General features: G+C 59.3%; 54 protein-coding genes and 1 tRNA gene (1 of these 55 only partly in view). 41 read left to right on the top strand and 14 right to left on the bottom strand.

Annotation, left to right across the window (positions count from 1 at the left end; all coding sequences use genetic code 11):
* Positions 1–212, bottom strand: partial view of a TRZ/ATZ family hydrolase gene (locus tag KGB24_RS08380; RefSeq protein WP_223414531.1) — the start only. 1,123 nt of this gene lie to the left of the window's left edge; the window shows 212 of its 1,335 coding nt (coding positions 1–212); its start codon is at positions 210–212; its stop codon lies off the left edge, out of view.
* Between the two features lie 108 nt (positions 213–320).
* Between KGB24_RS08380 and mtnA the strand changes: the two genes are divergently transcribed.
* The 10 genes from mtnA to ihfB all read left to right on the top strand — a co-directional run bounded on the left by mtnA (position 321) and on the right by ihfB (position 13,668).
* Positions 321–1,397, top strand: a complete 1,077-nt coding sequence (mtnA, locus tag KGB24_RS08375; protein ID WP_008031801.1) for an S-methyl-5-thioribose-1-phosphate isomerase — start codon at positions 321–323, stop codon at positions 1,395–1,397.
* 427 nt (positions 1,398–1,824) lie between these two features.
* Positions 1,825–4,479: a DNA gyrase subunit A gene (gyrA, locus tag KGB24_RS08370; RefSeq protein WP_192226146.1), complete on the top strand. Its 2,655-nt coding sequence runs from the start codon at positions 1,825–1,827 to the stop codon at positions 4,477–4,479.
* Positions 4,480–4,694: 215 nt separating this feature from the next.
* Positions 4,695–5,780 carry a 3-phosphoserine/phosphohydroxythreonine transaminase gene (serC, locus tag KGB24_RS08365; protein ID WP_008042110.1) on the top strand — a complete coding sequence of 362 codons (1,086 nt, stop codon included), beginning with the start codon at positions 4,695–4,697 and terminating at the stop codon, positions 5,778–5,780.
* Positions 5,780–6,874 (top strand): prephenate dehydratase, encoded by a 1,095-nt coding sequence (pheA, locus tag KGB24_RS08360; RefSeq protein ID WP_223414530.1) that lies wholly within the window; start codon positions 5,780–5,782, stop codon positions 6,872–6,874. Before serC ends, pheA begins: the two co-directional genes overlap by 1 nt.
* Positions 6,875–6,884: 10 nt before the next feature.
* Entirely contained in the window at positions 6,885–7,997 is a 1,113-nt protein-coding gene (gene hisC / locus KGB24_RS08355) for a histidinol-phosphate transaminase (protein ID WP_008031795.1), read from the top strand.
* Positions 7,998–8,025: 28 nt separating this feature from the next.
* The gene (locus KGB24_RS08350; protein WP_230427588.1) at positions 8,026–10,233 is read left to right on the top strand and encodes a bifunctional prephenate dehydrogenase/3-phosphoshikimate 1-carboxyvinyltransferase; all 2,208 of its coding nucleotides are present in this window, start codon (positions 8,026–8,028) and stop codon (positions 10,231–10,233) included.
* Positions 10,230–10,919: a (d)CMP kinase gene (gene cmk / locus KGB24_RS08345; protein ID WP_223414529.1), complete on the top strand. Its 690-nt coding sequence runs from the start codon at positions 10,230–10,232 to the stop codon at positions 10,917–10,919. The genes KGB24_RS08350 and cmk overlap by 4 nt, the downstream gene beginning before the upstream one ends.
* A 119-nt stretch (positions 10,920–11,038) precedes the next feature.
* Positions 11,039–12,727 carry a 30S ribosomal protein S1 gene (gene rpsA / locus KGB24_RS08340; protein WP_223414528.1) on the top strand — a complete coding sequence of 563 codons (1,689 nt, stop codon included), beginning with the start codon at positions 11,039–11,041 and terminating at the stop codon, positions 12,725–12,727.
* A 217-nt stretch (positions 12,728–12,944) separates the two neighbouring features.
* On the top strand, positions 12,945–13,223 hold the full coding sequence (locus KGB24_RS08335; RefSeq protein WP_008031788.1) for a hypothetical protein: 279 nt from the start codon (positions 12,945–12,947) through the stop codon (positions 13,221–13,223).
* A 148-nt stretch (positions 13,224–13,371) separates the two neighbouring features.
* Positions 13,372–13,668, top strand: a complete 297-nt coding sequence (gene ihfB / locus KGB24_RS08330) for an integration host factor subunit beta (protein WP_008031786.1) — start codon at positions 13,372–13,374, stop codon at positions 13,666–13,668.
* Positions 13,669–14,049: 381 nt separating this feature from the next.
* On the opposite strand, the gene KGB24_RS08325 is transcribed toward ihfB, so the two are convergent.
* On the bottom strand, positions 14,050–15,075 hold the full coding sequence (locus KGB24_RS08325; protein ID WP_223414527.1) for an MraY family glycosyltransferase: 1,026 nt from the start codon (positions 15,073–15,075) through the stop codon (positions 14,050–14,052).
* Positions 15,076–15,456: 381 nt separating this feature from the next.
* On the opposite strand from KGB24_RS08325, the gene KGB24_RS08320 reads away from it, so the two are divergent.
* From KGB24_RS08320 to fabF, 3 genes are all read left to right on the top strand, one after another.
* Positions 15,457–15,792 carry a ComEA family DNA-binding protein gene (locus KGB24_RS08320; RefSeq protein WP_223414526.1) on the top strand — a complete coding sequence of 112 codons (336 nt, stop codon included), beginning with the start codon at positions 15,457–15,459 and terminating at the stop codon, positions 15,790–15,792.
* A gap of 205 nt (positions 15,793–15,997) precedes the next feature.
* On the top strand, positions 15,998–16,792 hold the full coding sequence (locus tag KGB24_RS08315; RefSeq protein WP_008031779.1) for an SDR family NAD(P)-dependent oxidoreductase: 795 nt from the start codon (positions 15,998–16,000) through the stop codon (positions 16,790–16,792).
* Positions 16,793–16,824: 32 nt separating this feature from the next.
* Complete coding sequence (fabF, locus tag KGB24_RS08310; RefSeq protein ID WP_223414525.1) at positions 16,825–18,099, top strand: beta-ketoacyl-ACP synthase II; 1,275 nt, start codon at positions 16,825–16,827, stop codon at positions 18,097–18,099.
* Here fabF and KGB24_RS08305 read toward each other — a convergent pair.
* Positions 18,096–18,653 (bottom strand): TetR/AcrR family transcriptional regulator, encoded by a 558-nt coding sequence (locus KGB24_RS08305; RefSeq protein WP_008042176.1) that lies wholly within the window; start codon positions 18,651–18,653, stop codon positions 18,096–18,098. The genes fabF and KGB24_RS08305 overlap by 4 nt on opposite strands.
* 176 nt (positions 18,654–18,829) lie before the next feature.
* On the opposite strand from KGB24_RS08305, the gene KGB24_RS08300 reads away from it, so the two are divergent.
* Both KGB24_RS08300 and KGB24_RS08295 read left to right on the top strand, forming a co-directional pair.
* Entirely contained in the window at positions 18,830–19,483 is a 654-nt protein-coding gene (locus KGB24_RS08300; RefSeq protein ID WP_008042177.1) for a GntR family transcriptional regulator, read from the top strand.
* Positions 19,484–19,498: 15 nt separating this feature from the next.
* Complete coding sequence (locus KGB24_RS08295) at positions 19,499–20,350, top strand: urea carboxylase-associated family protein (RefSeq protein WP_008031773.1); 852 nt, start codon at positions 19,499–19,501, stop codon at positions 20,348–20,350.
* 123 nt (positions 20,351–20,473) lie between these two features.
* Here KGB24_RS08295 and KGB24_RS08290 read toward each other — a convergent pair whose 3' ends face one another.
* Positions 20,474–20,641, bottom strand: a complete 168-nt coding sequence (locus KGB24_RS08290; protein WP_008031772.1) for a DUF2897 family protein — start codon at positions 20,639–20,641, stop codon at positions 20,474–20,476.
* Positions 20,642–20,766: 125 nt separating this feature from the next.
* Entirely contained in the window at positions 20,767–22,131 is a 1,365-nt protein-coding gene (gene eat / locus KGB24_RS08285; RefSeq protein WP_192226174.1) for an ethanolamine permease, read from the bottom strand.
* 405 nt (positions 22,132–22,536) lie between these two features.
* Here eat and kdpF point away from each other — a divergent pair, with 405 nt between their 5' ends.
* The 6 genes from kdpF to KGB24_RS08255 all read left to right on the top strand — a co-directional run bounded on the left by kdpF (position 22,537) and on the right by KGB24_RS08255 (position 30,661).
* Complete coding sequence (kdpF, locus tag KGB24_RS08280; protein ID WP_007899818.1) at positions 22,537–22,626, top strand: K(+)-transporting ATPase subunit F; 90 nt, start codon at positions 22,537–22,539, stop codon at positions 22,624–22,626.
* Positions 22,627–22,634: 8 nt separating this feature from the next.
* Positions 22,635–24,329, top strand: a complete 1,695-nt coding sequence (gene kdpA, locus KGB24_RS08275; RefSeq protein WP_008042180.1) for a potassium-transporting ATPase subunit KdpA — start codon at positions 22,635–22,637, stop codon at positions 24,327–24,329.
* A 10-nt stretch (positions 24,330–24,339) separates the two neighbouring features.
* Positions 24,340–26,397, top strand: a complete 2,058-nt coding sequence (kdpB, locus tag KGB24_RS08270; protein WP_223414524.1) for a potassium-transporting ATPase subunit KdpB — start codon at positions 24,340–24,342, stop codon at positions 26,395–26,397.
* A gap of 175 nt (positions 26,398–26,572) precedes the next feature.
* Entirely contained in the window at positions 26,573–27,118 is a 546-nt protein-coding gene (gene kdpC, locus KGB24_RS08265) for a potassium-transporting ATPase subunit KdpC (protein ID WP_223414523.1), read from the top strand.
* A gap of 130 nt (positions 27,119–27,248) precedes the next feature.
* Positions 27,249–29,906: a sensor histidine kinase gene (locus tag KGB24_RS08260; RefSeq protein WP_223414522.1), complete on the top strand. Its 2,658-nt coding sequence runs from the start codon at positions 27,249–27,251 to the stop codon at positions 29,904–29,906.
* Positions 29,907–29,962: 56 nt separating this feature from the next.
* Positions 29,963–30,661, top strand: a complete 699-nt coding sequence (locus tag KGB24_RS08255) for a response regulator (protein WP_192226570.1) — start codon at positions 29,963–29,965, stop codon at positions 30,659–30,661.
* Between the two features lie 142 nt (positions 30,662–30,803).
* Here the strand turns inward: KGB24_RS08255 and KGB24_RS08250 are convergent, their stop codons facing one another.
* Positions 30,804–31,844: a patatin-like phospholipase family protein gene (locus KGB24_RS08250; RefSeq protein WP_008027297.1), complete on the bottom strand. Its 1,041-nt coding sequence runs from the start codon at positions 31,842–31,844 to the stop codon at positions 30,804–30,806.
* A gap of 223 nt (positions 31,845–32,067) precedes the next feature.
* Between KGB24_RS08250 and KGB24_RS08245 the strand changes: the two genes are divergently transcribed.
* The 3 genes from KGB24_RS08245 to KGB24_RS08235 all read left to right on the top strand — a co-directional run bounded on the left by KGB24_RS08245 (position 32,068) and on the right by KGB24_RS08235 (position 34,235).
* Positions 32,068–32,346, top strand: a complete 279-nt coding sequence (locus tag KGB24_RS08245) for a hypothetical protein (protein ID WP_008027298.1) — start codon at positions 32,068–32,070, stop codon at positions 32,344–32,346.
* Between the two features lie 95 nt (positions 32,347–32,441).
* Complete coding sequence (locus KGB24_RS08240; RefSeq protein ID WP_223414521.1) at positions 32,442–33,200, top strand: CHAD domain-containing protein; 759 nt, start codon at positions 32,442–32,444, stop codon at positions 33,198–33,200.
* Positions 33,201–33,437: 237 nt separating this feature from the next.
* Positions 33,438–34,235: an acyl-CoA thioesterase gene (locus KGB24_RS08235; RefSeq protein WP_008027301.1), complete on the top strand. Its 798-nt coding sequence runs from the start codon at positions 33,438–33,440 to the stop codon at positions 34,233–34,235.
* Here the strand turns inward: KGB24_RS08235 and KGB24_RS08230 are convergent, their stop codons facing one another.
* Together KGB24_RS08230 and KGB24_RS08225 are read right to left on the bottom strand one after the other, a co-directional pair.
* Positions 34,236–34,601, bottom strand: coding sequence for an Mpo1-like protein (locus KGB24_RS08230; protein ID WP_008027303.1), 366 nt, complete (start codon positions 34,599–34,601; stop codon positions 34,236–34,238).
* A 225-nt stretch (positions 34,602–34,826) separates the two neighbouring features.
* Complete coding sequence (locus KGB24_RS08225; RefSeq protein WP_223414520.1) at positions 34,827–36,308, bottom strand: methyl-accepting chemotaxis protein; 1,482 nt, start codon at positions 36,306–36,308, stop codon at positions 34,827–34,829.
* A gap of 179 nt (positions 36,309–36,487) precedes the next feature.
* On the opposite strand from KGB24_RS08225, the gene KGB24_RS08220 reads away from it, so the two are divergent.
* The 8 genes from KGB24_RS08220 (at position 36,488) to KGB24_RS08185 (ending at position 43,076) form a co-directional block, all read left to right on the top strand.
* Positions 36,488–37,018 (top strand): hypothetical protein, encoded by a 531-nt coding sequence (locus tag KGB24_RS08220; protein ID WP_223414518.1) that lies wholly within the window; start codon positions 36,488–36,490, stop codon positions 37,016–37,018.
* 67 nt (positions 37,019–37,085) lie between these two features.
* Positions 37,086–37,277, top strand: a complete 192-nt coding sequence (locus KGB24_RS08215; protein WP_008027309.1) for a PLDc N-terminal domain-containing protein — start codon at positions 37,086–37,088, stop codon at positions 37,275–37,277.
* A gap of 245 nt (positions 37,278–37,522) precedes the next feature.
* A complete protein-coding gene (gene speE, locus KGB24_RS08210; protein WP_008027310.1) occupies positions 37,523–38,398 on the top strand; it encodes a polyamine aminopropyltransferase in 876 nt (291 codons plus the stop codon).
* Positions 38,399–38,616: 218 nt separating this feature from the next.
* A complete protein-coding gene (locus KGB24_RS08205; RefSeq protein WP_008042188.1) occupies positions 38,617–38,850 on the top strand; it encodes a hypothetical protein in 234 nt (77 codons plus the stop codon).
* A gap of 219 nt (positions 38,851–39,069) precedes the next feature.
* Positions 39,070–39,411, top strand: a complete 342-nt coding sequence (locus KGB24_RS08200) for a ribonuclease E inhibitor RraB (RefSeq protein ID WP_008027314.1) — start codon at positions 39,070–39,072, stop codon at positions 39,409–39,411.
* A 492-nt stretch (positions 39,412–39,903) separates the two neighbouring features.
* Positions 39,904–41,313 (top strand): circularly permuted type 2 ATP-grasp protein, encoded by a 1,410-nt coding sequence (locus KGB24_RS08195; RefSeq protein ID WP_223416031.1) that lies wholly within the window; start codon positions 39,904–39,906, stop codon positions 41,311–41,313.
* 12 nt (positions 41,314–41,325) lie between these two features.
* A complete protein-coding gene (locus KGB24_RS08190; RefSeq protein ID WP_008027318.1) occupies positions 41,326–42,276 on the top strand; it encodes an alpha-E domain-containing protein in 951 nt (316 codons plus the stop codon).
* Positions 42,273–43,076, top strand: a complete 804-nt coding sequence (locus KGB24_RS08185) for a transglutaminase N-terminal domain-containing protein (RefSeq protein ID WP_008027320.1) — start codon at positions 42,273–42,275, stop codon at positions 43,074–43,076. Before KGB24_RS08190 ends, KGB24_RS08185 begins: the two co-directional genes overlap by 4 nt.
* Positions 43,077–43,206: 130 nt before the next feature.
* Here the strand turns inward: KGB24_RS08185 and KGB24_RS08180 are convergent, their stop codons facing one another.
* Positions 43,207–44,028, bottom strand: coding sequence for a c-type cytochrome (locus KGB24_RS08180; protein ID WP_008027321.1), 822 nt, complete (start codon positions 44,026–44,028; stop codon positions 43,207–43,209).
* Between the two features lie 592 nt (positions 44,029–44,620).
* Here KGB24_RS08180 and KGB24_RS08175 point away from each other — a divergent pair.
* From KGB24_RS08175 to KGB24_RS08165, 3 genes are all read left to right on the top strand, one after another.
* Positions 44,621–45,826: an acetyl-CoA C-acetyltransferase gene (locus KGB24_RS08175; RefSeq protein WP_008027322.1), complete on the top strand. Its 1,206-nt coding sequence runs from the start codon at positions 44,621–44,623 to the stop codon at positions 45,824–45,826.
* 25 nt (positions 45,827–45,851) lie between these two features.
* Positions 45,852–47,996 (top strand): 3-hydroxyacyl-CoA dehydrogenase NAD-binding domain-containing protein, encoded by a 2,145-nt coding sequence (locus KGB24_RS08170; protein ID WP_223416032.1) that lies wholly within the window; start codon positions 45,852–45,854, stop codon positions 47,994–47,996.
* A 95-nt stretch (positions 47,997–48,091) separates the two neighbouring features.
* Positions 48,092–48,814, top strand: a complete 723-nt coding sequence (locus KGB24_RS08165; protein WP_008027324.1) for an amidotransferase — start codon at positions 48,092–48,094, stop codon at positions 48,812–48,814.
* A gap of 68 nt (positions 48,815–48,882) precedes the next feature.
* Here the strand turns inward: KGB24_RS08165 and KGB24_RS08160 are convergent, their stop codons facing one another.
* The 3 genes from KGB24_RS08160 to KGB24_RS08150 all read right to left on the bottom strand — a co-directional run bounded on the left by KGB24_RS08160 (position 48,883) and on the right by KGB24_RS08150 (position 51,617).
* Positions 48,883–49,854, bottom strand: coding sequence for a magnesium and cobalt transport protein CorA (locus KGB24_RS08160; protein WP_008027325.1), 972 nt, complete (start codon positions 49,852–49,854; stop codon positions 48,883–48,885).
* Between the two features lie 137 nt (positions 49,855–49,991).
* Positions 49,992–50,714 (bottom strand): 1-acylglycerol-3-phosphate O-acyltransferase, encoded by a 723-nt coding sequence (locus KGB24_RS08155; protein WP_008027326.1) that lies wholly within the window; start codon positions 50,712–50,714, stop codon positions 49,992–49,994.
* A gap of 213 nt (positions 50,715–50,927) precedes the next feature.
* Positions 50,928–51,617 carry a crotonase/enoyl-CoA hydratase family protein gene (locus KGB24_RS08150; RefSeq protein WP_008027327.1) on the bottom strand — a complete coding sequence of 230 codons (690 nt, stop codon included), beginning with the start codon at positions 51,615–51,617 and terminating at the stop codon, positions 50,928–50,930.
* Positions 51,618–51,926: 309 nt separating this feature from the next.
* On the opposite strand from KGB24_RS08150, the gene KGB24_RS08145 reads away from it, so the two are divergent.
* From KGB24_RS08145 to KGB24_RS08120, 6 genes are all read left to right on the top strand, one after another.
* A tRNA-Ser gene (locus KGB24_RS08145) sits at positions 51,927–52,016 on the top strand.
* 353 nt (positions 52,017–52,369) lie between these two features.
* Complete coding sequence (locus KGB24_RS08140; protein ID WP_223416033.1) at positions 52,370–53,149, top strand: zinc ribbon domain-containing protein; 780 nt, start codon at positions 52,370–52,372, stop codon at positions 53,147–53,149.
* A gap of 189 nt (positions 53,150–53,338) precedes the next feature.
* Positions 53,339–53,659, top strand: a complete 321-nt coding sequence (locus KGB24_RS08135; protein WP_008027329.1) for a YbjQ family protein — start codon at positions 53,339–53,341, stop codon at positions 53,657–53,659.
* Positions 53,660–53,837: 178 nt separating this feature from the next.
* The gene (locus KGB24_RS08130) at positions 53,838–54,026 is read left to right on the top strand and encodes a hypothetical protein (RefSeq protein WP_223416038.1); all 189 of its coding nucleotides are present in this window, start codon (positions 53,838–53,840) and stop codon (positions 54,024–54,026) included.
* Between the two features lie 312 nt (positions 54,027–54,338).
* A complete protein-coding gene (locus KGB24_RS08125; RefSeq protein WP_008027331.1) occupies positions 54,339–54,710 on the top strand; it encodes a hypothetical protein in 372 nt (123 codons plus the stop codon).
* Between the two features lie 190 nt (positions 54,711–54,900).
* On the top strand, positions 54,901–55,323 hold the full coding sequence (locus tag KGB24_RS08120) for a glycine zipper domain-containing protein (RefSeq protein WP_008027332.1): 423 nt from the start codon (positions 54,901–54,903) through the stop codon (positions 55,321–55,323).
* Positions 55,324–55,592: 269 nt separating this feature from the next.
* Here KGB24_RS08120 and KGB24_RS08115 read toward each other — a convergent pair whose 3' ends face one another.
* Entirely contained in the window at positions 55,593–55,985 is a 393-nt protein-coding gene (locus KGB24_RS08115; RefSeq protein WP_223416034.1) for a hypothetical protein, read from the bottom strand.
* Positions 55,982–56,457: enterotoxin A family protein (locus KGB24_RS08110; RefSeq protein ID WP_223474762.1), on the bottom strand; the 476-nt coding region annotated here is incomplete at its 5' end. The genes KGB24_RS08115 and KGB24_RS08110, both read right to left, overlap by 4 nt.

Raw genomic sequence — 56,457 nt, 5'->3', positions numbered from 1 at the left:
GCATTGATCAGGCCGGGGCTGAGCAGCATGCCCGGCAGTTCGCGGACTTCGGTTGCGTTAAGCTTCAGCGCGGCGGACCGCGGGCCGATAAACACAATGCGCCCGTCGCGGATGCCCAGGCCATGCTCTTTGAGGACAACGCCAGCGGGTTCGACGGGTACCAGCCAGGTCGGCAGCAATAACAGGTCGAGCGCAGCGGCAGTGTTCGGCATCGAGGGTCGGTTCCAGTGCTTTTGTAAAGGATGGCGAAGTATACCCGAGCGTCTTCGCGGGGGGATCGCTATAATCGGCGGCTTTTGTTCATGAGTGCGGGGTGAAGGATGCGCGATCGACTGTTGGCTGCGGAGAAGGTGAAGGCCATCGATTGGCGTGATGGCGCCCTGTACCTGCTGGATCAGCGTATTTTGCCGTTCGAGGAAACCTGGATTGCCTACACCAGTGCGGCTGGCGTGGCCGAGGCTATTCGCTCGATGGTGGTGCGTGGCGCGCCGGCGATTGGCATCAGTGCCGCCTATGCCATGGTGCTTTCAGCCCGTGCCCGAATTCTCGAGGGCGGTGACTGGCAGGCCGCGTGGGAAGAGGATTACGCGTTACTGGCCGATTCTCGTCCAACGGCGGTGAACCTGTTTTGGGCATTGAGTCGCATGCGTGACCGCCTTGATCGTATCAAGGGCGATGCCGACCCTCTCGCGGCGCTGGAGGCGGAGGCTATTGCCATTCATGAAAGTGATCGCGAAGCCAACCTGACCATGGCGCAACTGGGTGTGGACCTGATCCGCAAGCATCAGGGCAACGCCCAGGCGATCCTGACCCACTGCAACACCGGCGCGCTGGCCACCGGCGGTTTTGGTACGGCTTTGGGCGTCATTCGCGGGGCATTCATTGAAGGCATGGTCGAGCGCGTTTATGCCGACGAAACCCGTCCATGGCTGCAAGGTTCGCGACTGACGGCGTGGGAGCTGGCCAACGAAGGCATCCCTGTGACCCTCAATGCCGACTCCGCTGCGGCTCACATCATGAAGACCAAAGGCATCACCTGGGTCATCGTCGGTGCCGACCGGATCACCGCCAATGGCGACGTGGCCAACAAGATCGGCACTTATCAACTGGCGGTCAACGCCATGCACCACGGCGTGCGTTTCATGGTGGTGGCGCCGAGTTCGACCATCGACATGAACCTGGCCAGCGGCGATGACATTCCGATTGAAGAGCGTGACGGGCGCGAGTTGCTGGAGGTCGGCGGCAAGCGGGTCGGGGCGGATGTGGATGCGTTCAATCCGGTGTTCGACGTGACCCCGGCGGACTTGATTGACGCGATCGTCACGGAAAAAGGCATCGTCGAACGCCCGGACACCGCGAAAATGGCGCAGTTGATGTGCCGCAAGCGCTTGCATTGATTGGCCGTGGCGTTCGAAAGGACGCCATCGCCAGCAGGCTGGCTCCCACAGGGTTTGTGATCGACACGGATCAAATGTGGGAGCCAGCCTGCTGGCGATTAGGGTCTGAAAGTCAATAAACATCTGTAATTCAGCCCCGGATTCTGCATTCGCAGCAGCTCTAAGCCCCTCTCGTCCCCTTCAAGCCTGCCATCAGTCAACTAACTACACTCCATGCGCATCTGGGGGATAGGTGCGTGGCGGCTCTTGTGATAACATCCGGCGTTTTCCGAGGCAGTCCCACGGGGTTGTCTTTACTGCGCAAATCCATGGCATAACTCGTTGATTTGTCGTAAGTCGGTGCATGGCACTCAGCCTGCAGCGGCGAGCTTCGTTCGTCCCATATGGATGTGACGAGGTTTCACCAGAAAAAGGAATCGAGCTTCTCATGGGCGAACTGGCCAAAGAAATCCTCCCGGTCAATATCGAAGACGAGCTGAAGCAGTCCTACCTCGACTACGCAATGAGCGTAATTGTCGGGCGGGCACTGCCGGATGCGCGCGATGGCTTGAAGCCCGTGCACCGGCGCGTGCTGTTCGCGATGAGCGAGCTGGGCAACGACTTCAACAAGCCGTACAAGAAATCTGCCCGTGTTGTCGGTGACGTGATCGGTAAGTATCACCCGCACGGTGATACCGCGGTGTACGACACCATCGTTCGGATGGCGCAGCCATTCTCGCTGCGCTACCTGCTGGTAGACGGTCAGGGCAACTTCGGTTCGGTGGACGGCGACAACGCCGCGGCCATGCGATACACCGAAGTGCGCATGACCAAGCTGGCGCACGAGCTGCTGGCTGACCTGCATAAAGAAACCGTGGACTGGGTGCCGAACTACGACGGCACCGAAATGATCCCGGCGGTCATGCCGACCCGTATTCCCAACCTGCTGGTCAACGGCTCCAGCGGTATCGCCGTGGGCATGGCGACCAACATCCCGCCGCACAACCTCGGTGAAGTCATCGACGGTTGCCTGGCGCTCATCGACAACCCCGAGTTGACCATCGATGAGCTGATGCAATACATCCCCGGTCCGGACTTCCCGACCGCCGCGATCATCAACGGTCGCGCCGGCATCATCGAAGCCTACCGCACCGGTCGCGGCCGCATTTACATGCGCGCCCGCTCGATCATCGAAGACATCGACAAGGTCGGTGGCCGTCAGCAGATCGTCATCACCGAACTCCCTTACCAGCTGAACAAGGCCCGTCTGATCGAGAAGATCGCCGAGCTGGTTAAAGAGAAGAAGCTCGAAGGCATCACCGAACTGCGCGACGAGTCCGACAAGGACGGTATGCGCGTTGTGATCGAGCTGCGTCGCGGCGAAGTGCCTGAGGTGATCCTCAACAACCTCTACGCCCAGACCCAGCTGCAAGCGGTATTCGGCATCAACATCGTTGCGCTGATCGACGGCCGTCCGCGGATCCTGAACCTCAAGGACCTGCTGGAAGCCTTCGTTCGTCACCGTCGCGAAGTCGTTACCCGTCGCACCGTGTTCGAGCTGCGTAAAGCGCGCGAACGTGGCCACATTCTCGAAGGCCAGGCGGTTGCCCTGTCGAACATCGACCCGGTCATCGCGCTGATCAAGGCCTCGCCAACGCCGTCGGAAGCCAAGGAAGCGCTGATCAGCACGCCTTGGGAATCCTCCGCCGTGGTTGCGATGGTTGAACGTGCCGGTGCCGACTCTTGCCGTCCAGAGACCCTGGATCCGCAATACGGTCTGCGTGAAGGCAAGTACTTCCTTTCGCCGGAGCAGGCGCAAGCCATTCTGGAGCTGCGTCTGCACCGCCTGACCGGTCTGGAACACGAAAAACTGCTGGCCGAGTATCAAGAGATCCTCAACCAGATCGGCGAGCTGATCCGCATCCTCAACAGCGCCACGCGCCTGATGGAAGTGATCCGCGAAGAGCTGGAAGTGATCCGCGCCGAATACGGCGACGTGCGCCGCACCGAAATCCTCGATGCCCGTCTCGACCTGACCCTGGGTGACATGATCCCGGAAGAAGATCGCGTCGTGACCATTTCCCACGGTGGCTACGCCAAGACCCAGCCATTGGCTGCGTACCAGGCCCAGCGTCGTGGCGGTAAAGGCAAATCGGCGACTGGCGTCAAGGATGAGGACTACATCGCTCACCTGCTGGTCGCCAACAGCCACACCACGCTGCTGCTGTTCTCCAGCAAGGGCAAGGTGTACTGGCTGAAAACCTACGAAATCCCGGAAGCGTCCCGCGCTGCCCGTGGTCGTCCGCTGGTCAACCTGCTGCCGCTGGACAGTGATGAATACATCACCACCATGCTGCCGGTCGAGGAATACACCGAAGGTCACTTCATTTTCATGGCGACTGCTAAAGGCACCGTGAAGAAGACCCCGCTGGAATCCTTCAGCCGTCAACGCAGCGTCGGCCTGATCGCGCTGGAGCTGGACGAAGGTGACGTACTGATCTCTGCCGCCATTACCGATGGCGAGCGCGAAGTCATGCTGTTCTCCGACGGCGGCAAGGTTACTCGCTTCAAGGAAACCGACGTTCGTGCCATGGGCCGTACCGCTCGCGGTGTCCGCGGCATGCGTCTGCCGGAAGGCCAGAAGCTGATTTCCATGCTGATCCCGGAAGAAGGCAGCCAGATCCTCACCGCTTCGGCGCGTGGTTTCGGCAAGCGTACGGCGATCACCGAGTTCCCTGAGTACAAGCGTGGCGGCCAGGGCGTTATCGCCATGGTCAGCAACGACCGTAACGGCCGTCTGGTCGGCGCGGTTCAGGTGCTCGACGGCGAGGAAATCATGCTGATTTCCGACCAGGGCACGTTGGTTCGTACCCGTGTCGACGAAGTTTCCAGCCTGGGCCGTAACACCCAGGGCGTGACCCTGATCAAACTGGCCAGCGATGAAACGCTGGTCGGTCTGGAGCGGGTGCAGGAGCCGTCGGAAGTCGAAGGCGAAGAGCTGGAAGGCGAAGAGGGTGCGGTGTTCGACGGCGAAGTCGTGATCGACGACGTTGTTGAAGACCAGCAACTCGATGCTGCCGCTGACGAAGAACCGCAAGAGTAAGCGGACAAACAGGGGGCGGATGAAAATTCGCCCCCTTGTTGTTTGTCCCTTTGGAAATAATGATGCCCCTGTAGGAGCGAGCTTGCTCGCGAAAAACGTCAACGAAGACGCGGGTTTCCTGATTAAACGCTGCGCCCTCAAGTTCTTCGCGAGCAAGCTCGCTCCTACAGTGTTTGATTGAATGTAGATACCACCAAATCAGAGCGAGATTGGATGTGAGCAAGAGAGCCTATAACTTCTGTGCCGGTCCTGCGGCACTTCCCGAAGCTGTCCTGCAGCGCGCCCAGGGTGAACTCCTTGATTGGCACGGCAAGGGTCTGTCGGTCATGGAAATGAGCCATCGCAGTGATGAGTTCGTGTCCATCGCTAACAAGGCCGAGCAGGATCTGCGTGATCTGCTGAATATCCCCTCGAACTATAAAGTGCTGTTCCTGCAAGGTGGCGCCAGCCAGCAATTTGCTCAGATCCCTCTGAACCTGCTGCCGGAAAGCGGTACTGCCGACTATATCGACACCGGTATCTGGTCGCAGAAAGCCATCGAAGAAGCGTCGCGCTACGGCCACGTCAACGTTGCTGCCACCGCCAAGCCTTATGACTATTTCGCGATTCCCGGTCAGAACGAATGGAAGCTGTCGAAAGACGCGGCCTACGTTCACTACGCACCGAACGAAACCATTGGTGGTCTGGAATTCAACTGGGTCCCGGAAACCGGTGACGTTCCGCTGGTCGCCGACATGTCTTCGGACATCCTCTCGCGCCCTATTGATGTTTCGCGTTTCGGCATGATCTACGCCGGCGCCCAGAAAAACATCGGCCCGAGCGGCATCGTCGTCAACATCGTTCGCGAAGACCTGCTGGGGCACGCCCGTTCCCTGTGCCCGACCATGCTCAACTACAAGGTAGCGGCCGATAACGGCTCGATGTACAACACCCCGCCAACATTGGCCTGGTACCTGTCTGGCCTGGTGTTCGAGTGGCTGAAAGAGCAGGGCGGCGTCGAAGCCATCGGCAAGCTCAACGAAGTGAAACAGCGCACGCTGTACGACTTCATTGATGCCAGCGGCCTGTACAGCAACCCGATCAACAAGTCGGATCGCTCGTGGATGAACGTGCCGTTCCGCCTGGCTGACGATCGTCTGGACAAGCCATTCCTGGCCGGTGCCGACGAGCGTGGCCTGCTGAACCTCAAGGGTCACCGTTCCGTGGGCGGCATGCGCGCCTCCATCTATAACGCCGTCGATATCGTTGCGGTCAACGCACTGGTTTCGTACATGGCAGAGTTCGAGAAGGAACACGGCTAATGTCTGAGCAAGAACTCAAGGCACTGCGCCTGCGCATTGATGCCCTGGACGAAAAAGTCCTGGACCTGATCAGTGAGCGCGCACGCTGCGCCCAGGAAGTTGCGCGAGTAAAGATGGCCTCGCTGGCCGAAGGCGAAGTGCCGGTGTTCTATCGTCCTGAGCGTGAAGCTCAGGTGCTCAAGCGCGTGATGGAGCGCAATCAGGGCCCGCTGGGCAACGAAGAAATGGCGCGGTTGTTCCGCGAAATCATGTCTTCGTGCCTGGCCCTCGAGCAGCCGCTGAAAGTGGCTTACCTTGGCCCTGAAGGCACCTTCACTCAAGCGGCGGCCATGAAGCACTTCGGTCACGCGGTGATCAGCAAGCCGATGGCGGCCATCGACGAAGTGTTCCGCGAAGTGGCGGCCGGTGCGGTGAACTTTGGCGTGGTCCCGGTGGAAAACTCCACCGAGGGCGCGGTCAACCACACGCTCGACAGCTTCCTCGAACACGACATGGTCATCTGTGGCGAAGTCGAGTTGCGGATTCACCACCACCTGTTGGTCGGTGAAAACACCAAGACCGACAGCATCAGCCGCATCTATTCCCACGCCCAGTCGCTGGCGCAGTGCCGCAAGTGGCTGGATGCACACTACCCGAACGTCGAGCGCGTCGCGGTTTCCAGCAACGCCGAAGCGGCGAAGCGGGTCAAGGGTGAGTGGAACTCGGCGGCGATTGCCGGCGACATGGCCGCAGGCTTGTACGGGCTGACCCGTCTGGCCGAGAAAATCGAGGATCGCCCGGACAACTCCACGCGATTCCTGATGATCGGCAGCCAGGAAGTGCCGCCAACCGGCGACGACAAGACGTCGATCATCGTCTCCATGAGCAACAAGCCGGGCGCGCTTCACGAGTTGCTGGTGCCGTTCCACGACAATGGCATCGACCTGACACGCATCGAGACACGTCCTTCGCGTAGCGGTAAATGGACCTACGTGTTCTTCATCGACTTCGTCGGCCATCACCGCGATCCACTGGTAAAAGGTGTGCTGGAAAAGATCAGTCAGGAAGCAGTGGCACTTAAAGTGTTGGGTTCCTACCCGAAAGCCGTTCTCTAAGGGGTAGCAAATGAGTGGCAACTTCCTCGCTCTGGCGCAGCCGGGCGTGCAACAACTGTCGCCTTACGTTCCGGGCAAGCCCGTGGACGAACTGGCGCGTGAGCTGGACATCGATCCGGCCAGCATCGTCAAACTGGCGAGCAACGAAAACCCGTTGGGCGCCAGTCCAAAGGCTTTGGCGGCCATTCGCGAAGAATTGGCCGAGCTGACCCGTTATCCGGATGGCAACGGTTTTGCGCTCAAGACCCTGCTGGCCGATCAGTGCCGCGTCGAACTGAATCAGGTGACGCTGGGCAACGGTTCCAACGACATCCTGGAGCTGGTCGCGCGTGCCTATCTGGCGCCGGGCCTGAATGCGGTGTTCAGCGAACACGCGTTCGCGGTCTATCCGATCGTCACCCAGGCCGTCGGTGCGACGGCCAAAGTGATCCCGGCCAAAGACTGGGGCCATGATCTGTCGGCCATGTTGGCCGCGATCGATGCCGATACCCGTGTGGTCTTCATCGCCAACCCGAACAACCCGACCGGGACCTGGTTTGGCGCCGAAGCGCTGGACGAGTTCCTGCAGGATGTGCCGGAGCACGTGCTGGTGGTGCTGGACGAGGCCTACATCGAATACGCCGAAGGCAGCGACTTGCCGGATGGCCTGGACTTCCTGGCGGCGTACCCGAACCTGCTGGTTTCGCGCACCTTCTCCAAGGCCTATGGCCTGGCGGCGTTGCGCGTTGGTTACGGCTTGTCCACAGCGGTGGTTGCCGACGTGCTGAACCGTGTGCGTCAGCCGTTCAACGTCAACAGCCTGGCTCTGGCCGCTGCCTGCGCCGCGTTGCAAGACGCCGAGTACCTGGCTGAAAGTCGCCGCTTGAACGAAGCCGGCATGCTGCAGCTGGAAGCGGGTTTCCGCGAACTGGGGCTGAGCTGGATCCCGTCCAAGGGCAACTTCATCTGCGTCGATCTCGGCCGTGTTGCCTTGCCGGTCTTCCAGGGCTTGCTGCGTGAAGGCGTGATCGTGCGTCCGGTGGCCAACTATGGCATGCCGAACCACTTGCGCATCACCATCGGCCTGCCGGCGGAAAACAGCCGCTTCCTTGAGGCGCTGACCAAGGTTCTGGCTCGTGGTTGATGTCACTGCTCTGCAATCTGCTGAACCTATGATCGGTCGCCTGGTGGTGGTCGGTCTCGGGTTGATCGGCGGTTCGTTTGCCAAGGGGCTGCGTGAAAGCGGCCTGTGCCGCGAAGTGGTGGGTGTCGATCTCGATCCGCAGTCGCGCAAGCTCGCGGTCGAGTTGGGCGTGGTGGATCGCTGTGAAGAAGACCTGGCCGTTGCCTGCCAGGGCGCCGACGTGATTCAACTCGCGGTGCCGATCCTGGCCATGGAAAAGATGCTCGGCCGGTTGGCCGGCATGGACCTTGGGCAAGCGATTCTGACGGATGTCGGCAGTGCCAAGGGCAACGTCGTGCGCGCCGCGACCGAAGCGTTTGGCGGCATGCCGGCGCGTTTCGTGCCGGGTCATCCGATTGCCGGTTCCGAGCAGAGCGGGGTGGAAGCCTCCAATGCCGAACTGTTTCGTCGCCATAAAGTGATTCTGACGCCGCTGGACCAAACTGATCCGGCCGCGCTGGCCGTGGTCGACCGGTTGTGGCGTGAATTGGGCGCCGATGTCGAGCACATGCAGGTCGAGCGTCACGACGAAGTGTTGGCGGCGACCAGCCATTTGCCGCACTTGCTGGCGTTCGGTTTGGTCGATTCGTTGGCCAAGCGCAATGAAAACCTTGAGATCTTCCGTTACGCTGCCGGCGGTTTCCGCGATTTCACGAGAATCGCGGGAAGTGACCCGGTCATGTGGCACGACATCTTCCTCGCCAACCGCGAAGCTGTCCTACGCACGCTTGATACATTTCGCAGCGACCTCGACGCCTTGCGCGACGCGGTCGATGCAGGGGATGGGCACCAATTGTTGGGCGTGTTCACGCGCGCCCGGGTTGCCCGCGAACATTTCAGTAAAATCCTGGCTCGCCGGGCTTATGTGGACGCTATGAACTCCAACGACCTGATTTTCCTGGGACAACCTGGTGGCCGCCTGACTGGGCGGATTCGTGTACCGGGCGATAAATCGATTTCCCACCGTTCGATCATGCTCGGCTCCCTGGCCGAAGGCGTCACCGAAGTCGAAGGCTTCCTCGAGGGCGAAGACGCTCTGGCGACCTTGCAGGCCTTCCGCGACATGGGGGTCGTGATCGAAGGTCCGCACCACGGTCGCGTGACCATCCACGGCGTCGGCCTGCATGGTCTGAAGCCTGCGCCGGGCCCGATCTATCTGGGCAACTCCGGCACTTCGATGCGTCTGCTGTCCGGCCTGCTGGCCGCGCAGAACTTCGACAGCACCTTGACCGGTGATGCCTCGCTGTCCAAGCGTCCGATGAATCGCGTGGCCAATCCGCTGCGTGAAATGGGCGCCGTGATCGAGACCGCCGCTGAAGGTCGTCCACCGATGATCATTCGTGGTGGTAACAAGCTCAAAGGCCTGACCTACACCATGCCGATGGCCAGTGCCCAGGTTAAATCCTGCCTGCTGTTGGCCGGCCTGTACGCTGATGGCAAAACCACCGTCACCGAGCCTGCACCGACGCGCGACCACACCGAGCGCATGCTGCGCGGCTTCGGCTACCCGGTCAGCGTCAACGGCGCTACGGCGTCGGTCGAATCCGGGCACAAGCTGACCGCGACCCACATTGAAGTGCCGGGCGATATTTCGTCGTCGGCGTTCTTCCTGGTGGCGGCGTCCATTGCCGAAGGTTCCGAACTGGTGCTCGAGCATGTCGGCATCAACCCGACCCGTACCGGAGTGATCGACATTCTGCGTCTGATGGGCGCTGACATCACCCTGGAAAACCAGCGTGAAGTCGGCGGCGAACCAGTAGCGGACCTGCGCGTGCGTGCAGCTAAACTCAAAGGTATCGAGATTCCCGAAGCGCTGGTTCCATTGGCCATTGACGAATTCCCGGTGCTGTTTGTGGCGGCTGCCTGTGCCGAAGGGCGCACCATCCTGCGTGGCGCCGAAGAGTTGCGCGTCAAGGAATCGGATCGGATCCAGGTCATGGCCGATGGCTTGCTGGCACTGGGCGTCAAATGCGAACCGACCCCGGACGGCATCATCATCGACGGCGGCCTGATCGGCGGCGGCGAAGTGCATGGTCACGGCGATCACCGGATTGCCATGGCTTTCAGCGTGGCATCGCTGCGTGCCACTGCGCCTATTCGCATCCATGACTGTGCCAACGTCGCAACGTCGTTCCCGAACTTCCTGGCGCTGTGCGCGCAGGTCGGTATCCGTGTTGCACAAGAGGCTCAGTCGTGAAAAACATCGCACCGATCATCACCATCGATGGGCCAAGCGGCTCCGGCAAGGGCACGGTAGCTGGCATTCTGGCCAAGCGTCTGGGCTGGAACCTGCTGGATTCCGGTGCGCTTTATCGGTTGCTGGCCTTCGCTGCGCATAATCACGGTGTCGACCTCACCAATGAAGAATTGCTGAAAAAACTTGCCGCTCATCTGGATGTGCAATTCATCGCGGCGACCGACGGTCAGTTGCAGCGCATCATTCTCGAGGGCGATGAAGTCAGCGATGTGATTCGTACCGAAAGCATCGGCTCCGGTGCCTCGCAGGTCGCGGCGTTGCCCGCAGTGCGCGAGGCGCTGCTGCAGCGCCAGCGTGCATTCCAGGAAGCGCCGGGCCTGGTGGCCGATGGTCGTGACATGGGTACGGTGGTTTTTCCGGATGCACCGTTGAAGATTTTCCTTACCGCCAGTGCCGAGGAGCGTGCGCGCCGTCGATACTTGCAGTTGAAGGGCAAAGTCGATGGTGTTAGTCTGTCGAGTCTGCTAGATGAGATACGTGCACGCGATGAGCGTGACACCCAGCGAGCGGTAGCCCCGCTCAAACCGGCGGCTGACGCCATACAGCTGGATTCCACGGAATTATCCATCGACCAGGTGCTGGAACGCATCATGAGCGAGATCGCCATTCGCGATATCGCCGGGTGACCAAGAAGGCCGCAGGGGACCAGTCATAGTCCTGTGGCGCTTCTTTTAAATGAAACTAACCCACACCGTCTGGGGTGTGGAGATGGGCGTATTCTTCGCCCTCATCAACAGGAATTAAAATGAGCGAAAGCTTTGCGGAACTCTTTGAAGAAAGCCTAAAAACCCTGAACCTTCAGGCAGGCTCCATCATCACCGGTGTTATCGTTGATATCGATTACCAAGCTCGCTGGGTAACCGTTCACGCTGGCCTGAAGTCTGAAGCACTCATCCCGCTTGAGCAGTTCTACAACGACGCTGGCGACCTGACTATCAACGTCGGTGACGAAGTTCACGTTGCGCTGGACTCGGTTGAAGACGGCTTTGGTGAAACCAAGCTGTCCCGTGAAAAAGCCAAGCGCGCTGAATGCTGGATTGTTCTGGAAGCTGCCTTCGCAGCCGAGGAAGTGGTCAAGGGCGTTATCAACGGTAAGGTTAAAGGCGGCTTCACTGTCGACGTTAACGGCATCCGTGCGTTCCTGCCAGGTTCCCTGGTTGACGTCCGTCCTGTGCGCGATACTACGCACCTGGAAGGCAAAGAGCTGGAATTCAAGGTCATCAAACTCGACCAGAAACGCAACAACGTTGTCGTTTCCCGTCGCAGCGTCCTCGAAGCCGAGAACTCCGCCGAGCGTGAAGCTCTGCTGGAATCCCTGCAGGAAGGTCAGCAAGTCAAAGGTATCGTCAAGAACCTCACCGATTACGGCGCATTCGTCGATCTGGGTGGCGTGGACGGCCTGCTGCACATCACCGACATGGCTTGGAAGCGCATCAAGCATCCTTCCGAGATCGTCAACGTTGGTGACGAAATCGACGTTAAGGTTCTGAAATACGATCGCGAACGCAACCGTGTTTCCCTGGGCCTGAAGCAACTGGGCGAAGATCCATGGGTTGCTATCAAAGCCCGTTACCCAGAAAGCACTCGCGTTACCGCTCGTGTAACCAACCTGACCGACTACGGCTGCTTCGCTGAGCTGGAAGAAGGCGTTGAAGGTCTGGTACACGTTTCCGAAATGGACTGGACCAACAAGAACATCCACCCTTCGAAAGTCGTACAAGTCGGCGACGAAGTGGAAGTTATGGTTCTGGACATCGACGAAGAGCGTCGTCGTATCTCCCTCGGCATCAAGCAGTGCAAATCTAACCCGTGGGAAGATTTCTCTGGCCAGTTCAACAAGGGCGATAAAATCTCCGGCACCATCAAGTCGATCACCGATTTCGGTATCTTCATTGGTCTGGACGGCGGCATCGACGGTCTGGTTCACCTGTCCGACATCTCCTGGAACGAAGTGGGCGAAGAAGCCGTTCGCCGCTTCAAGAAGGGCGACGAGCTGGACACCGTTATCCTGTCGGTTGACCCAGAGCGCGAGCGTATCTCCCTGGGTATCAAGCAACTGGAAAGCGATCCGTTCTCCGAGTACGTTCAAGAGAACGACAAAGGCGCAATCGTTAAAGGCATCGTGAAAGAAGTTGACGCTAAAGGCGCCATCATCACTCTGGCCGACGATATCGAAGCGACTCTGAAAGCCTCCGAAATCAGCCGTGACCGCGTTGAAGACGCGCGCAACGTTCTGAAAGAAGGCCAGGAAGTAGAAGCCAAGATCATCAGCGTTGATCGTAAGAGCCGCGTAATTCAGCTGTCGATCAAATCGAAAGACGATGCTGAAGAGAAAGAAGCCATCCAGAGCCTGAAAACTGCTCCGGAAGGTGATGCTGCAGCTGACACCACCATGGCGGCACTGCTGCGCCAGGCAATGGCCAAACAGAACTAAGTTCTGCTTGATCATTAAAAAGGGCGACTTCGGTCGCCCTTTTTTGTGCCTGTGATTTGGTGTGTGCAGTATCCGTATCGCATGACATTGTTCGCCCGTGAAACCAATAGCCCCCAAAAGCTGTCTCTTTCTTTAATCGGATCAATCGTTTATTTACAGCTAGTCTTTAGTCAGAAGCGAACGACAGTCGGGCAGGGCGCCCGGCATAAGGAAATGAATGAACAAGCTCATTGTCGCACTAGCCGTACTGACATTGGCGGGTTGTACCACTAATGCGAAGACTCACGCCGCACGCGGGGTCAGTGGCATCGAGGTCGATTGTTCGGGGTTGGGTTCGGGGTGGGAGAAGTGTCACAAACGCGCTGCCAAGGAGTGCAAGGGCGCTGGTTACAAGGTAGTCACGAGATCCGATGAGGCCAAAGACGAAGATGAGTTTCCCTTTGGCTTCAACCCGGCAGGTTATGTGACACGCACCATGCTGGTTATCTGCAGATGAGCAGGTCGGGCTTGATCAGTCTTCTGTTCTGAAATCGACATCCCATTGCTGGCGAAGATATGTCAAAGCTCGGGCTGTTCAAATTCCTTCGGGCATGCTAAAACCTTTGAAGCGCTTTTCCTAGCTGCTTGAAAAAGAAGGGAAAAATATGACGAAGTCGGAGTTGATCGAACGAATTGTCACCCATCAAGGGCTGCTCTCATCAAAGGATGTGGAGCTGGCTATCAAGACCATGCTTGAACAAATGTCCCAATGTCTGGCCACCGGTGATCGCATCGAGATCCGTGGATTTGGCAGCTTCTCCCTGCACTACCGCGCACCGCGCGTAGGCCGCAATCCGAAAACCGGTCAGTCCGTCAGCCTTGACGGCAAATTCGTTCCCCATTTCAAGCCGGGGAAAGAGTTGCGGGATCGGGTGAATGAGGATGAAGAGAATGATCTTTGATTATCGGAAAGAGGTCTAGATGGCTAGCGCAAAGCGAGTAACCGCACTTACGTTGATTGTGTTGCTAGTTGCGCTGGTGGTTGTATTCATTCTGGAAAATAATCAGCCAGCAGCGCTAACCTTTTTAGGCTGGTCGACTCCGCAATTCCCTCTTGCAATCTATGTAGTGTTGGCATTGTTGCTGGGATGGGGGGCGGGTCCGGTAATGAGTTTGGTTATAAGTAAGGGAGTAAGGCGCCGAGGCAAGCGCCGCGACGGCTTGAAGGACTAAGTTGAATGAGAAGCGGAGCACTCTATGCGAAGGCCCCCGCTTCTGAAGTTGCCACTACTTGATCTGCCTGGTCGCTCGCAGTCGACCCCTTCCAAAACGCCCGAATGGCATCAAGTCGGCACAGAAGCCTCGAGCTGGCCTGCATGATATTTCGACGCGAGAATAATCAGCGGGACATAAGCAATAATGACTCCCCAGGTGCCATCAAGGCCCAGTTGAGTTACGCAGTAGGCAATGGGCAATAACCAAAGCAAATTGATGACGCCGACGGCGAGCGTCACTGGTAAATGCTTGCCATATTGGCGTGAAGCGAATTGATAGGCATGGCTCCGGTGAGCTTCATAGACTTTATCTCCGCGAACCAATCGACGTATCAAGGTGAAGGTCGCGTCGACGATGAATACGCCTAACAAAATCAACCAGGCCCAGAACAAATCCGGGGAAATCCAGGCAGCCTGCAAAGATAAAACTCCCAAGGCTATGCCTAGAAATCCACTCCCTGCGTCCCCCATGAATATTCGTGCCGGCGGGAAATTCCAGTACAGGAATCCGATCACGGCCACGGCCATCGTCAACGGCCCCCAGATTAGAGACGAAGCGCCACTTAACCAGTAAAGCAAACATGCACCAAGACAACTGGTCACTGCTTCAACACTCGCGATCCCGTCAATTCCATCCATGAAATTGTAGAGATTGAGTAGCCAAACCAGATAAACCACTGCGAGGCAATGACCGATCCAGTGCAGGTCAAGACTTGTTCCGAAAAGGGTTATCGGCGCAAACCCTCCCAAAAAAACAAGCGCCCATATACCCGCTCCGAAATGCCCAAGCAGCCGCCACCGAGCCGCAATATGGCCATGATCGTCCATGAACCCGATAACAGCCACCAGCGCTCCAGCGCCCCCCACTGCGATCAGTTGGTGCCAAGGTACCAGTTCGAACACACCAAAAACCGGAAGCGACAACAGGAACGTCATCACGATAGCCACGCCTCCGCCACGCGGCGTTGGAACGGTGTGGGAGCTGCGTGCATTGGGTATGTCGATGATGCTTCGAGACAGCGCATATCGCCGCAGAGCCGCAGTTAACGCAAGAGACAGGAGAGCAAGAGCCGGTGCCAGCCACAAGTAGATCATTGTTATTGATGTTCCCGAAAATGCATCGCAGTGTTTCCCAAGGCTTCATTAACGCTCGTTGGGAGGCCGCCTGAAAGTTTACGAATGTTGGTGGTATCGACTTGGAACGATCCGCACAGGCGCTGGGGAATTGCCATTTTACCCAGGAGAGCGGTTCTGCGCTGAAGTACCCCGCGAGGTATGGGGGCAAGTATAACTGGTCTGTCAGGTGCCTTTGCCAACTTTCTCCGTAGCGCTGTCGTGGATCAATCGTTATCCGTCGACGTCGACTATTTCATATTCTGTAACCAACACATTTTTGACAGGCTCCAGACATCGCCTAAGTTTGGAGGGCAGCTTCGGAAAAGCTGCTTTCCCAATTGATGTCATGGAGCTTCATTTATGCGTACTGGCTACTTCTACTCTCTGATTTTTGCCCTCTTGAGCACTGCCTCTGTCGCCGCCATTGCCGCCCCCGCGGCCAAGTCGGAGGCGGGCACTGCACCTCTGGTCATGGAGGTCGCTCCCAAGGTTCAGTCCGAAAAGGTTGATTTAAATCAGGCCGACGCGTCGACGCTGCAGCGGGAGTTGTCCGGCATCGGGGAAGCCAAGGCCAAGGCGATTGTTACCTATCGTGATAGTAATGGGCCGTTTGCGTCGGTGGACGAGCTGCTCGAAGTGAAGGGAATCGGCAAAGCCATTCTGGATAAGAACCGCGAAAAGCTTGAGGTGAACTAAGCTTGTAATTCAGCGCCATGGGCCGGTCATTGACCGGCCTTTTTGCATTCTGGCGTACGTGGTGATTTAGCGCCTTCTGTCGGCAGATGAAAAATTACGGCTATCATATTGCGATTAAATTATGCCTATAATAAATTCGTCATCCGGCTTGGCGCTCTGAAGCGCAGGCGCTTTTCTTTTTCCTTACGCATTTCAGGAGCACGTCATGAATTCTGTCCAGACCCAAGGTACGGCTCTTGTTACCGGTGCTTCATCCGGGATTGGTGCCATTTACGCTGAGCGCTTGGCAGCACGCGGTTTTGATTTGTTGCTGGTCGCACGTGACGAACAGCGTCTTCAGGCCGCGGCGAGCAAGCTGCGCGCCGAGCATGGTGTTCAGGTCGAGGTGCTGAAAGCGGATCTCACGCAAAAGGATGATGTGCTGAAACTTGAGCAGCGCCTTCGCAGCGATTCGAGTATCAGTCTGCTGCTGAATAACGCGGGTGTCGCGGCAGATGGCTTGCTGGCCAACGCTGATTTGGACCAACTGGAACGTTTGATTCAATTGAACGTAACGACGGTCACGCGCCTGGCTTCGGCGGCGGCCGCCAGTTTTGCCAAAGCCGGCCGGGGTACGATCATCAACATCGCCTCGGTGGTGGCGTTGTTTCCCGAGCGCTTCAACGCCACTTACAGCGCCAGCAAGGCTTATGTGTTGAGCCTGACCCAGTCGTTGAATGCCGAGCTGGATGGCACCGGGGTCAAAGTACAAGCGGTGTTGCCAGGCGTGACTCGCACCGAAATCTGGGAGCGTTCCGGTATTGACGCAAGCCAGATCCCGGCGGACATGGTCATGGAAGCGGGTGAGATGGTCGATGCTTCGTTGTCGGGGCTGGACCAGGGAGAACTGATCACCATTCCTTCGTTGCCGGATGCCTCTGACTGGGATGCGTTTGTCGCGGCGCGTCTAGTGATGGCGCCGAATCTTTCCAAAAGCAAGGCCGCTTCGCGTTACAAGTGAGGCACCCTCCATTGGCTTGAGGTAGTTGCGGTATGAGTGAACGTCGAGTGGTTGTAACGGGCATGGGTTTGGTGTCTCCGCTGGGTAGCGGGGTCGAAGCCGTCTGGGAGCGTCTGTTGGCCGGACGTTCGGGATTGCGCAACCTGCCGGAGGAAGTCGTGGCTGATCTGCCGGCCAAGGTCGGTGGCGCAGTGCCGACGCTGGCCGAAGATGCCGAGGCGGGTTTTGATCCGGATCGTGCGACGCCACCCAAAGAGCAGAAGAAGATGGACCGCTTCATTATGTTTGCCATGGAAGCGGCACGTCAGGCGCTTGAGCAAGCCGGTTGGCAGGCTCAGGATGCCAATGCCCAGGAGCGTACGGCGACCATTATCGGCTCGGGGGTCGGTGGTTTCGGCGCGATTGCCGATGCGGTCCGCACCACCGACAGTCGTGGCCCGCGGCGTTTGTCGCCTTTTACCATTCCTTCCTTTCTGGTCAATCTGGCCGCGGGCCATGTGTCGATCCAGCACGGATTCAAAGGCCCCCTGGGTGCTCCGGTAACGGCGTGCGCGGCCGGGGTTCAGGCGATTGGTGATGCGGCGCGGCTGATCCGTTGCGGCGAGGCGGACATTGCGGTGTGTGGCGGTGCGGAGGCGTCGATCGATCGTGTCAGTCTCGCCGGGTTCGCTGCGGCTCGCGCGTTGTCCAGTGGTTACAACGAAACGCCGGAGCGGGCTTCGCGTCCGTTCGACCGTGACCGCGATGGTTTTGTCATGGGTGAGGGCGCAGGCCTTCTGGTGATCGAATCCCTGGAGCATGCACTGGCCCGTGGCGCGCAACCGCTGGCGGAACTGGTCGGTTACGGCACCAGCGCCGACGCCTATCACCTGACCGCCGGCCCCGAAGATGGCAGTGGTGCGCGACGGGCGATGTCGCTGGCGCTGGCTCAGGCGGGCGTTGCTGCGGCACAGGTTCAGCACCTCAATGCTCATGCAACCTCGACGCCGGTTGGGGATCTGGGCGAGTTGGCAGCCATCAAATCGTTGTTCGGCACGGATAACAAGATTGCGGTCACGTCGACCAAGTCGGCCACCGGGCATTTGCTCGGCGCGGCGGGCGGGATCGAGGCGATCTTCACGCTGTTGGCGATCCGTGATCAGATCGTGCCGGCCACCCTCAACCTGGATAACCCGGATCCGGCGGCGCAAGGTGTGGACATCGTCCATGGTCAGGCGCGGCCGATGGCCATCGAGTATGCGCTGTCCAACGGTTTCGGCTTTGGTGGGGTCAATGCCAGCGTGCTCTTTAAGCGCTGGCAGGGTTAATCCCGGGGCTTTTTGAGAAAGTCGCGCGTGACGTCGAGAATCCGCTGGGCCAGATCGGCGCTCTCGACACTGCGCGACAACAGCAGCGCCCCGACCATTGCGGACATGATGAAGATGCTCTGGTCGGCGGCATCATCACCTTCAAGGGTGCCTTGTATTTGTTCGAGCCGTGCGTTGAGCACCACGTCGGAGGTCGGACTTGGCTGTCCGCGCAGGCCGAGTTCCGATGACATGGTCGGCAGCGGGCACCCTTCGTGGGGTGAAGTCTGGTGCCATTCGGACAAGTACGCGTCAATGAACGCCTCGAGTGGGCGTTCCTGAGCGAACAGTTCGGCGCAGATGACTTCCACCTCGGCGCCTGCAGCCTGCAGGGCCTTTTCTACCAGCTCATCCTTGGACTTGAAATGCGAATAGAAGCCGCCGTGAGTCAAGCCCAGCGCTTTCATCAGGGGCTGCAAGCCGGTCGCGCCAATACCGTCGCGGCGAAATCGCGCTGAAGCTTCCTTGATGATGCGTTTGTGGGTCTGAGCTTTATGGTCCTGCGAGTAACGCATCTGGTATCTCCGCAACAATGCGCCATCTTAACCAATGGAAATGGGATGGTGACTGTACTTCTATTTCTAAAAAGCATGCAGATGCGTCCAACGCCTTCATGACGTCTCGACCGAACTGGCACGGATAGTGATTACCCGTTAGCTGACGATTGTTGAACAATCATAAGGCGATAAGTATGAACAGCGGACTGTCCCTGGCCGACCACATCACCCTGGAGTTACGCGCCGACATTATTGGCGGTCGTTTGCTGCCCGGCATGGCGCTGGTGGAAAACGATCTGGTGTCAGCCTACAACGCTTCCCGCAACACCATCCGCGAAGCCTTGCATCGATTGGGGCAGGAAGGTCTGACCCGTTATGTGCGCAACAAAGGTGTGATGGTGCGTCGCTTGGGCGTCGACGATGTGCGGGATCTGTTCAACGTCCGCCGCACGCTGGAGTTGCAGGCCATCAGTGCCAGTCAGCCGCTGCGCGATTATCAGTCCGACCGGATGCTCGAAGCCCTGGAAGCCACCGAACTGGCCCGGGAGCGCGAGGATTGGCGCGCCGTGGGCACGCACAGCCTGGCGTTTCATCAACACATCGTCGGGTTGCTGCGCAGCCCGTTGTTCGATGAGTTCTTCACCAATGTCGTCGCGCAACTGCGCCTGGTGTTTTGCGCCGCGCCCGATGAATCACGGTTTCAGGCGCCCTGGCTGGCGCGTGACCGGCAGATTCACGAGCTGTTGGCCGAAGGCGACAAACGCGCCGCCGAGGACGCCATGAGCCGTTATCTCGACGATTCCGAACACCTTCTGTTGCAAATGCTTGCTCCTTCTTCCCATCACTGATCGAGGATTCGTGCCATGTACAAAGACTATCCGGCGGCCTACCAAGTCAGCAAAGGTTCGGCCTTGCAGGTGGACAAAGCCTTCTATGAAAAGATCCGGGATACGAAGGAGGGGCGCACGCTGATCGAGCAGTTCGAAGTGCCGATCCGCACCGGCCGCGCCTGGCATGTCCCGGCCGGGCACGTGTTTCGCGTGACCACGCCGGTCGGCCCGCAAGTCGGGGATTTCAACGTCTGGAATGCCAACGATCCGCGTGAACGCTTGTGGGCTTCGCGCACGCGGCAGTTGCAAGGGGCGCATGTCAGCACTCACGACCGGCTCTGGTCGAACCTGCCATTCTTGCGGCCGCTGGTGACCATCACCGATGACAGCCTGGCCGACTACGGCATTGACGAACATGGTGGGCGCCTGCACGACTTGCTCGGCACCCGCTGCGATCCCTATGTGAACAAAATGCTCACCGGCGAAGACTTCCACCATCACTGCCACTCCAACCTGACCCGCGCAGTGTTGCCCCATGGCCTGACCGAGTTCGACGTGCATGACGTGCTGAACATTTTCCAGTGCACCGGCCTCAATCACGACGACATGTACTTCATGAAAGCCTGTCCGGCGCAGAAGGGCGACTACCTGGAATTCTTTGCCGAGATCGATCTGTTGTGCGCGTTGTCGACCTGTCCGGGGGGCGATCTGTCGCTGGCCATGTGGGGGCCGGACGCGCAGGACCCGCTGAGCGTGTGTCGCCCGCTTGGGGTGGAGATCTACAAACTGGAGGATTCACTGCTCGAAGGCTGGAGCCAGCCGGAGCGTGCGGCGTACAAAGGGCTGCATGGCTTGCACATCGCCAAGGCCGATTGGGAAAAATAACCGTCATCTGTAGGAGCGAGCCTGCTCGCGATGGACGTTAACGATAACGCGTTTATTCTGAGTAAACGCGTTGTTCTCAGGTGCATCGCGAGCAGGCTCGCTCCTACAGGGATCAGGTTTTTTTCAGCGGTCCTGCGCATCCTTGGCATCCGCTTGCGCGTTGCGTTCAGCGACGCGTTTGCGTTGCTCATCGGTCAGTTCGACCTTGTGGGCGGTGTCGCGCAACAACATCAAACCACCCACGATCGAGCCGATTGCAACGATCAGAATCAACCAGGCATACCAGGGCATAGGGCTCTCCTTGAGGGCAGGCCGATTGGCGGGTTTCGCCAATCGATCGTGCATACCACTTTGAGCGATTCAATTTCGCAGTGGTTCCATTCTATGCCTGATCGACCCGCAACACCTGCTGCGATTCAGAGCCCGGTCAACATCGCGTCCGCCGGTGCATCGGCGCGCAATTGCGCGGTCAGCATGAAGTACACGAAACCCACGGCCATGAAGCCGAGGAAAATCGCGCCGATCAGCGCGTTGAACCACGCCATCGCCACCAGGCACACCACCGCCAGCACCAGTGCAATGGCCGGCACCAACGGGTAGCACGGCGCGCGGAAAGTGCGCTCCAGGTTCGGCTCGGTTTTACGCAGCTTGAACAGGCTCAGCATGCTCATGATGTACATCACGATCGCGCCGAACACCGCCATGGTGATCATCGCGGCGGTCAGTGTCATGCCGCCGAGGTTGATCAAGCCATCGCTGTAGATCGCCGCGATCCCGATGACACCACCGGCGATGATTGCCCGGTGCGGCGTCTGGAAGCGCGAGAGTTTGGCCAGCGACGCCGGCAGGTAACCGGCTCGCGCAAGGGCGAAGAACTGCCGCGAGTAACCGAGGATGATCCCGTGGAAACTCGCCACCAGACCGAACAGGCCGATCCACACCAGCATGTGCAACCAGCCGGAGCTTTCGCCGACCACGGTTTTCATCGCTTGCGGCAGCGGGTCGTTGATGTTCGACAAAGTGCGCCAGTCGCCGACGCCGCCGGCAAAGAACATCACGCCCATGGCCAGCAACACCAAGGTCAAAATGCCGCTGATGTACGCCTTGGGAATCGTGCGTTTCGGGTCCTTGGCTTCTTCGGCGGCCATGGCGGCGCCTTCGATGGCGAGGAAAAACCAGATGGCAAACGGAATCGCCGCGAACATCCCGGCAATCGCCGGTGCGCCGAACACATCGGAGCCGGCCCAGCCGTTCAGCGCGAAGTTGCTGAAGCTGAATGCCGGCGCAACCACGCCCATGAACACCAGCAATTCGGCCACCGCGAGTACGCAGACCACCAGCTCGAAGGTGGCCGCCAGTTTCACCCCGAGGATGTTCAGGCCCATGAACACGATGTAGGCGCCGACCGCTGCGTGTTTCGGGTCGAGGGCGGGGAATTGCACGTTGAGGTAGGCGCCGATCGCCAATGCGATGGCCGGTGGGGCGAAGACGAATTCGATCAGCGTCGCCAGCCCGGCGATCAATCCGCCTTTCTCGCCAAAGGCGCGGCGGCTGTAGGCAAAGGGACCGCCAGCGTGAGGAATCGCCGTGGTCAGCTCGGTGAAGCTGAAGATGAAGCAGGTGTACATCGTGGCGACCATGAAGGACGTCACCAGGAAACCAAGTGTGCCCGCCACGCCCCAGCCGTAACTCCAGCCGAAATACTCACCGGAAATCACCAGCCCGACCGCGATGCCCCACAGGTGCAGCGTGCCCAGCGTGGGTTTGAGTTGTGTGTTCATGCGTTTGCTCCCTGAACGGTTTGGACAGCTCGGGGAGGGCGTGTGCAGTGGGCGTGCCAGTGTGGTGATGGCCGTCGTAAAGCGTAAAAAGGTGTCGTATCGGGGATGTTGGCTACCGAATCAGCAGTTTTTGTGCGCCAGTTAGGGGCAGTGGTGCCCGTTCTGCAGCCATCGCTGGCAAGCCAGCTCCTACAGTTGAAATGCGTTTGCGCAGAAAACGTCGATCCCCTGTAGGAGCTGGCTTGCCAGCGATGAGGCCCGCGAAAACACCGCTGTAACGCCCGCATAAACCCACTCTTTACACTTTCTTTATGCACAGCCAACCCCCTCGATCTCGCTCCTTTACAGCCTTCCTTCCGACAATGACTCCACACGCGGCAATACGCCGTAACACGGAGAACTTCCATGAGCGTTCTGGACGGGGTGTCACTGCTGTTGGCAGTGGGGCTGTTCATTTATCTGTTGGTTGCGCTGTTGCGCGCGGACCGGAACTAGGAGCGGCTATGCACAGTTATGACTATTGGCTGATCCTGGCCTTCTTCGCCGTGGTGCTGATCCCGGCACCGTTTCTCGGGCGGTTCTACTACAAGGTCATGGAAGGCCAGCGCACCTGGCTGACACCGATCCTGGGACCTGTGGAGCGTGGCTGTTATCGGGTGGCCGGCGTTGATCCGCAAGCCGAACAGAGCTGGCAGAAATACACCCTGGCCTTACTCGCCTTCAACCTCGCGGGCTTTTTGCTGTTGTTCGTGATTCTGTTGTTCCAGGACCACTTGCCGCTCAACCCGCAAAACCTGCCGGGTCAGGAGTGGACGCTGGCGTTCAACACCGCCGTCAGTTTCATGACCAATACCAACTGGCAGGGCTACAGCGGCGAAGCCTCGCTGAGCTACCTGAGCCAGATGGTCGGTCTCACCGTGCAGAACTTCGTCAGCGCCGCCACCGGCCTCGCTGTGCTGGTTGCGTTGTGCCGGGGCATCGGTCGCAAATCGACCAAAACCCTGGGCAATTTCTGGGTCGACATGACCCGCGCCACCCTCTACGGCCTGCTGCCGCTGTGCCTGCTGCTGGCGCTGTACCTGGTCTGGCAGGGCGTGCCGCAAACTTTCGCGCAGTACGTGAATGCGGTGACGATGCAAGGCGTCGATCAGGTGATCCCGCTCGGCCCGGCCGCCAGCCAGATTGCGATCAAGCAACTGGGCACCAATGGTGGCGGCTTCTTCGGTGTCAACTCGGCGCACCCGTTCGAGAACCCGACGGCGTGGAGCAACCTGTTCGAAGTGGCCTCGATCATTCTGATCCCGGTCGCCCTGGTGTTCACCTTCGGTCATTACGTCAAAGATCTGCGTCAGAGCCGCGCGATCATCGCCTGCATGCTGGCGCTGTTCCTGATTGGCGGCGCGACTTCGCTGTGGGCTGAATACCAACCGAATCCGACCCTGAACAACGTCGCCGTCGAACAGACCGCGCCGCTGGAAGGCAAGGAAGCGCGCTTCGGCACCACCGCCACGGTGTTGTGGTCGGTGACCACGACTGCCGCGTCCAACGGCTCGGTCAACGGCATGCACGACAGCCTCAACCCGCTGAGCGGCATGGTCGCGATGGTCAACATGATGGTCGGCGAAGTGATCTTCGGCGGCGTCGGTGCCGGGCTCTACGGCATGTTGCTCAACGTGTTGATCGCGGTGTTCCTCGCCGGCCTGATGATCGGCCGCACCCCGGAATACCTCGGCAAGAAACTGCAAGCCAAGGAAGTGCAATTGCTGGTGGTGACTTTGCTGGTGATGCCGGTCGGCGTGCTGGTGCTCGGCGCGATTGCCGCGAGCCTGCCGGGCCCGGTCGCCTCGGTGAGCAACCCCGGCGCCCACGGTTTCAGCCAGTTGCTGTACGCCTACACATCGGCGAGTGCCAACAACGGTTCGGCATTCGGCGGTTTCGGTGCCAACACCGCGTTCCACAACCTGATGCTCGGCCTGGGCATGTTGATCGGTCGCTTCGGTTACATCCTCCCGGTACTGGCCCTGGCCGGCAGCCTGGCGATGAAGAAAACCGCACCAATCGGCCAGAACAGTTTCCCGACCCACGGCCCGCTGTTTGTGACGTTGCTGACCGTGACCATTTTGCTGGTGGGTGGTTTGACCTTCCTGCCGACGTTGGCGCTGGGTCCTATCGCTGAACATTTGAGCATGGGCTTCTGAGGAATCAATGATGAATATGCCCGTAAGTAAAGCCGCCACCGTCAAGGCGTCGGAACAACCGAAAACCGCGATCTCGGCCCTGTGGCGTCCGGCGCTGGTGCAAGCCTTCGTCAAGCTCGACCCACGGCAATTGCAGCGTGCGCCGGTGATGCTGGTGGTCGAACTGACCGCCGTCCTGACCACCGTGCTGTGCTTCATTCCCGACAGCGCCGTGCCGACCTTCGTCGCTGCGCAAATCGCCTTGTGGCTGTGGTTCACCGTGCTGTTCGCCAACTTCGCCGAAGCCTTGGCCGAAGGTCGTGGCAAGGCCCGCGCCGACAGCCTCAAGGCTGGCAGCGAAGGCTTGAGCGCACGCCGCAAAACCGGCAACGGCGCCTTTCAAGTGGTGCCGGCCACCAGCCTGCGCAAGGGCGATGTGGTGCGCGTCGAAGCCGGGGAAATGATCCCCGGTGACGGCGAGGTCATCGAAGGCATCGCGGCAGTCAACGAAGCGGCGATTACCGGTGAATCCGCGCCGGTGATCCGTGAATCAGGCGGCGACCGTTCGGCCGTCACCGGCAACACCCGACTGGTCTCCGACTGGCTGCTGGTGCGCATCACCGCCAACCCTGGCGAGTCGACACTGGACCGCATGATCGCTTTGGTCGAAGGCGCCAAACGCCAGAAAACCCCGAACGAAGTGGCGCTCGACATCCTGCTGATCGGCCTGACGCTGATCTTCCTGCTGGTGGTCGTGACCCTGCAACCGTTCGCCCACTTCGCCAACGGCAGCCTGCCGCTGGTGTTCCTGGTGGCGTTATTGGTCACGCTGATTCCGACCACCATCGGCGGTTTGCTCTCGGCCATCGGTATCGCCGGCATGGACCGTCTGGTGCGCCTGAATGTGATCGCCAAATCCGGGCGCGCCGTGGAAGCGGCGGGGGACGTACACGTCCTGCTGCTGGACAAGACCGGCACCATCACTTTCGGTAACCGTCGTTGCACCGCGGTGTATGCCGCACCGGGTGTCAGCGCCAAGGAGCTGGCCGAGGGCGCGCTGTTCGCTTCGCTGGCCGATGACACCGCGGAAGGCAAGTCCATCGTCGAGTACCTGCGCGGCATTCATCCACAACCCGAGCCTGGCACCGAAGTGCTGACGGCGGTGCCGTTCAGCGCCGAGACTCGCTTGTCCGGTGTCGACTATCAGGGCCGCGTGTATCGCAAGGGCGCGGTGGATTCGCTGCTGGCGTTCGTCGGCCTGAAACGCGCCGATCTCGCCCCGGCATTGTCCCGGGAAATCGACAAGATCGCCCAGAGCGGCGGTACGCCGTTGCTGGTGTGCGCCGACGGTAAATTGCTCGGCGCGATCCACCTCAAGGACGTGGTCAAGCCAGGCATCCGCGAGCGTTTCGCCGAGCTGCGCAAACTGGGGATTCGCACCGTCATGGTGACCGGCGACAACCCGCTGACCGCCGCGGCGATTGCGGCCGAAGCCGGTGTGGACGACGTGCTGGCTGAAGCTACGCCGGAGAAAAAACTGGCGCGTATTCGTCACGAGCAGAACGACGGTCGTCTGGTCGCGATGTGCGGCGACGGCGCCAACGACGCCCCGGCACTGGCCCAGGCCGACGTCGGCATGGCGATGAACGACGGCACACAAGCGGCGCGCGAAGCGGCCAACATGGTCGACCTCGACAGCGACCCGACCAAGCTGCTGGACGTGGTGCAGATCGGCAAGGAATTGCTGGTGACTCGCGGTGCGCTGACGACCTTTTCCATCGCCAACGACGTGGCCAAATACTTCGCGATTCTGCCGGCGCTGTTCGCCTCGATCTACCCGCAACTGGGTGTGCTCAACGTCATGCAACTGAGCAGTCCGCAGAGCGCGATTCTGTCGGCGATCGTGTTCAACGCCTTGATCATTGTGGTGCTGATTCCACTGGCCTTGCGTGGCGTGCGTGTGCAGGCGGCGAGTGCGGCGGCGTTGTTGCGCCGCAACCTGTTGATCTACGGGCTGGGCGGGATTCTGGTGCCGTTCGTGGGCATCAAGGCGATCGACATGCTGTTGACGGCGTTGCATCTGGTTTGACCCGATTTGGCGGTGTGTCAAACACACTGCCTTCGCGGGCAAGTCGAAACGTCGCACCGCTCGCTCCTACAGGTGTTCACCACCCTCCTGTAGGAGCGAAGCTTGCTCGCGAAGAATGCACCACGGTTCATCGATATGAACACCGAATCTGTTCACCGAATTCGAGGATTTTGAAATGTCCACAATGATACGTCCGGCCCTGAGCCTGCTGGTCCTGATGACCCTGATCACCGGCATCGCTTATCCGTTGGTGGTCACTGGCGTCGCGCAGGTCGCGTTCCCTGACCAGGCCAATGGCAGCCTCGTGCGTGACGCCGACGGCAAAGTCCGCGGCTCTTCGCTGATTGCCCAGGATTTTACCGGTGACGCATGGTTCCATCCGCGCCCGTCGGCCGGTGCTTTCGCCACGGTATCGAGCAGCGCCAGCAACCTGTCGCCAAGCAACCCGGCCCTGGCCACTCGGGTGATCGACGATGCCAATAAACTGCTGGTGCCAGGCCAGGGGCCGGTGCCGTTGGCGCTGCTGACCACTTCTGGCAGCGGGCTTGATCCGCACTTGCCACCAGCGGCGATTGCCTATCAACTGGCGCGTGTTGCGGCGACGCGGAATCTGCCGGTGTCTACGCTTCAGAATCTGCTGGCCGCGCACATCGAACAGCCGTTGGTGGGGCCGCCGGTGGTGAATGTGTTGGCGCTGAACATGGCGTTGGAAAAGTTGTAAATCGGTGGCGCCGCCAATCGCTAGCAGGCTAGCTCCCACATGGAATGCATACCCCCTGTGGGAGCTAGCCTGCTAGCGATGGCGATAGAACAATCACCACATCAACACCTGAAAAAAGAGAACTTCAAGCATGAGTGACTCCGGCCGCGCCGACGCGCTGTTAGCAGACCTGCCCCGCGATGGCCGTGGCCGGCTCAAGGTTTTCCTCGGTGCCGCGCCCGGTGTCGGCAAGACCTACGCCATGCTGCAAGCGGCCCACACTCAACTGCGCCAGGGCGTAAAAGTCATCGCCGGCGTGGTCGAAACCCACGGCCGTGCCGAAACCGAAGCGCTGCTCGGCGGCTTGCCGCAGCAACCGCTGGTGCGCTCGGAATACCGTGGCGTGATGCTCGAAGAAATGGACCTCGACGGCCTGCTCGCAGCCAAACCGAAACTGGTGCTGGTCGACGAACTGGCCCACAGCAACGCGCCCGGCAGTCGTCACGCCAAGCGCTGGCAAGATATTCAGGAACTGCTCGCCGCCGGCATCGACGTGTTCACCACGGTCAACGTCCAGCACCTGGAAAGCCTCAACGACCAGGTGCGCGGCATCACCGGCGTGCAGGTCCGCGAAACCTTGCCGGACTGGGTGCTGCAAGAAGCCTATGAACTGCTGCTGATCGACTTGCCGCCACGGGAGCTGCTCGAGCGTCTGCGCGACGGCAAGGTCTACGTGCCGGAGCAGGCGCGGGCGGCCATCGATGCGTTTTTCACCCAGACCAACCTCACCGCCCTGCGCGAATTGGCGATGCAGACGGCGGCGGCTCAGGTCGATAACGATCTGGCGCAAGGGTATCGCCAGCTCGGCCAGGCGGCGCCTGCGGTACGCGGTCGGTTGCTGGTCGGTGTCGATGGCGATGCTCAGGCCGAACGCCTGGTGCGTCACGCCAGTCGTGTCGCCCAGCGCCGGCATTTGCCGTGGAGCCTGGTACACGTGGATAACGGCAGCGTGCGCGACGAGCAATCGCGCCTGCGTCTGCAAAGTGCCCAGCAACTGGCTGAACGTCTCGGTGGCGAAGTGGTGTTGTTGCGTGCCGGCGAAGTTGCGAAAACCCTGATCCAGCACGCCGCCGAACGCCGTGCCAGCCTGGTGTTGGTCGGTCAGTCCCGGCAGCGTTTGCGTCGCCGCCTGTTCGGCGGTGGTTTGGCGTCACGCTTGCTGCGCGATGCACGTGGACTGGAAATCAACGTCCTCGACAGCGATCACGAACAGCATCAGCCGCGCCAGCGTTCGGCGCAGTCACTGGTGTGGTTCGACTATGCGCTGGCGCTGGTCGCAACCGTGCTCGCCAGCGCACTGGCCTGGGCCGTGGCGAGTGTCTTGCCGCTGCCGAACATCTCGCTGGTGTTCCTCGCCGCCGTGTTGCTGGTGGCGGTGCGCAGCAGCCTCGGCCCGGCGCTGGCCTGTGCGGCGCTTTCGTTTCTGACCTATGACTTTCTGTTCATTCCGCCGAATTTTTCCTTCAGCATCCAGCGCGAAGAAGACGTACTGACGCTGCTGTTTTTCCTGCTGATGGCTGCGCTCACCGGCAACCTCGCCGCGCGCCAGCGCCGGCAATTGCAGGCGTTGCGCGATACGCAGGAAGAGACCACCGAACTGCTCGACCTGTCGCGCAAACTCACCGCCGCCACCGACCGCCAGGCCGTGGTCAGCGCCGCCGCACAGCACCTAAACGGCTGGAAAGACGTGCAGCTGTGTCTGCTCAATCGCGATGGTCAGGCAGGCTGGAAAGTCGAAACCGGTGGCCCGCTGGAATTCACCGAAGCCGAACGCGCCGCCGCCGATTGGGCCTGGCAACACGATCAACCGGCGGGCGCGGGCACCGGCACGCTGCCGTTCGGGCGTTGGTGGTGGTGGCCGCTTTCGGTGGAAGACGGGCCGCTGGCGTTGCTCGGCGTCTGTGCCAAAGAAGGGCAGACCTTGAGCGGTCAGCGTCGACGTTTATTGACTGCGCTCAGTCAGCCGCTGGCCCAGGCGCTGGCACGCGCACAACTGGCCGAAGACCTGGAAGCGGCGCGGCTGCATGGTGAAACCGAGCAACTGCGCAGTGCCTTGCTGGCCTCGGTATCCCACGATCTGCGCACGCCGCTGACTTCCATGCGCGGCAGCATCGACAGCCTGTTGGCGCTCGGCGAAGCCATCCCGCTGGAGGATCGCCGCGAACTGCTCGAAGGCACGCGTGATGAAGCCGAGCGCCTCGATCGCTACATTCAAAACCTGCTGGACATGACCCGCCTCGGTCACGGCGCGCTGAAGCTCGCGCGGGACTGGGTGTCACCGGCCGACATCGTTGGCAGTTCGCTCAATCGCCTGCGCGCGGTGCTGGCGCCGTTGCAGGTCAGCACCGATGTGCCCGCGCAGCTGCCGCTGCTGTTCGTCCACGCGGCGCTGATCGAGCAGGCGCTGGTCAACGTGCTGGAAAACGCCGCACGGTTTTCACCGGTGTATGGGCGTTTGCAATTGCGCGCCGGCGTGGTTGAAAACGAGCTGTTCTTCTCGGTCAGCGATGAAGGCCCGGGCATTCCGGAGGAGGAGCGGGCGAAGATTTTCGACATGTTCTACACCGCCGCACGCGGTGATCGTGGCGGGCAGGGAACCGGGCTGGGGCTGGCGATCTGTCAGGGCATGGTCGGCGCGCACGGCGGGCGCATCAGCGTCGATGACGGCATCGACGGGCGCGGCACCTGCATCACCCTTCACTTGCCCCTGCAGGAACAACCTTCCTTTGAAATCGAGAGCGGACAGTGAGCACTGAAAGTGAAGCCTGATACCCTTTGGACATCTCCATGCCGCGACCGGAAACCATGAGCCAGACCGCGACCATTTTGGTCATCGACGACGAACCGCAGATCCGCAAGTTCCTGCGCATCAGCCTCGCCTCCCAAGGCTACAAAGTGCTGGAGGCGGGCACCGGCACCGAAGGCCTGGCGCAAGCCGCATTGAACAAACCCGATTTGCTGGTGCTCGACCTCGGCCTGCCGGACATGGACGGCCAGCAAGTGCTGCGCGAGTTCCGTGAATGGTCGACGGTGCCGGTGCTGGTGCTGTCTGTGCGCGCCGGTGAAGGGCAGAAGGTCGAAGCGCTGGATGGCGGCGCCAATGACTACGTGACCAAGCCGTTCGGCATTCAGGAATTTCTGGCACGGGTGCGTGCCCTGTTGCGTCAGGCGCCGGTGGGCGAGGCGCAACAAGCGGCGTTGACGTTCGGCCCGTTGACCGTGGATCTGGCGTATCGCCGGGTGCTGCTCGAAGGTGTCGAAGTGGCGTTGACCCGCAAGGAATACGCAGTGCTGGCGCAACTGGCGCGGCATCCGGGAAGGGTCATCACCCAGCAGCAATTGCTCAAGGATATCTGGGGGCCGACCCATACCGAAGACAGTCATTATCTGCGGATTGTAGTGGGGCATTTGCGGCAGAAGCTGGCGGATGATCCGACGCAGCCACGGTTTATCGTGACCGAGGCGGGGGTTGGGTATCGGTTGTTGAGTGAGGGTGGGGTTTAGTTTTTGTGCTGAATCGTCCGGCCCCATCGCCGGCAAGCCAGCTCCTACAGGGACCAGAGTCGTTTGCAAATCTTGTGATCACCTCAAACTTTGTAGGAGCCGGCTTGCCGGCGATGAGGCCCTCACATTCACTCGAGAATCCTCAGGAATCCCGCTCGTTCTCATACCGATCCAAGGTGTCCCGCGCAATCTCGCGCCCCAGCGCGATCAACTCCGGAGCCTTGTAAAACTCGAAGAACCGGCACACTCGCTTCGGCACGTTGATCAGAATATCCGGCGGATAGCCGGCGATCTTGTACTGCGCCAACGACGTCTGCATCACCTCGAAACTCTGGTTGATCAAATCCAGCAAGGACGCCGGTCCCACGTTGTCGATGATGAATGAACCGGTGGCCGACTTCGGCGCACCGTCGCGTTCAGGGGCGGCTGCCGGTTGCTGGGCTTCGGGCTCGGCGGACTCGACCCAGGGATTGATCTCGGCCGCCTCGGCCATCAACGCTTCCTTTTCCAGCAACAGCAATTGTTCTGCCTGTTTGCGGCGGAACGGCATTTTCGAACCCAGCGAGTTGATCAGGCTGTCGAACCGGGTCCTGAACGCGGCAGGGCGCTGGATCACCGGCAATTGATAGTGACGCTGGTTGGTGGAGTTGAGGTTGACCGCAATGATCAGGTCGCAATGGCTCGACACCACGGGCACGATCGGCAAAGGGTTGAGGATGCCGCCGTCCACCAGCATGCGATTGCCCTGCATCACCGGGGTGAACAGGCTCGGAATCGCCGCCGAGGCGCGCATCGCCTGGTGCAGACAACCTTCCTGAAACCAGATTTCCTGCTGGTTGGTCAGGTCGGTGGCCACCGCCGTGTAGGGGATGCGCAAGTCTTCGATATTGATCTCGCCGACGATCTTGCGGATCTGCCCGAAGACCTTCTCACCGCGAATCGCCCCCAGCCGAAAACTGACGTCCACCAGGCGCAACACGTCGAGGTAATCCAGGCTTTCGATCCAGTTGCGGTAATCATCCAGTTTGCCGGCGGCATAAATCCCGCCGACCACCGCACCCATCGAGCAGCCGGCAATGCAGGAGATGTCGTAGCCACGCCGTTCGATCTCTTCAATGACCCCGATATGGGCATATCCTCGGGCCCCACCTGAGCCCAGCACCAGTGCGACGCGCTTTTTCATGAATCGCCCTCGTCTGACAAGGTTCAACAATGCACCCATCGAGGGGCGCGCTTCAATCGTCAAGGTCGCTTGGCAGGGTGAAGGCGTCGTTTTTTCGACACTCCATGGCGGCAGATGGTTATTCTCCCGAGCGCTATAGTTTCGGCGGCGGGAGCAAGGCACTTTTCACGCGCCGGACCGTCTTACCTGCACGACTGTTTTTCCTATTGTTGAGGTGTGAGTGATGAAAGCCTGGATCTGTGTGCCCTTGATTGCGCTGGCACTCGCCGGTTGTGCCGGCAAAACCGCTTACCGTGACAGCTGCGGCAACGGGCTCGATGCGGCGTGGCGTGAGCTGGACCTGGCCAAGGCCGAAGGTTTTGCCGGCACCGTCAGCTACTCCAAGGCCCTGTCGTTGCTGACCGGCGCCAAGACCCAGCAGCAATTCGAAGCGTTCGAAGGCTGCGCCAGGAAAGCCGAGAAGGCGCGCTTTTATATTCGTGAGTCACGCGCTGGCCGTTAAACAAGGCGCTAATCTGTAGGAGCCGGCTTGCTGGTGAAGGCGTCATCACGGCCGCCATCGCCAGCAAGCCGGCTCCTACAATTGGAGTCAATCACATGATTAATCGGTTGGTGGCTCAAGTTCTGGGCCTGGAAGTCCGTTTGCTGGCCTGTCAGGCCCGGTTGAATGCCCGCACCGATCCGGAAGCGTTGCACGATCTGCGCACCACGGTTCGCCGTTTGCGCAGCCTGCTGCGACCATTGCGTGGCTTGCCCGGTGTCGAGCAACTGGAAGCGGCAGCGTCGGCCGTGGGGCAGTTGACCACGCCGTTGCGCGATCGCGAAGTGCTGGCGGCGTATTTGCACGAACACGATCAACCCGAGGCGGCGCAACGGCGCATGGCGCAGATGGCCGAGGCTTACCCGGCGGTTGCGGCGAGCCCTGAGCTGTTGCAGTTGCTGATGATCCTTGACGCCTTTCCGCGCTTTTTACGCGCCTCGCAGCGTCAGGGTTTGCTCAAGGGCTTGCGCCAACGCATCGAGAAGCGCCTGGCCAAACAATGGAAGAAACTCGATCAGGCGCTGCACGATCCCGCCCATGATCGCCATCGTCTGCGCTTGCTGATCAAGCGCGTGCGTTATGGCATCGAGGCGTATCCCGAGCTGGATCGCTTGCCGAAACCGGCGCTGCCCAGATTGAAGTCGGCCCAAGCTGCGTTGGGCGATTGGCACGACTGCTGGCAATGGCTGGCCCGGGCTGAGGAGGAAGCCGATTTGCAGCCTTGCGTGGCGGTCTGGAAAACCACCATGGCCGAGGCCGAAGGCCGTGCGGACCGTGTGCTCGACAAACTCAGTGCCACCTGCTTCAAATCCTGAAACCCCTGTAGGAGCGAGCCTGCTCGCGATGGACTTAAAGGCGACGCATGTCTCCAGACGGCATGCGTTATCGTTCACGCCCATCGCGAGCAGGCTCGCTCCTACAGGGGATCACTGTTGAATCTGGAATCGATGTGCACACGGCCTATCTGTCAGTCTCTTTGGCCAGAATAGGCGCTGTGCCATCCTCGCAGGCTGGTTAACATCCCTTCATCCTTTTCTGCCCTTGAGGTTTCCATGCGCTTTTCCGATCTGCTCGACGCCGTCCGCAGCCAGCCGCTGGAGCTGTCTATTCCGGCCGAATGGGCGCAGGGTCGCGCCAGTTTTGGTGGCCTGGTGGCCGCCTTGCAATACGAAGCCATGCGCGCGAAGGTGCCGGCGGATCGTCCTGTGCGTTCGCTGGCGATCACCTTTGTCGGGCCGGTCGAGCCTGAAGTGCCGGTCAGTTTTGAAGTTGACGTCCTGCGCGAAGGCAAGGCGGTCAGCCAGGTACTGGGCCGGGCGATGCAGAAGGGCCAGGTGGTGACACTCATCCAGGGCAGCTTCGGCGCCTCGCGACCGTCCGAAGTGGCGGTAACAGCCACGCCGGCTCCCGAAATGAAGCACTGGGACGATTGCCAGGAGCTGCCATTCATCAAAGGTGTACTGCCGGAATTCATGCGCCATCTGGCGATGCGCTGGAGTGTTGGCGGCCTGCCGTTCACCGGCAATAAATCCCGCGAGATGGGCGGTTGGGTGCGCTTGCGTGGGGATGTGAAGGAAGAGGCGGTCAGTGAGGCGCATATTCTGGCGCTGGTGGACGCCTGGCCCCCATCCTTGATGCCGCACCTGACGAAACCGGCGATGGGCAGCACGCTGACTTGGACCATCGAATTCGTCCAGCCGGTGCTGGAATTGAGCACGCTGGACTGGTGCAAGTACCTCGTTGAAATCGAACATGCCGCTGACGGCTACGGTCACGCGGCGGCGCAGCTGTGGAACGCAGAAAATCAGTTGATTGCCATGAGCCGGCAGACGGTGACGGTTTTCGCCTGATCAGTGACGACGGTGGCGCTCACGCCAGGCGCGCCACCAGCCGCCGCTGAGGAAAAACCGTGGAAAGGTCAGGAACTGCTCGACCAGCAGGCGCGACACCGCGTCTTTGCGATCACTGAACGGCTCGGAAGCTTGCGCCTCCAGGCTGTGACCGTGGCGTTGCAGGCCCAATGCCGCGAGCAGGCCGATGACGCCAATCGCGAAGTTCGCAAAGCTCAGGCTGAACACCCCGCAAACCAGCAGCAGAAACGCCACGATGAACAGCGGTACGGCAATCAGGTGCAACACCAGATTGGCCGGGTGCTGGTGATTGTCCGGGTAAGCGCGCCATTGCCAGGCGGGAAGGTTGGGGTGACGTTTGCCCATGATGCTGATCCTCGATCCATGTTGAACACATGATTGAAGAATAGGCGCGGCATGGGCGGGCGGCGAATCAAGGATGGCTATCGGAGTGATAGGTGTCATGGTCAATATCGATGTTGACCGGGCGGACGCTATCGCTGGCAAGCCAGCTCCTACAATGACCGAGTTAACCGAAGAAATGCGATCAACGCTGAACGTGTAGGAGCTGGCTTACCAGCGATGGGGGCTTCAGAGTTTCAACTGACCTATAGCCTTACTCAGTTCCCCGGCCAGCGCCGCCAACTCATTACTGGTCGTCGCCGAGTCCACGGTCTGCTTCACGGTGTTCTCGGTCACATCGCGAATACTCACCACCGCCCGATTCATCTCTTCCGCCACTTGGCTCTGCTGTTCCGCCGCCACGGCGATCTGGGTATTGCTTTCGCGCATCTGCGCCACTGCGCTGGTGATTTCGGCCAGTGCGGCGCCAGCCTCTTGCGCCTGTTGCACGCAGTCGTCAGCCTTGAATGAGCTTTCCTGCATGAAATCCACCGCGTCCCGCGTTCCGGCCTGCAACGCCGAAACCATCAGGGTGATCTCGTCGGTCGAGGTCTGCACGCTTTTGGCCAGGTTGCGCACTTCATCGGCGACCACGGCAAAACCACGACCCATTTCCCCGGCCCGTGCTGCTTCAATCGCCGCATTCAGCGCCAGTAGATTGGTTTGCTCGGCGATGCTGTGGATCACATTGACCACGCCGTTGATCTTCTGGCTGTCTTCGGCCAGACGCTGAATCATCTCGGCCGTCTGCTGGACGCCAGTGGACAACCCGGCAATCGACTTCTGCACGCGGCTGACCACTTCCTGGCCGCTGCCGGCCAGGGTGTCGGCGGTTTTCGAAAGGTCGCGGGTGGCACCGGCGTGCTGGGCGATGTGGTAGACGGTGGCGGTCATTTCGTTGATCGCCGTGGCGGCCTGATCGGTCTCGCTTTGCTGACCGAGCATGCCGTGACGCACTTCGTTCATGCTCGATGCCAGCCGGGCGGCACCGTCATCCAGTTGTCGTGCAGTGCTGGCGACGGTGTTGACCACTCGCTGGTAACCGGCCTGCATCGCGTTGAACGCACCGGCCATCTGCCCGACTTCGTCCGTGCAGGCCAGTGGCACACGGGCGGAGAGGTCGCCGGTTTTTTCGACGTGGAGCATGACGTCTTTCAACGTATTGAGCTGACTGAGCAGAAAGCGGATCAACAATTGCGACGCACCGAGCATCGCCAGCATCAGGATGAACACCGCCACGGCGTAGTTGGCGAAACGTTCTTCGAACACCTGGCTCAGGCTCGGGCCATAAGCAATCACGGCGATGTGTTGGCCGTCGGCACGCGTGAACACTTCGGCACCCATCAAAGGGTTTTCGCCGAACAGCGGCATCGAGTTGATTTCGACCCAGCCGTTGCTGTCCGTCAGTTCCAGCACGGGTTGATCGTTGAGCAGCGGCGCGTGCCCGCGACTGAATGTCAGCAGGTTATCGGCCTTGGGCAGCGCTTGCCCGGCCGGCCAGGCGCCGAGCAGGCGTGCCTGTGCCTGGGCGGACACTTTGGATGCGTGACTGCGGGCCTGTTGTTCGAGCTGTACGGCATACAGCACCAACAACAGGGTCGTGACGAAGGCGACAGCATTGACCGCCCAGAATTTATATTTCAGCGAGATGTTGCTAAGCCAGGCACCCATGGAGGTCTTCTCTGATAGCGGAAACAGTATTGGCAAGGTGCCAGCATTGTGCCGCGGCCCCGTGCGCCGGATCTTGATATGGGTCAACATTCCCGGTCACGCTCGCGCACAGGAACTGCGGGACGTAATGCGCTATCCTTCGCGCCTTCAAAATTCCCTCGCTACAGGATTCCGCCCCCATGAAAGCCGCACTCGTCGAACTCATCAGCAAAATCAGCTCCGGGTGCATGAGCGAAGACGAAATCCTCAAAGTCGCCGACGAAGCGGCCCAGGCCTACGCCGATCCAGGCGCTTTTCTGGCTGCCAATCCAGACATTAACTACGACGACACCTTCCCGATTCCGTTGGGCGAGTGGGTGGTCGTCGGCAGCCTGCCGGAAACCGTGCTGTTCCAGGCTGACACCTATATGGACCTGTTCGCGCAGATCGTCGCTTCGTTTGGTCCAGGCGTGGATTTCAACATCAAACCCAAACAACTGGCCAAGACCGAAGCGCTGACCGCGCTCAATCGCATCCAGGTGCAAATGGGCAGCATGAACAAGGAAAACGGCGGTTATACGCTGATGAACTTCAGCCAGTTGCTCGACGACGAGCTGCAAGTGGTGTTGGTCTACGGCAACGACGTACCGCGTGTGCTCGAGCTGTGCGCCGAGGTCGGCATCGCTGCCGCGCCTTCCCTGGAAGCCCTGAAAGTCGCCATCCACGTTTGATGGCATGAAACGAACCCGCTGGGGCCGACTATCCTGAGAGGGCACACAACGCTTAGGGAGCGACACCATGGGTTCCACGTTTAACGGCCTGGTGGGCCTGATCATCCTTGTCCTGGACATCTGGGCAATCATCAACGTGCTGAAAAGTGGCGCCGACACCGTGATGAAAATCATCTGGGTCCTGCTGATCCTGCTGCTGCCGGTCCTGGGCCTGATCATCTGGGCCATCGCCGGGCCACGGGGCAATGTGCGTATTTGATGGTTTCCACCTTCCTTGTAGGAGCGAGGCTTGCCCGCGAAGAACGATTACACGGTTTAACTGAATGACCGCGTTATCGTTCTTCGCGGGCAAGCCTCGCTCCTACAGGTATGTGGAGTCAGAAGGTTCGACCTGTCATCTTCCGCGACGTAGAATGCGCGCCTTTCCCGGGCAATCGAGCTGATCGATTGGCCATCATGGGCGGGTAACCGTCCGTTGCCACCGCATTCATCGGAGCACTTCCCATGAGCAACACTCCAACCAGCGATTACCTGGAAACCCTCTACGAAGGCTACGGCCAGCGTTTTCGCATGGAAAAACTGCTGCACGAAGTGCGCACCGAACACCAGCACCTGGTGATTTTCGAAAACCCGCGCATGGGCCGCGTCATGGCGCTGGACGGCGTGATCCAGACCACCGAAGCCGACGAATTCATCTACCACGAGATGCTCACCCACGTGCCGATCCTGGCGCACGGCAGCGCCAAGCGCGTGCTGATCATCGGCGGTGGCGACGGCGGCATGCTGCGTGAAGTGGCCAAACACCGTAACGTCGAGCACATCACCATGGTCGAGATCGACGGCACCGTGGTCGACATGTGCAAGGAGTTCCTGCCGAACCACTCCAAGGGTGCATTCGATGATCCGCGCCTGAACCTGGTGATCGACGACGGCATGCGTTTCGTCGCCACCACCACTGAAAAGTTCGACGTGATCATTTCCGACTCCACCGACCCGATCGGTCCGGGCGAAGTGTTGTTCTCGGAGAACTTCTACCAGGCCTGCCGTCGTTGCCTCAACGAAGGCGGCATCCTGGTGACCCAGAACGGCACGCCGTTCATGCAGATTGAAGAAGTCAAAACCACCGCCGGCCGCCTGCGCAGCCTGTTCCCGGACTGGCACTTCTACCAGGCCGCCGTGCCGACCTACATCGGTGGTTCGATGACCTTTGCCTGGGGCGCGACCAACACCGCTTATCGCAAATTGTCCCGCGAAACCCTGCAACAGCGCTTTGCCGGTAGCGGCATCGTCACCCGCTACTACAATCCGGAAATCCACATCGGCGCGTTCGCCTTGCCGCAATACGTGTTGCAGGCCGTGAACAAGCCAAGCAACGACTGAAGAAATACGCAAAACCCCTGTAGGAGCGAAGCTTGCTCGCGAAAGCGGTGTTTCAGTCGACATTTTTATTGACTGATATGCCGCCTTCGCGAGCAAGCTTCGCTCCTACAGGGACCGTGTTTTTCATGCTTGCACGGCGTAATCTGTTTGAACGATCGGTCTGGGTAAAAGTCCAGATGGATGTAAGCCCATTTACGGGTTTGTTCGAGGAGGCAGTGATGCAAAAGTGGAAAATCACTTTCGTGGATGATCACGGTGAAACAGCCAACGAAGTTTTTGAGTGCGACGAATGCCCGGACAACGAGCACGCCGCCAAACTGATCAAGGAACGTCTCCTTCCTGTCGTCGCCGAACTGGATCTGAACGATCTGGAAGGGCGAACTGCTGATGCAAGCGTCAAGAATCTTAAAGCCCAGAACAGCATCCAGATCCTCGGCATTACTCCCGTCTGATACCCCCTCTGGAACACTCGTGAAATAACCAGGCCTTGGCAGCGGCTCCGACTTGGGGCTACTCTGCAAGCGAGATCAGCGAATGGATCGCTAAGGTCTGGTCTTGTCAGCTACATGCTTGTTTCCCATCGGCAATTTGCTTGCCGCAGCGCTCGCACCCTTCGGTTGCCGGCGTCGGGAGTACGGAAAGTCTATCCATCGGTATCAGGAGGACGTTTCATGAGCACAGCCTATCAAGAAGACATCAGCAGCTCGGTTCTGCGCCGCATGAAAGAAGGCGGTTTCGACTTTTCACGTTTCCATCCCATCGAGTTCTACGCCATTTTCCCGGACGAGGAGCGGGCACGCAGGGCGGCAGGGCATTACTGCGGTGAATCCATGAATGCACAAATCAGCGTGCGCGACGACGGCGCCTGGTCCCTGGAACTGAGCAAAGTGATGTACGCCACCTATGACGGCATCGGCGACTTTGAGCAGGACTTCGAGGCGGTGGTCGAGCCTTTGGGTGGCATCATCGAAGGATGGGGCGTCAAGCAGGAGGTACGAGGGCTACTCGCATAACACTATGAACAGCGACAACATCCACTAACGGCTGACCTTCGGGTTGGCCGTTTTCGTTTGTGGCGATCAATGACCCTGTAGGAGCGAGCTTGCTCGCGATGGTCGTCAACGATATCGCGTGCTTTCTGGATGAGCCCGTTGTCCCAGCGTTTTTCGCGAGCAGGCTCGCTCCTACAGAGAGCGGCCCACAAATCCCGAAACAAAAAAAGCCGCCTGAACAAGGCGGCTAAAAGGGAAGTTCGGTGAGCATTTCCAGCGAATGCGCGAATTATCCGCATCCCCCTCCGGGCAGTGAAATCAACTCTGACTATGCTGGTGATAGGCGACAGCATTGCTTCGCAATGAAGCGGGGGCGATCAGGTTGGGGCATTTGCCGCACAGGATTGGTGCGGTGCTAATCATGTGATTATCCAACCGATTGATATCAAAGCGTTTCTGCCGATGGCACGGGCCTTGCGAAGGCCTGGATGTCCGGGTGACAAGGAGTACGGCATGATCCGCACCTATTTTGATGAGATGTACGATGCCGGCGGCCAGGTCCGCCCGCATTATCGGGAGTTTGCCCGTTGGCTGGCCGAAACGCCTGACGAGCTTTTGGCACAACGGCGACGCGAGGCCGATCTGCTGTTTCATCGCGCCGGGATTACTTTCACGCTCTACGGGGACGAGCAGGGGACAGAGCGCCTGATTCCCTTCGACACCATTCCACGCAGCATCCCCGCCAGTGAATGGCGGATCGTCGAACGCGGCTGCATCCAGCGGGTCAAGGCGCTGAACATGTTCCTCGCCGACCTCTATCACGAGCAGCGCATCATCAAGGCCGGCATCATCCCGGCCGAACAAGTGCTGGCCAACGAGCAATACCAGTTGGCGATGCAGGGGCTGGATCTGCACCGGGATATCTATTCCCACATTTCCGGCGTCGACCTGGTGCGCGATGGCGACGGCACGTACTACGTGCTCGAAGACAACCTGCGTACACCCAGCGGCGTGAGCTACATGCTCGAAGACCGCAAGATGATGATGCGCCTGTTCCCCGAGTTGTTCTCGGCCCAGCGCATCGCCCCGATCGATCATTATCCGAACCTGTTGCTAGACACCCTGAAAAGCTCCAGCCACCTCGATAACCCGAGCGTGGTGGTACTGACGCCGGGTCGCTTCAACAGCGCGTTTTTCGAGCATGCATTTCTCGCTCGGGAAATGGGCGTTGAGCTGGTGGAAGGCGCGGACCTGTTCGTGCGTGACGACAAGGTGTTCATGCGCACCACGGACGGGCCGAAAGCCGTCGATGTGATCTACCGCCGTCTCGACGATGCGTTCCTCGATCCGCTGGCGTTCAATCCGGACTCGATGCTCGGCGTTCCCGGGCTGCTGTCGTCGTACCGCTCGGGCAATGTGGTGCTGGCGAATGCCATCGGCACCGGGGTGGCGGACGATAAGTCGGTGTACCCGTTTGTCACCGACATGATCCGTTTCTACCTCGACGAAGAGCCGATCCTGAAGAACGTTCCGACGTTCCAGTGTCGTAATCCATCCGAACTGTCTCACGTGCTGGCCAATCTTCCGGACCTGGTGGTCAAGGAAACCCAGGGCTCCGGCGGTTATGGAATGCTGGTGGGGCCGGCGGCGACGGCGGCGGAAATCGAATCCTTCCGCGAGCGAATCAAGGCCAAGCCCCACGCCTACATCGCGCAACCGACGTTGTCCCTGTCGACCTGCCCGACCTTTGTCGAAAACGGCATTGCGCCACGCCACATCGACCTGCGTCCGTTTGTATTGTCTGGCCGCGAAACCCGGGTTGTGCCCGGCGGTTTGACCCGTGTCGCCCTGCGTGAAGGCTCCCTGGTGGTGAATTCCTCCCAGGGCGGCGGAACCAAGGACACCTGGGTGGTCGAGGATTGAAGGAAGCCTGCCATGTTAAGTAGAACTGCCTCGGATTTGTATTGGATGTCGCGTTACCTGGAGCGGGCGGAAAACCTCGCACGGATGCTCGACATCAGTTATTCGCTGTCGCTGATGCCGCAGGATGGCCGCGGTGACGGTCTGCACGAACTCGCCATGCCGCTGCTGATAACCGGCACCCTGGACGATTACCTCGAACGCCACGGCGAGTTGCATGCCGAACGGCTGCTGCACTTTTTTGCCCTGGACGCAGCCAACCCGGCGAGCATCTACAGCTGCCTCGGTTCGGCGCGGGCCAGCGCGCATGCCGTGCGGGGGCGAATCACCGCGGACATGTGGGAGAACATCAACGCCACCTGGCTGGAAATTCGCGGCATCGCCGATCAGGGCTTGAGTCGCTACGGCATGAGCCGTTTCTGCGAGTGGATCAAGGAACGTTCCCACCTGTTTCGTGGCGCGTCCTACGGCACGATCATGCGTAACGATGCGTTCCGGTTTATTCGTCTGGGCACTTTCATCGAAAGGGCGGACAACACCTTGCGCCTGCTCGATGCTCGCTACGAAATGGCGGGCGATCAGGCCGACGCGGTCAGCGACGGTACGGCTCACGCCTATTACCAGTGGAGTGCCTTGTTGCGGGCGTTGTCGTCGTTCGAGGCCTACACCGAGATCTACCGTGACGCGCCCGGCGCGCGGCATGTGGCCGAGTTGCTGTTGCTGCGCGCCGATGTCCCGCGATCCTTGCGCGCGTGCACCGAAGAAATCGACCAGATCCTCGCTCAACTGCCGGGGGCCAATGGTCGTCCTGCGCAACGTCTGGCCGCCGAGATGGACGCACGCCTGCGCTACACCGGCATCAACGAAATTCTCGACGAAGGCCTGCACGCCTGGCTGACCGAGTTCATCCCGCTGGTGCGCCAGTTGGGTAACGCCATACACAGTTCCTACCTGGAGGCTGCATGAGACTTTCCATTAGCCACGAGACCACCTATCACTACGAAGATCAGGTGCGGGCGAGCATCCAGTACCTGCGACTGACCCCTCACGACAGCGAGCGCCAGCACGTGCTCAGCTGGCAGCTCGACCTGCCGCGCCCGGTGCGCGCGCAACTCGATCCGTTTGGCAACATCCTGCACGTGCTGACCATGGACGAGCCGCATGAAGCGATCATCATCGGCGCCCGTGGCCAGGTCGACATCGACGAACTGCGTGAAGCCGAGCACGAGAGCCAGTCGGCGCTGCCGTTCCTGCGCTTCACGCGCCTGACCGAGGCCGACGAAGCCTTGCGTGAGTTCGCCGAGAAGGCGTGCAAAAAGCGCCGGGACCGCGCGGCATTGATCGACTTGATGCATGGCCTGAATTCGCACATGACCTACACGCCGGGCTCCACCGAAGTGGACACCAGCGCTGCGCAAGCCTTCGCCGGGCGTTCGGGTGTCTGTCAGGACCACACCCACGCGTTTCTCGCTTGCGCCCGCAGCCTGGGCATTGCGTCGCGTTATGTGTCGGGCTATTTGTACAGCGAGAACAGCGAGCATCTGGCCAGCCACGCGTGGGCGGAAGCCTGGCTGGATGACGCGTGGTACAGCTTTGACGTGACCAATGAACTGGCGCGACCGGAGCGCCATTTGAAACTGGCGGTGGGCCTGGATTACCTGGATGCCTGCCCGGTGCGCGGGATGCGTCGGGGCGGCGGGTGCGAGCAGATGCACGCGAAGGTGTTTGTGTCGCCGACGCCGGTGATCTCAGTGCAGCAACAGTAATCCGCAACACCACGTCCCCCTGTAGGAGCTGGCTTGCCAGCGATGGAGTGTCAGTCAACATTGTTTTAGCTGACACTCCATCGCCGGCAAGCCAGCTCCTACAAGGGATCGCGTCAGGCTGGAAATAGCGTCAGGGTTTAACCTTGCGCCCGGCCATATGCTTCAAATACCCCACCAACATCTCCAAATCCCCATCCGGCAAAACCGCCGCCGAAAACCCCGGCATCTTCGCCTGCGGCCACTGCCGCAAACTCTGCGGATCACGGATGTAGCGCTTCAAAAAGTCCGCCCCGAAATACTCGGTCGGGTTAAACGGAATGTTCAGATCCGGCCCGAATTGCGCATCCCCGGCACCGTTCAATCGATGACACGCCAGACAGTTCTTCTGGAACAGCGCAAACCCCACATTCACCGGGTCGTCCGCCTTCAGCGCCGGATCCGGCAGCAGGGCAGGGAAGCGTTCGGCCACCGGCGCCATGCGTTTGATGTCAGCCACTTGAAAGGGCCATTGCTCGGGACTGATATTGCCCGCCTGCGGGTCCGTCCACACCAGATAAAACGGCCCGGCACTGGGCTTGTCTGCCGACAGCGCCGGCCACGGTTTTGTCGGGTCTTCAATCGCCAGCCACGCTCGCGCACCTTTGCTGTTGAGCAACGGCGCGGCAGCCAGTTCGGCGGCGAAACCATCCAGTGCCACAGCTTGCAGGTGATCGTCAGGCTTGATGCCGGTCAACAACGCCGCCAGGGGCACGGCGCGATAGCTCATGTCCCGTTTGTAGGAAACGTCGTTGGTAATGGTGATGGTCTGAACCAGAGGATGCTTGAGCAACTCCTCGGTCTGCCAGGTGCGGCTGTGTGCGCCCAGCTCCAGGTTCAGCTGTGCGGCATAAAGGGGCGAGCCGAACAGCAAGGCCCCGAGCAGAATGAGCGTTTTCAACAGATCGCCGTCCATGTCGTGGAAGTGCCGCAAAGGTTGGCACACCCACGCCGGCCCGGGTAGCGAGCCAGTCACATTTTTAAGAGGCGATGGAAACCTTGCGCCGATTTTTCTATTAAAGACTCAGCCGATCACCTTCGTCAGGTTCGGCAAAATCAACAGCAACGTAGTAGCGAAAAGAATGAGCCCGGCTTGACGTACTTTCGAATGTTTGAACATGGCTTGACCGCCTTTTTTGTTATTTCCTGATGCCTGCCTGCATATCTCCATGACGGCAGAGCGTTGCACTTCCTGTAAGGCGAGCGCCTCGGCAAAACCCGACGACAACTTCGCATATGTTCACCTTAGGGCCCGCGTCACTCGCGACTTAGATCCCTTTCGTATGGAGCGCGCACTTGTTGCTTTAAAAAAGGCATGAGGCCTATTGCCAGCTTCTTTGCCGCCCTTTTGCTAGACATCTCGGTGTCCTGAAACGATCAATCCGGTAGCACACTACCGTCCGTCTGAGCGTGTCCGTCAACGTCAGTGAGCATTGCGGTCATTGAATCGGCGGTGGCTCGGCATAAGGTGAGGGCTCAGTATTTTCACCGCCAGGTTCGAGGACGTCATGACCCAAGCTTTGATTTTCGACGCGTTACGCACGCCCCGTGGCAAGGGCAAGTCCGATGGTGCCTTGCACAGTGTCAAACCGGTGAACCTGGTGGCGGGGTTGCTCAAGGCGCTGCAACAGCGCACGGCGCTGGACACCAGTCAGGTCGACGACGTGGTGTTGGGTTGTGTGACGCCGGTCGGCGATCAAGGTGCGGACATCGCCAAAACGGCCGCACAGGTGGCCGATTGGGATGTCAGCGTCGCGGGCGTGCAGATCAACCGCTTCTGCGCGTCAGGGCTGGAGGCCGTCAACCTCGGGGCGATGAAAGTGCGTTCCGGCTTCGAAGACCTGGTGGTGGTCGGTGGCGTCGAGTCGATGTCCCGGGTGCCGATGGGCAGCGATGGCGGCGCCTGGGCGCTGGACCCGGAAACCAATTTGCACAGCCATTTCACCCCGCAAGGCGTCGGCGCCGATCTGATCGCCACCCTCGAAGGCTTCAGCCGCCAGGACGTCGATGCCTACGCGCTGCACTCCCAGCAAAAAGCGGCGCGTGCCAGGGCCGACGGTTCGTTCAGCAAATCGCTGGTGCCGGTACAGGATCAGAACGGCATCATTCTGCTCGATCACGATGAGTTCATCCGCGCCGACTCCACCCTGGAAGGCCTGGGCAAACTCAAGCCGAGCTTCGAGATGATGGGGCAAATGGGCTTCGACGCCACGGCATTGCGGGTCTACAGCCACGTGGAGCGGATCAGCCACGTGCACACGCCGGGCAACAGTTCCGGGATCGTCGATGGTGCGGCGTTGATGCTGATCGGCTCCGAAGCCAAGGGGCGTGCGCTCGGCTTGCAGCCACGGGCGCGAATCGTCGCCACGGCGGTCACCAGCACCGACCCGACGATCATGCTCACCGGCCCGGCACCGGCCACCCGCAAAGCGCTGGCCAAGGCCGGGCTGCGGGTCGAAGACATCGACCTGTTCGAGGTCAACGAGGCGTTTGCCTCCGTCGTGTTGAAATTCATCAAGGACATGGCCATCGACCCGGACAAGGTCAACGTCAATGGCGGCTCCATCGCCATGGGCCATCCGCTGGGCGCTACAGGCTGCGCAATCCTCGGCACGCTGCTCGATGAACTGGAAACCCGGCGCCTGCGCTTTGGCCTCGCGACCCTGTGCGTCGGCGGCGGCATGGGCATTGCCACCATCATCGAACGCCTCTGAGCCACGATTTCAAGGAATTCACTTCATGACTGAAGCCATTCGTTACGAAAAAGGGCAGGACCAGATCGTCGTCCTGACCATCGACATGCCGGGCCAGAGCGCCAACACCATGAACGCGGTCTACCGCGAGGCCATGGCCGCTTGCGTCGCCCGACTGGTTGCCGAGAAAGACGGCATCGTCGGCGTGATCATCACCTCGGCGAAGAAGACCTTCTTCGCCGGCGGCGACCTCAATGAACTGATCAAGGTCGGCAAGCCTGAAGCCAAAGCGTTCTACGACATGGTGCTGACGCTGAAGGGCCAATTACGCACCCTGGAAACCCTGGGTAAACCGGTGGTCGCCGCAATCAACGGCGCGGCGCTGGGGGGTGGTTGGGAAATCTGCCTGGCCTGTCATCACCGCGTGGCGCTGGACAATTCATCGGTGCAGCTCGGCTTGCCGGAAGTCACCCTCGGCCTTTTGCCGGGCGGTGGCGGGGTAGTGCGCATGGTGCGCATGCTCGGTCTGGAAAAAGCCCTGCCGTATCTGCTTGAAGGCAAGAAAGTCCGCGCGCAACAAGCTTTGCAGGCAGGTTTGATCGATGAGTTGGCGCTGGATCACGATGAGCTGCTGAGCAAGGCGCGCGCCTGGATTCTGGCCAACCCGACAGCGGTGCAACGTTGGGATGTGAAGGGCTATCAGATTCCGGGCGGTACGCCGTCGCATCCGAAAGTCGCACAGATGCTGGCAATTGCTCCGTCGATCCTGCGCACTAAAACCCAGGGCTGCATGCCCGCACCAGAGAAGATTCTTTGCGCCGCAGTGGAAGGTGCTCAGGTGGATTTCGACACGGCGCACCTGATCGAAACCCGTTACTTCACCGAGCTGACCACCGGCCAGATCTCGAAGAACCTGATCGGCACCTTCTGGTTCCAGCTCAACGAAATCAATGCCGGCGGTTCGCGACCTCAAGGGTTTGCACCTTACGTGACGCGTCGCGTGGGGGTTCTGGGCGCGGGGATGATGGGAGCCGGTATCGCTTTTGTTAGCGCTTCGGCCGGTATCGAGGTGGTGCTCAAAGACATCAACCTCGCTGCGGCGGAAAAGGGCAAGGCTCATTCGGCGGCGTTGCTGGACAAGAAGATTGCCCGGGGACAGTTGAGCATCGAACAGCGGGACGCAGTGCTGGCGCGGATCAAAACCACTGAAAGTGACGCCGATATGGCCGGTTGCGACCTGATCATTGAAGCCGTGTTTGAAGACCGTGAGTTGAAAGCCAGGGTCTCTTCAGCCGCACAGCAGGTCGTCGGCCCGGACGCGGTAATCGCTTCCAACACCTCGACCTTGCCGATCAGCGGGCTCGCTACCGCCGTACCGGACCAAAGCAAATTCATCGGCCTGCATTTCTTCAGCCCCGTGGAAAAAATGCCGCTGGTGGAAATCATCAAGGGCGCCCACACCAGCGACGAAACCCTGGCTCGCGGTTTCGATTTTGTCCTGCAAATCAAGAAGACCCCGATTGTGGTCAACGACAGCCGTGGCTTCTTCACGTCACGGGTGTTCGGCACCTTCACCAACGAAGGCATTGCCATGCTCGGCGAAGGCGTGAGCGCAGCGATGATCGAGACCGAAGCGCGCAAGGCGGGCATGCCCATCGGGCCTCTGGCGATCTCCGACGAAGTTTCCCTCAGCCTCATGAGCCATATCCGCCAGCAAACGGCCAAAGACCTGCAAGCGGAAGGGAAACCACTGATTGAGCACCCGGCGTTTGCCGTGATTGACTTGCTGCTCAACGAATACAAGCGTCCGGGCAAAGCGGCAGGCGGTGGTTTCTACGAATACCCGGCCGGTGGCCAGAAGCACTTGTGGCCAGGGCTGAAAAGCCGTTTCGAGAAGGCTGACGGGCAGATTTCACCGAAGGACGTGCGTGATCGCCTGCTGTTCGTGCAAGCCATCGAAACCGTGCGTTGCGTGGAGGAGGGCGTGCTGACCTCGACTGCGGATGCCAACGTCGGCTCGATCTTCGGCATTGGTTTCGCGGCCTGGACCGGCGGCGCGCTGCAGTTCATCAACCAGTACGGCGTGAAGGACTTCGTCGCGCGTGCGCAATACCTGGCTGATCAGTATGGCGAACGGTTCGCGCCACCCGCGCTGCTGCTGGAGAAAGCGGCAAAAGGGGAGGTGTTTTAAGGGACCGGTGACAACTCGTGGGGCTTGCCTTGGAACGGTGTTTCGAGGCAGGCTCTGGGGTGTGCATTATTCCCATCACGTGTCAGGTATTTTTTATGTCGTTACGCATCTGCATTCTGGAAACCGACATCCTGCGTCCGGAACTGGTCGATCAATATCAGGGTTACGGGCAGATGTTCCAGCGTCTGTTTTCGCAACAACCCATCGCGGCCGAGTTCACTGTCTACAACGTGATGCAGGGCGAATACCCCAGCGATGATGAGGCCTTCGACGCCTATCTCGTCACCGGCAGCAAGGCCGATTCCTTCGGCACCGACCCGTGGATTCAAACCCTCAAGGCTTACCTGCTGACCCGCTACGAACGCGGCGACAAACTGCTGGGCGTGTGCTTCGGCCATCAGTTGCTGGCGCTGCTGCTGGGTGGCAAGAGCGAGCGTGCGACCCAGGGCTGGGGCGTCGGCACCCACAGTTACAAACTCGCCGCCAAGGCACCGTGGATGAGCCCGGTGCGCGAAGAATTGACGTTATTGATCAGCCACCAGGACCAGGTGACGTCGTTGCCGGAAAACGCCACGGTCATCGCTTCCAGCGATTTCTGCCCGTTTGCCGCGTACCACATCAACGACCAAGTGTTGTGCTTCCAGGGGCACCCTGAATTCATTCACGATTACTCGCGAGCCTTGCTGGATATTCGTCAGGAAGCCTTGGGCGAGCAGGTGTATACCAAGGGCATGGCGAGCCTTGAGCATGAGCATCATGGCGCGACCGTTGCGGAGTGGATGATGCGGTTTGTGGCGCATAAACCAGAAACTGTTTGAAGCTGAAAAGCCTCGCTCCTTGTAGGAGCGAGGCTTGCCCGCGAATGTCACTGACGACTCGGTTGTGGCTACAACCACCCCGATTTCTTGAAACTCGCCCACAAACTCACACACCCCACCGCAATAAACCCCAGCACCGCGAAATACCCGTAATGCCAAGTCAGCTCCGGCATGTTCTGGAAGTTCATCCCATAGATCCCGGCCACTGCTGTCGGGAACGCCAGAATCGCCGCCCACGCCGCAAACTTGCGCTGCACCACGCTCTGCCGTGACGCCTCCAGCAACACCCCGACTTCAATGGTCTGGCTGGCAATGTCCGCCAGCGTCGTCAGGTCTTCCATCTGCCGGGTCACATGGATCTGCACGTCGCGGAAGTACGGGCGCATGTTCTTGTCGATGAACGGAAAACTCAGCTTCTGTAGCTCCTCACCGATTTCCACCATCGGCGCCGCATACCGCCGCAAACGCAATACATCGCGGCGCAGGCTGTGGAGTTTTTGAATGTCGCGCTCGTTCAGGGAGCTGCACATGACGTTACGTTCCAGCTCATCGATCTCTGCATGGATCGCTTCGCCCATCGGCTGATAGTTTTCAATCACAAAGTCGAGGATGGCATAGAGTACGAAATCTTCCCCGTGCTCCAGCAACAGTGGACGCGCCTCACAACGCTGGCGGACATAAGCGTAGGACGCCGAATGGCCGTTACGCGCAGTAATGATGTAACCGTTGCCGGCAAAGATATGAGTCTCGATGAACTCAAGCTTTCCTTCATGGCGGATCGGCGAATACGTGACGATAAACAGCGCATCGCCAAAGGTTTCCAACTTCGGTCGACTGTGTTTTTCCAGGGCGTCTTCAATGGCCAGTTCGTGCAGGTTGAACTGGCGTTGCAGATTGAACAGCTCCTGGGCATTCGGCTCTTCGAGGCCGATCCAGACAAAGTGACCAGGCTTGGCGGCCCAGGCAGCGCCTTCGTCGAGGGTGATATTGGTGACCTTCTTACCAGCGCTGTAAACCGCAGCAGCAACAACTCTACCCATGATTCAGCTTCACTTCTTATTAGTAGCAGGCAGTGTTCAGCTTATCCTTCTATACCGCTTGAGAGTCAGTGAAATCTGCAGAGTTCGAAGGCAAAAATTCGCAGGCAAAAGAAAACCCGCGCAGGGCGGGTTTCGTTTCACGCGGCTTGCAGTTGCCGATCCATCGAGGCGATGCACTCGCGCATCTGCTCGCGGCACTGGGCGATCAGCAGCGGCATGTCGTCCAGGCTCAGTCCGGCGGTTGGAATGGCCGGCAAAGAACGGATCAGGATTTTCCCACTGCGCCAGCGGTTCAATCGCATGTGTTTGACGTAACTGCTGACACACACCGGGACGATCGGCACGCCCGCCGCGATCGCCATCTGGAACGCGCCTTTCTTGAAGGGCAGCAGGTCTTCGCCCAGATTGCGCGTGCCTTCCGGGAACACCCAGATCGAGGTGTCTTCATGCTGCAAGGTGTGCGTGGTGGTCAGCATCGACTGACGCGCCTTGTGCGCATTGCCACGGTCGATCAACACATTACCGGCCAACCAGAACAGCTGACCGAACAACGGCACCCACTTCAGGCTCTTCTTGCCGATGCACACGGTGCGGCGGGGCACCACGTTGCCGAAAACAAACAAGTCGTAGTTGGACTGGTGGTTGGCGATGATCACGCAGCTCTCGGGCTTGTCCATCAATGGCCCGACGTCGGCCTTCACTCGCAAACGCAAAATGCACATTGCCGGCCACGCATAGAGGCGCGCGCACAAACGGCTGTTGTCCGGGTTGAACGGGCGAAACAGCCCCAGAATCACCCCCAGCACACCAGCGAGAATAAAGTGCAGGCCCATCAATAACATACGAAACACGAACAGCATTTACAGGCCCCACCGGGACAAAAGGTGGCGCAGTGTACGGATGTGCACTGTTTTCGGCAATTGCCTCTATAGAGGTAGGAGATAGCCGATGTTTGAGCGCATGTTTCCGACTAGTTGGTCAGATCTGTTCTAGAGGGGTTGTAGACTTTTCCACAGAGCGTGTATGAAAAAGCCCGACACGACGGTCGGGCTTTTCGGTGCAGCATCTTTGGGTTAACCCAAATGCTCCTGATCCTGGATGATTGCATTGTCCAGGGTGTCCAGCAGTGCCTTGCGCACTTTCAGCTTGGTGTTCTTGTGCGCGGTCATGTTGATCTTCTTCAACTGACGAGCCGCTGCCAGCGCCGCGCCTTGCAGCTCTTCGGGCGACACCACCAAGTCGAGGAAACCGGCATCCACGGCACTCTTCGGGTTAAACATCTCACCGTTGATCACCGAACGATGCAGCGCTGCCTTGCTCAGGCGATCACGGGCAATCTCAATGCCGGCGTGGTGCATGGTCATGCCGATCTGCACTTCGTTCAGGCCAATGCTGAACGGGCCGTCGACACCAATGCGGTAATCCGCCGACAACAACAGGAACGCACCCTTGGCCACTGCGTGCCCAGGGCACGCGACAATCACTGGAAACGGGTGCGACAGCAGACGACGGGACAATGTCGAGCCAGCCGTCACCAGCGATACGGCTTCTTTAGGGCCTGCTGTCATCACCTTCAAGTCATAACCGCCCGACAGAATCCCCGGCGTGCCAGTGATGATCACCACTGCGCGATCAGTCACCGCCTGATCCAGCGCAGCATTAAACGCAGCAATCACGTCCGGAGAGATGGCATTGACCTTGCCGTTGCTCAAGGTCAGGGTCGCGATACCGTCTTCGAGGTGGTAGGAAATCAACTCACTCATGACGCTATTCCTTGTATGAAAGTTGGGGCAGACGTTACCCACCACCGCAGGCCAGGTAAAGCGCCGTGACTGACCCGCCAGTCACCCTTTCCCCGCTCGGCAAGCGTAGCCCGCCGCTCCCGTCGTGCATTCCCCTCTCTATATAGGAGAGCGCGAAGCCAGAGATTGGCAGGTTTGCCATGGCCCGGAATGCTCCCGGAACCTCCAAACCGCTAAGCACATGAAAATTCTGCAAAAAAAGTTTGCCATCAGAAAAGCTTTCGACTACATTAGCGCGCCTCGACAGACAGAACATGTTTGAAGAGATACGGTGAAGTGTCCGAGTGGCTTAAGGAGCACGCCTGGAAAGTGTGTATACAAGAAATTGTATCGAGAGTTCGAATCTCTCCTTCACCGCCAAATTTGTAAAACACAAACCCCTGATTTTCCTAGAGAAAGTCGGGGGTTTGTGGTTTTTGGCGTCTGAAAAACGGCGATATGGGAATGATATGGGAGCGCAGATGGGGAGGATCGCCTCTCTTCAGCCTCTATAGATCGACAAATATCATCTCCATTTTAGCCGACAGTATCAGCACGTCAGCGAGGCAGACCGTGATGTGCTGTTTCGTATGGCTTGGGCTTTCGCAAAGGCAGAAGGCTCAAACTGGGCGAAGGGAAGTAACTGAACTGATCAGTCAATGCTCAGGTAAGTGGATGCAGTAAGCCGGTCATGATTACCGGCTTTTTCATGGATATAAAAAGGAGTGGATCGAATGGCGTTAAAGCCCTGTAAGTCTTGCAAGCACAGCATTTCTACTTCAGCTAAGACTTGCCCCAATTGCGGCGTTGCCAATCCCGGTGTCACTGAGTGGCAACGGATTGGCCGATGGATAATTCTGGCGGCCATCGTCGGTGTGGTGGTTTCGATTTACATGGGCGCAAGCAAGAACATGTCGGTGGGGGAGGTCGCGCAGAGCACCACAAGGCCTATGTATAAGATCACCGAGGACGAATACAGCGAAGGTCGGCCGCGTAGGGTGCAGGTGCTTCTTAACCAACGGCTGACCGAAGATCAGCTAGCCAAAGTCGCCAACATTATTCATTCCAATAGTAAATCCAATGCAGAAACGACCTTCATCGGATTCCGTGTTGAAGGGCAAAGCGATAAGTCGTCCTGGGCGCAGGTCAAATTTAATCCTGATTACCAAAGCACGCTCTATGGTCTCAGCGTCGAGGAGTATCAGTCTCTGAAAGCGCTTGATCTGAAGGACTACCCCGACAGAATCGGAAGTTGGCTACTCGACGGTACTTTTGGTCACGTGATGGTGCTTTACCAGCGTGACGGGAAGTATTTCATCGATTCAATTTTTTCTACCGGTGGGAAAAATACGGAGAGATACGTCGCCCAGACGCTTCCCGATGGAGCGCTGCGCTTACAGCCCCCCAACAACGACTCCAGCAAATACTACGTTGTCGATGCCAAAGGCACCTTGCAAGAGAGGGGCGAAAACGGTGTTTACCTGACCCTTCCACCGTATCAGCCTGCACTCTAAGACTTGGTGCAATTAGTACTTACATTTCAAAGAGTGGCGTACCGCCTCGGGAGTGATCGCCTGGGCCGCATCGAGCTGAATGCGTTCAGCAACTCGGCTAATGATCCTGTTACGTTGCCTGCTTTTGATGCGTTGGCCAACTATCTGTCCAGCCAGTCTTGAGTGACTATTTATGAAGAAGGAATGCCCATGATCACCACCACCACCCACGCCATCGAAGGTCGCCAAATCACCGCTTACCTCGACATCGTCAGCGCCGAGTCGGTGCAGGGGGTCAACGTTATCCGCGACATGTTCGCCGGGATGCGGGATTTTTTCGGCGGGCGCTCTCAAACATTGGAGCGTGCATTGAAGGAGGCGCGGATTCAGGCCACCGACGAGATCAAGGAGCGGGCGCGGGCACTGCAGGCCGATGCGGTGGTGGGGCTCGATTATGAGATCAGCATGCCGGCCGGCAAGGGCGGCATGGTGGTGGTATTTGTGACCGGGACGGCCGTCAAACTGAGGTGAGTCAGGTAACGGTTTGTGTGTTTGTTTTGTAGGAAGCCGTGCGGGCCATTCGTCGGGTGTTGGGGAATCTGAATTACAAGTCCGGTAATGACCGGCTAGTCTCAAAAGCTTGGTGGTCGATATGTTTCAGGCAAAAGGGCTTGCCGGTATCGATCCCGCTTTTGAAAGGGGCGAAAAGATGGCTGATCCGTATATCGAAGACGACGGTGCTGAATTTCCAATCAACAATAGCGTGCGGTGTGGCCAGACAAACTATGTGGTGGCTTACGGTGACGACCAGGTCAAGCTTGGCAAAATGAAATCCCAGGTGCCCCAAGGGCCCAAGGCGAAATTTTTACCCAAGGTTGCGGCACCCGTCAGGAAGTAATCCATCCTCTCCAGACCCCGTCATTGAGCGGGGTTTTTTATGCCTGCAACCTTTTTTGCGGCGTGTGTTTTTCGGCCTGGGTTTTCACAAAGTTTTCACAAGGCCTTACGTAATCTCAACTCATCCGTTAGAAAGCAACACCTGGCCCGTCTCCCCAGCGGGCTTTTTTTTGTCTGTCATAAAACCTTTTCCATAAAAGCTGTCCAACCGTCGCCGATGGTGAGGTTGGGGCTGTGTGTCTGGACTTTCTCGCCGCTAAAGCATTCAATCTCGACCCTTTTTGATTTCCCCCTATTTTTTGAGGTTCTTGTCATGCGTTTAACACTGCCCGCTCTGGTTCTGGGGCTTTTGGTTGCTCAAGGTGCAATGGCTGCTGGCGACGGCACTGCCGCACTGGGTGGCGGTCTGGGTGGCGCGCTGGGTAATGTGGTCGGCCAAAGCATGGGCGGCAGCACTGGCGCTGCGATTGGTGCTGGTGTCGCGGGCGCCGCCGGCAGTGCTGTTGGAGCACGCAAAGGCAGCCGCACCAAAGCGGCCATCGGCGGCGGCGTGGGTGCTGCGGGCGGCTCGATAATCGGCAACAGCCTGGGCGGCAAGACCGGTTCGACCATCGGCGCAGGCCTGGGCGGTGCTTTGGGCGGCGGCGTGGGCAGCAACCTGGGCAAGGGCCACAAGGGCCACTGATCCTGATCGATCCGCTCAAAAAGCCCGGCTTGATGCCGGGCTTTTTGTATCTGGCTGTTTCTCTTTCGCAGCTTTTGCATCTTTAGCTGTCCAACGGTCATCGCTGGCCGGATTCAGTGGGGGCAGGTGCTAGACTCCGCCCATCCGCAGCGAATTCTTTTCTCCCGATGCGGAATAAGAGGTTCATATCATGCGTTTGACATTGTCCACGTTGTTTCTGGGACTTTTGGTTGCTCAAGGTGCGATGGCTGCCGGTGATGGCACCGCTGCGGTTGGCGGTGGTATCGGCGGTGCATTGGGTAACGTGGTGGGTCAGCAAATGGGCGGCAGCACCGGTGCCGCGATTGGCGCAGGTGTAGGCGGCGCGGCGGGTAGCGCTGTTGGTGCACCTAAAGGCAGTCGCACTGAAGCAGCGATCGGTGGTGGTTTGGGCTCGGCGGGCGGCTCGGTGATTGGTAACAGCATTGGCGGCAAGACCGGTTCGACCATTGGCGCAGGCCTCGGCGGCGCAGCGGGTGGTGCGCTGGGCAACAACCTGGGTACTGACAGCGGCGATTCCCATTCCGGCAACGGTCACAAACACAAGCATAAGCACAAGAACAAACACCACTGATTCGACGTTCAGTAACAGCAAAACCCGGCCTGGTGCCGGGTTTTTTGTTTTCGCGAGCGTGACATCGGAACGTTGCCGCTCAACCGATTGTCCCTTCGATCGAACGGTTTCCGTGGCGGTGCCATCAAAATTTCAGGTGTTGTTTTCAATGCCCCTGAGAGGTGCTTTATGAACACTGACCCGAAAGATACTGATGTCGATGACACCCCTAGCACCCCATGCTAGTACGCGAGTCAAACTGGTAGAACCTGTAAAGGCGCGCCAGGAGTTTACCCAACAAAAGACTCAAGCCAGCGCTTGTAAAAATCACGTTGTTGTTCAATGTCATTTGTAATATCGGCTACTTCATAATCAAAAATATTGACCAATTCGTCAGGCCCGGCTGGTTTACCCAATTGAAGTTCATACGCTACTACTCCCGCAGACATTTGCGAGGACATGCTGGATGGGTGCACGTTGAGTTTGGCACCCTTACATAAAAATTTTGTTTCTGGATAGTCCGCTCGCAACATCCCAAAGCAAACATACAGATCAGAGCCTGAGTATGTTTTTCTTACGCCGCTTTCCAAAACTAAAGTTAATGAACGGATTCGTCGGTCGCATTCGATCACTACCTTATCAATGGTGCCCTGAGTATCCGTGGTTATTTCTACTATTTTCATGGCAGCTTTCTGTTTGGGTTGGGAGTTGAGTAACCTTTGTAGGTACCATCGGCGTGCACGGGGGTAACTCCGAGGATGTATTTACTATCGACTCCACCAGGCATGGCAATTTCAGCCTCACCTTTATGAGGCGAGAGTAAACCTAGCTTTTTGTTCACATCTATCCCTTTAATGTTTTTTATTACGTACACAAAACCGTCTTCAAATCCGTAGCCAGTGGCAAATTTTATAGCCTCCGTTTCAGAGGTAGTGGTGCTGACAAAAAAACTGGGAGGGCTTCGGTTGTCGCGTGCGTGTAAGTAAAGATCAATACTGTCTCCCAAAGGCTCAAATCCAGTCTCAAAAATTTCCGAGGATTCCCTCGAGTCTCCTCGGTACAAGTAACGTTTATTAGTTTTTGGGGTTGGGGTGGCAGGCTCTCCTGCATCACGTTTCACTTTCCCCGCCGGATCCTCAACCCCCTCAACCGACC

The sequence above is a fragment of the Pseudomonas sp. BF-RE-25 genome, assembly GCF_019956105.1.
GTDB classification, from domain to species: Bacteria; Pseudomonadota; Gammaproteobacteria; order Pseudomonadales; family Pseudomonadaceae; genus Aquipseudomonas; species Aquipseudomonas migulae.
Note: the sequence above shows the minus strand (reverse complement) of the source record. Positions and strands in the feature narration are given on the sequence as shown.

Excerpts from the sequence above, each read along its gene's own strand:
- KGB24_RS08290 (WP_008031772.1), bottom strand. The coding sequence starts at position 20,641 with ATGCCCTGGTATGCCTGGTTGATTCTGATCGTTGCAATCGGCTCGATC.
- KGB24_RS08205 (WP_008042188.1), top strand. The coding sequence starts at position 38,617 with ATGCAAAAGTGGAAAATCACTTTCGTGGATGATCACGGTGAAACAGCC.
- KGB24_RS08165 (WP_008027324.1), top strand. The coding sequence starts at position 48,092 with ATGTCGTTACGCATCTGCATTCTGGAAACCGACATCCTGCGTCCGGAA.
- KGB24_RS08195 (WP_223416031.1), top strand. The coding sequence starts at position 39,904 with ATGATCCGCACCTATTTTGATGAGATGTACGATGCCGGCGGCCAGGTC.
- KGB24_RS08190 (WP_008027318.1), top strand. The coding sequence starts at position 41,326 with ATGTTAAGTAGAACTGCCTCGGATTTGTATTGGATGTCGCGTTACCTG.
- KGB24_RS08320 (WP_223414526.1), top strand. The coding sequence starts at position 15,457 with ATGCGTACTGGCTACTTCTACTCTCTGATTTTTGCCCTCTTGAGCACT.
- kdpF (WP_007899818.1), top strand. The coding sequence starts at position 22,537 with ATGAGCGTTCTGGACGGGGTGTCACTGCTGTTGGCAGTGGGGCTGTTC.
- KGB24_RS08180 (WP_008027321.1), bottom strand. The coding sequence starts at position 44,028 with ATGGACGGCGATCTGTTGAAAACGCTCATTCTGCTCGGGGCCTTGCTG.
- KGB24_RS08325 (WP_223414527.1), bottom strand. The coding sequence starts at position 15,075 with ATGATCTACTTGTGGCTGGCACCGGCTCTTGCTCTCCTGTCTCTTGCG.
- eat (WP_192226174.1), bottom strand. The coding sequence starts at position 22,131 with ATGAACACACAACTCAAACCCACGCTGGGCACGCTGCACCTGTGGGGC.
- KGB24_RS08170 (WP_223416032.1), top strand. The coding sequence starts at position 45,852 with ATGACTGAAGCCATTCGTTACGAAAAAGGGCAGGACCAGATCGTCGTC.
- KGB24_RS08185 (WP_008027320.1), top strand. The coding sequence starts at position 42,273 with ATGAGACTTTCCATTAGCCACGAGACCACCTATCACTACGAAGATCAG.
- KGB24_RS08350 (WP_230427588.1), top strand. The coding sequence starts at position 8,026 with ATGATCGGTCGCCTGGTGGTGGTCGGTCTCGGGTTGATCGGCGGTTCG.
- KGB24_RS08225 (WP_223414520.1), bottom strand. The coding sequence starts at position 36,308 with ATGGGTGCCTGGCTTAGCAACATCTCGCTGAAATATAAATTCTGGGCG.
- fabF (WP_223414525.1), top strand. The coding sequence starts at position 16,825 with ATGAGTGAACGTCGAGTGGTTGTAACGGGCATGGGTTTGGTGTCTCCG.
- kdpC (WP_223414523.1), top strand. The coding sequence starts at position 26,573 with ATGTCCACAATGATACGTCCGGCCCTGAGCCTGCTGGTCCTGATGACC.
- KGB24_RS08155 (WP_008027326.1), bottom strand. The coding sequence starts at position 50,714 with ATGCTGTTCGTGTTTCGTATGTTATTGATGGGCCTGCACTTTATTCTC.
- KGB24_RS08150 (WP_008027327.1), bottom strand. The coding sequence starts at position 51,617 with ATGAGTGAGTTGATTTCCTACCACCTCGAAGACGGTATCGCGACCCTG.
- KGB24_RS08260 (WP_223414522.1), top strand. The coding sequence starts at position 27,249 with ATGAGTGACTCCGGCCGCGCCGACGCGCTGTTAGCAGACCTGCCCCGC.
- KGB24_RS08175 (WP_008027322.1), top strand. The coding sequence starts at position 44,621 with ATGACCCAAGCTTTGATTTTCGACGCGTTACGCACGCCCCGTGGCAAG.
- KGB24_RS08255 (WP_192226570.1), top strand. The coding sequence starts at position 29,963 with ATGAGCCAGACCGCGACCATTTTGGTCATCGACGACGAACCGCAGATC.
- KGB24_RS08335 (WP_008031788.1), top strand. The coding sequence starts at position 12,945 with ATGAACAAGCTCATTGTCGCACTAGCCGTACTGACATTGGCGGGTTGT.
- KGB24_RS08300 (WP_008042177.1), top strand. The coding sequence starts at position 18,830 with ATGAACAGCGGACTGTCCCTGGCCGACCACATCACCCTGGAGTTACGC.
- KGB24_RS08125 (WP_008027331.1), top strand. The coding sequence starts at position 54,339 with ATGCGTTTAACACTGCCCGCTCTGGTTCTGGGGCTTTTGGTTGCTCAA.
- KGB24_RS08115 (WP_223416034.1), bottom strand. The coding sequence starts at position 55,985 with ATGAAAATAGTAGAAATAACCACGGATACTCAGGGCACCATTGATAAG.
- KGB24_RS08295 (WP_008031773.1), top strand. The coding sequence starts at position 19,499 with ATGTACAAAGACTATCCGGCGGCCTACCAAGTCAGCAAAGGTTCGGCC.
- kdpA (WP_008042180.1), top strand. The coding sequence starts at position 22,635 with ATGCACAGTTATGACTATTGGCTGATCCTGGCCTTCTTCGCCGTGGTG.
- KGB24_RS08305 (WP_008042176.1), bottom strand. The coding sequence starts at position 18,653 with ATGCGTTACTCGCAGGACCATAAAGCTCAGACCCACAAACGCATCATC.
- hisC (WP_008031795.1), top strand. The coding sequence starts at position 6,885 with ATGAGTGGCAACTTCCTCGCTCTGGCGCAGCCGGGCGTGCAACAACTG.
- KGB24_RS08240 (WP_223414521.1), top strand. The coding sequence starts at position 32,442 with ATGATTAATCGGTTGGTGGCTCAAGTTCTGGGCCTGGAAGTCCGTTTG.
- KGB24_RS08235 (WP_008027301.1), top strand. The coding sequence starts at position 33,438 with ATGCGCTTTTCCGATCTGCTCGACGCCGTCCGCAGCCAGCCGCTGGAG.
- gyrA (WP_192226146.1), top strand. The coding sequence starts at position 1,825 with ATGGGCGAACTGGCCAAAGAAATCCTCCCGGTCAATATCGAAGACGAG.
- KGB24_RS08130 (WP_223416038.1), top strand. The coding sequence starts at position 53,838 with ATGGCTGATCCGTATATCGAAGACGACGGTGCTGAATTTCCAATCAAC.
- KGB24_RS08215 (WP_008027309.1), top strand. The coding sequence starts at position 37,086 with ATGGGTTCCACGTTTAACGGCCTGGTGGGCCTGATCATCCTTGTCCTG.
- pheA (WP_223414530.1), top strand. The coding sequence starts at position 5,780 with ATGTCTGAGCAAGAACTCAAGGCACTGCGCCTGCGCATTGATGCCCTG.
- KGB24_RS08135 (WP_008027329.1), top strand. The coding sequence starts at position 53,339 with ATGATCACCACCACCACCCACGCCATCGAAGGTCGCCAAATCACCGCT.
- KGB24_RS08220 (WP_223414518.1), top strand. The coding sequence starts at position 36,488 with ATGAAAGCCGCACTCGTCGAACTCATCAGCAAAATCAGCTCCGGGTGC.
- mtnA (WP_008031801.1), top strand. The coding sequence starts at position 321 with ATGCGCGATCGACTGTTGGCTGCGGAGAAGGTGAAGGCCATCGATTGG.
- KGB24_RS08250 (WP_008027297.1), bottom strand. The coding sequence starts at position 31,844 with ATGAAAAAGCGCGTCGCACTGGTGCTGGGCTCAGGTGGGGCCCGAGGA.
- KGB24_RS08160 (WP_008027325.1), bottom strand. The coding sequence starts at position 49,854 with ATGGGTAGAGTTGTTGCTGCTGCGGTTTACAGCGCTGGTAAGAAGGTC.
- KGB24_RS08120 (WP_008027332.1), top strand. The coding sequence starts at position 54,901 with ATGCGTTTGACATTGTCCACGTTGTTTCTGGGACTTTTGGTTGCTCAA.
- KGB24_RS08245 (WP_008027298.1), top strand. The coding sequence starts at position 32,068 with ATGAAAGCCTGGATCTGTGTGCCCTTGATTGCGCTGGCACTCGCCGGT.
- kdpB (WP_223414524.1), top strand. The coding sequence starts at position 24,340 with ATGAATATGCCCGTAAGTAAAGCCGCCACCGTCAAGGCGTCGGAACAA.
- rpsA (WP_223414528.1), top strand. The coding sequence starts at position 11,039 with ATGAGCGAAAGCTTTGCGGAACTCTTTGAAGAAAGCCTAAAAACCCTG.
- speE (WP_008027310.1), top strand. The coding sequence starts at position 37,523 with ATGAGCAACACTCCAACCAGCGATTACCTGGAAACCCTCTACGAAGGC.
- ihfB (WP_008031786.1), top strand. The coding sequence starts at position 13,372 with ATGACGAAGTCGGAGTTGATCGAACGAATTGTCACCCATCAAGGGCTG.
- KGB24_RS08230 (WP_008027303.1), bottom strand. The coding sequence starts at position 34,601 with ATGGGCAAACGTCACCCCAACCTTCCCGCCTGGCAATGGCGCGCTTAC.
- KGB24_RS08315 (WP_008031779.1), top strand. The coding sequence starts at position 15,998 with ATGAATTCTGTCCAGACCCAAGGTACGGCTCTTGTTACCGGTGCTTCA.
- KGB24_RS08140 (WP_223416033.1), top strand. The coding sequence starts at position 52,370 with ATGGCGTTAAAGCCCTGTAAGTCTTGCAAGCACAGCATTTCTACTTCA.
- KGB24_RS08200 (WP_008027314.1), top strand. The coding sequence starts at position 39,070 with ATGAGCACAGCCTATCAAGAAGACATCAGCAGCTCGGTTCTGCGCCGC.